Below are 41817 nucleotides of genomic sequence, written 5' to 3'. Positions count from 1 at the left end.
ACCCCGTTCTAAGACCCCGTTCCCGGCCTGCCGCGCTTGGCGAGGCCTGGTTTCGCTTTTGCTCGCTGGACTTTGAACAGCTTCTGAAGCAGCCCCCCGCCCGAATGGCCAGTTCGCCGTTTGTTTGCGCCGGGACGCCGCCTATAATGACATCGCTTTTTCCGTTCCTCGCGCGCGGCCCCGCGCTTCCTCCGGAGCCGGCGTTTCAACCGGACATCCGCCATGAGCCATCATCATCCGCACGGACCAGGCTGCGCCTGCTGCACTCTTCCTTTGTTGGCTCAGTTGCACGATGAGCTGTCCGAGCAGCCCGACTGGCAGGACGAGGCCAAGCGGCTGATCCGCCAGCAGGAAAAACATTTGCTGCCGGCCTCGCCGCCTCAGACGCTGATCATTTACGGCGGCTCAATTCATACCTTGGCCAGCAGCGGGCGGCAGACGGTGGACGCCGTCGGCATCGCCAAGGGCCGCATCGTGGCTACCGGTTCACGCGAGGAGGTGCGGCAGGCCATGGCCGCCGCCGGGCATAAAAAACCGGAGGAGATGTCGCTGGAAGGCGCCACCTTGCTGCCCGGTTTCGTCGATCCCCACATGCACATCCTGCCCAGCGCGCTGTTTTCGTCCTGGCAGTATGTGGGCGCGTTCTCCGGCCAAACGCTGACGCCGGATTACGGCATTGCCGGCGTGGAAAGCACGGTGCGCGCGGCGCTGGCCGATCCCAAAAAACAGCAAAAGGCCAAGGACGGCACGGCCTGGGTGTTGGGCTTCGGCCTGGATCCTTCGCTAATGCGGACCTGGACCGAACCGGACCTGGACTGGTTCGCCCAGTTTGGCGACAAGCTCCCGATTTTCCTGATGAACGCTTCCGGCCACATCGGCTACGCCAACGCGCCGGCGCTGGCCAAGGCCGGCATCAGTCCGGAATGCAAGGGGGTGCTGGTGGAGGAGCAGGTGCTGCAGATGATGCCCGCGCTGCCCTCCCCGTCCCCGGCCGCCTTGCTTTCCAGCATCAGCCAGGTGCTGCACGGCGCGGCCAAGATGGGCAATACCACGTTGTTCGACGCCGGCCTGGGGTCCGGCAAAGGGCTGTTCGAGGTCTTGCTGCTGGACTTGGTGGCCCAGACCGCGTTGAACCCGGTGCGCATCGCCGCCGCGCTGTTTTCCAACGAAACCCGGCAGATGGACGAGTGGACGCGCTTGTTCCGCCCGGACCTGGACGGCATGGAGGACAAGCGCTTCAGCATCAAGGCGCTGAAGCTGGTGTCGGACGGCTCCAACCAAGGGCTGACCGGTTTTCAGACCGAGGCCTACAAATGCTATCCGGAACACCAGGTGCCCAATGTACCGGCCACCGGGCTGTTCAATTTCCGCCCGCCCAGCGCCTTCGCTCCGCATTTGCGGCAGGCGGTGGAGCACGGCTGGCCGGCCATGGTGCACGCCAACGGCGACCGCGCCATCGACGAGGTGCTGCAGGCTTACGAGCACGCGCTCAACCACCCTTCCGCGCCGCTGCGGCCGGATTGCGCCGGCACGCGGCTGCGCCATCGCATCGAGCACGCTTCGCTCTTGACCGACGAGCACATCTCCCAGATGGCGCAGCTTCAGCTTTCGCCCAGTTTTTTGATCGGCCACGTCGGCTATTGGGGCCGCGCCTTCCAGCAAACCATTCTGGGCGAGGCCCGCGCCAAGCTGTTGGACCGCTGCCTGTCCGCCAAGCGCGCCGGCCTGCGCATCAGCCTGCACTCCGATCACTTCGTCACCCCGCTGGGCGGCCTGCGCATGATGGAGCAGGCGATTTTCCGCGTGATGGAGGCGGCGCCGGAACAGGCCGGCGGCAAGCCGGCGCTGAACCCGGCGGAGCGGCTGGACCGGCTCAGCGCGCTGCGCGCGGTAACGCTGGACGCCGCCTGGCAATGTCATATGGACCATATCGTCGGTTCGCTGGAGCCGGGCAAACTGGCGGACTTGGTGGTGCTTGAGCAGGACCCGCTGGACCCGGCGGTGAGCAATCTGCGCGATATCGCGGTGCTGCAGACCTGGCGTTCCGGCGCGCCGGTGTATCTGCACGCCAAGCTGGGTTGCGCGACGGAATCCGCGCCGCCAGCCTGAGGCGCTTCGTCGCAAGGGCTCTGAGCAGGCAAGGCCTTGCTCAGCTTTTGTCAGCCTCTCCGTCTTGCCATCGGCATACAATCCGCGCAGGGCCTGTTCAAAGTCTCGCGAGCCAAGGGCGAGACAAGGCGAAAACGGCTGAGAAAGCGGAATGTACAAGTGGTACATGAGCATTTCGAAGCCGCTTTCAACGCCGTATCGCTGAAGCGCAGCAGACTTTGTACAGGCTCTCAGTGCGCGGCGTCGCCGCGCAGTACCGATGCCATGCACAGGAGCGCCCATGTCCCTACCCCATCAACCCGGCTGCGCGTGCTGCACGCTGCCCCGGCTGTCCACCCAGCTGGACGCCTTGCAACATCACAACTGGACCGAAAGCCTGTCCGGCCTGATCCGCGTCGCCGCCGAGCGCGCCAAGCTGGCGCTGCACCAGGACGCGGCCATTTTCCACGGCGGCCCGATCTACACGCTGCAAGGCGGACAGTCTGGCCGGGTGGAAGCGCTGGGCGTCGCTCACGGCAAGGTGGTGTCGGTGGGCAGCCTGCGGCAGGTGGAGGCCGATATGCAAGCCCAACCGCGCGCCGAGCGGATTGATCTGCGCGGCAAGACTCTGCTGCCGGGCATGGTGGACCCGCATGTGCACATCCTGCCCAGCGCGTTGTACCGCAACTGGGTCAATCTGAGTCCCTTCGAGGATCAGATTCTGCGCCCGGGCTACAATCTGGGCTGGGTTGCTGAGAAGCTGCGCAACGAGCTGACCGCCCGGCACGGCCACACGCGCGCCGACACGCAGCAATGGCTCACCGGCTTTGGCGTGGACCCCTCGCTGATGACGAAATGGCAGGAGCCGGATCAGCCCTTTCTGGACCAGATCAGCACCGAGACGCCCATCTTCCTGATCAACGCCTCCGGCCACCTGGGTTACGCCAACTCCCCAGCGATGAAGCTGGCCGGCCTGGACCCTGACTCCAAGGGGGTCACCACCGAGGCCGACATCGGCAAGGTACTGGCGGTGATTCCCGGCCTGGCCGCTCCGCACTTGCTGAGCAAGCTGCAGGAAATCTTGCACGAGGCCGCGTCCAGAGGCATAACCACGTTGTTTGACGCCGGCTTGGGCGCCGCCATGGGCCAGTTGGAAATCACGCTGCTGCGCGCCTTCGCCCAAAGCCCGCTGGCGCCGGTGCGCATCGGTGCGGCGCTGTACTCCAACCAGGACTGGCTGCAAGAGCAGTGGTTGCACACCTTCCAACCCAATCACATTCCGCACGACGACGACCGCTTCAGCATCCGCGCGCTCAAGCTGATTGCCGACGGTTCCAATCAGGGCCTGACCGGCTATCAATCGCAAGACTATTGCTGCGCGGATGAGCACCACGTGCCCAATGTCTCTCCACGCGGCCTGTTCAACTTCGAGCCGCCCATCACCTTCGCCGCCCAGTTGCAGCGCGCGCTGAACGCCGGCTGGCCGGTACTGGTGCACGCCAACGGCGATCAGGCGGTGGATTACGTGCTGGCCGCCTTCGAACTGGCGCTATACGACGAAAACGCCAAGGACGGCGCGCCCAATTCCAAGCTGGCGCTGCGCTCGCGCATCGAACACGCATCGCTGCTGAGCGATGCCAGCATCGCCACCATGGCGCGGCTGAAGCTGTCGCCCAGCTTCCTGATCGGCCACGTCGGTTACTGGGGCCAGGTGTTCAAGACCACCATCCTGGGCCGCGATCGCGCCCAGATGCTGGACCGCTGTCAGTCCGCGCTCAAGGCCGGCCTGCGCATCAGCCTGCATTCGGACCACTTCGTGTCGCCGCTGGGCACGCTGCGGATGATGGAGCAGGCGGTGACGCGCGTGATGGAGGCGGACCCGGAGCGGCAGCCGCTGAACCCGGCGGAATGCCTGGACCGCCTCTCCGCGCTGCGCGCGGTGACGCTGGACGCGGCCTGGCAGTGCCATATGGACCACATTGTCGGCTCGCTGGAGCCGGGCAAACTGGCGGACCTGGCCATTCTGGAACAGGACCCGCTGGACCCGGCGGTGCCGGCCGGCTCGCTGCGCGACATCCGGGTGCATCAAACCTGGTTGGCCGGCAAGCCGGTCTATCAAAACCCCAAGACGCACTAAGCCGCGTCCAAGGCGCAAAACAAAACCGGCCGGGATTCCCGGCCGGTTTTTGCGTTCCGCCCTCTTCCGCCGCGCGGGCCGAGAACGGGGCCTAGACTCAATGCGCCACTGATTTGGACATCAAATTCATCACCAACACCCCGGCCACGATCAAGCCCATGCCAATCATGGCCGGCGCATCCAGCTTCTGGCCGTAGAGCACCCAGCCCACGATGGAGACCAGCACGATGCCGACGCCGGACCACAGCGCATACGCCACGCCCACTGGAATCTGGCGCAGGGTCAGCGACAGCATGTAGAAGGCCAGCAGATAGCCGGCGCCGGTGAGCAAGGACGGGCCCAGGCGGGTAAAGCCTTCCGACGCTTTCAGCGAGGAGGTGGCGATCACCTCGCTGACGATGGCGACGGCCAGGAACAACCAGATTTTCATTCAAGACTCCAGTTCAGCGCACGGCTTGCCGCCGCGCATGCGCAGTTTGGCGCGCAGCGAGTCGTACAGCCAGTTGAAAATATAAGTGTAAGGCAGGAAGAAGGCGAAGAAGCCCAAATCCAGCAGGAAAGCCTGCCAGTAACTGACGTTCAGCCACCAAGCCGCCAAGGGCACCAGCATGATCACCAGCCCGCCTTCGAACATCAGCGCGTGCAAGGTGCGCACGCCCACGGTGCGGCTCCAGCCCATCGCCGCTTCCAGACGGTCGAACAACATATTGAACACCACGTTCCACATCATGGCCGCGGTGGACATCATGAAGGCCAGCGCGCCCATATGCAGCAGGCTTTGCTCCATCACCAAGGAGGCCAACGGCACCAGCAGGGCCATTGCGCACAGCTCGTACATCACGGCGTGGAAGCCGCGTTCCAGCCAGGATTTTTGTTTGTTCATATTATTTCCCAATCATGACCGTTTAAAGAATTTGTTCACGATCCGCCACGCGTCGGCGGGATTGTTGGACAGAGGCTTTGAAGACTGCTTCGAAACGCGCATGAAGCGCTCGCGCATTCCGCTGTCTCGGCCGCAAAGCCTTGTCTCGCCGTGGTCCGCAAGATCGTGAACGTCAAGATAGTCGCCATTCTGATTGGTTTTTCGGATGGTTAAAAAATAATAACCATCGACAAAACCGATACATCAAGCCATGCCCGCGCGGGCGCGGCTCAGGCGGCGCAACAGGCTGGCGCGCAGTCCGTCGTACAGCCAGTTGAAAACAAAGGTGTAAGGCAGGAAGAACAGGAAAAAACCGATATCCAGCAGGAAGGCTTGCCAGTAGCTGACCTCCAGCCACCAGGCCACCAGCGGCACCAACAACACCACCAGCCCGCCTTCGAACAACAGCGCGTGCACTACGCGCAGCGCCGGTGTGCGGACCCAGCCGCGCAGCCGTTCCAGCCGCTCGAACAAGGCGTTGAATACGATGTTCCACGACATCGCCACCGTGGTCATCATCAAGGCCAGCACGCCAATCTGCGCGGTGTCCTGGCTCAGCAGCCAGCTGGCCATCAGCATCAGCAGCATGACGGCGCACAATTCATAAGCGATGGCGTAGAAAGCGCGTTCCAGCCAGGATTTCTTGGTTTGCATCACATCTCCTTTAACCGCCGCGATTCGCCCATAACGGGCTCCGCGACGTGGTTTGCAGGTCAATGACGCGATTTTTATTGGTTTTTCGGATAGGATAAAGATAGGTTGAATCGGAGAAACCGATATGAGCATGTCGCTAGACGCGCTGGCGGCGTTTGCCAACGCCGCCGAACTGGGTTCGTTTTCCGCCGCGGCGCGGCGGCTGGGCAAGAGCCAATCCACCATCAGCGAGGCCATCGCCAATCTGGAGATAGACCTGGCGGTGCAGCTGTTCGACCGCGGCAGCCGCCAGCCGGCGCTGACCCAGGCCGGCCGCCATCTGCTGGGCTACGCGCGGCAGATGCTGGCGATTGGCGATGAATTGAACCAGCAGGCGCAGTTGCTGAACGCCGGGCTGGAGCCGCGGCTGACCCTGGTGCTGTCGGACACGTATCAGTCTTCGCGTTTTCAGGAAGTGACGCGACAACTGGAACAGAACTTCGAGGCGCTGGAACTGGAATGCCTGGTGGGCGAACAGGACGACGTGTTGGATTTGATCCAGACAGGACGCGCGCACCTGGGCTGCATGGCGGCGCAGAAGCAGTACCCGGCCGATATCGGCCACGCCACGCTGGGCGAGGTTAGCGAAGTGGCTCTGTACGTGGCGCGCAGCCATCCGCTGGCGGCGCTGGAACAGGTGGACCGGCAGGCGCTGAGCCGCCACCGCGAACTGCGGCTCAACACCTATACCGAAAGCAAACCGGAAACCATGAGCCGGCGCTGCTGGTTCGCGCCCAGCTATCTGATGCTGCTGGAGATGGCGATTCTGGGCGCGGGCTGGGCCGAGCTGCCGCGCTGGCTAGCGGACTCCTTCGGCGCGGAGCGGCTCCGCGAGCTGCGCGCGCCGGGCTGGCCCAAGTCGCGCCACATTGATCTGGTGTGGTCGCGGAGGCGGCCGCTGGGCATGGCCGCCGTCTGGGTGCGCGAGCAGTTGCTGCGCTCTTGAAGAGGCCGCCGCGCCGCGGCCAAGCCCCGCCCGGCGGATGGCGGGGACTCAGGCGCTGGGCATCGTCATCGGCCGCAGAATCCACATCGGCGGCCGGCCGGGATGCAGTTTGCGCAAGCGCAGCGTCGGCGGAAAGATTTTTTCCATGCCGAAGCCAAAAGCCAGGGAACGATCCGCCAGGCTGACGATATTGCCCGGCTGCGAAAACACATCCCAGCGCTGATTGGGCAAGGCCGGTTCCGGCAACAGGTCCAACTGCAACGGCGAACCATCGGCCGCTTCATTGGCGGCGATCACCAATTGATTGCCGCTGGTGGCCAGCGCGAACAAGCCTCGGTCGAAGTCGATATTGAACAAAGCGGCGAAATTGTTCTGGAACGGCTGCAGGCTAAGCCGAGCGCCCTTGATCGAATCGTCGGCCACAATGGCGTAATCCGGGAAATAGGCCGAGGTGATGAAATACGAAGTGCTGCTGAAACCCATCTCTTGCTCCTTGCATGAACCCAAAAAGCGGCGACGGGCCTTAGAACCTGTTCAAAGTCTGCTGCGCTTCAGCGATACGGCGTTGAAAACAAGCTCAAAATGCTCATGTACCACTCGTACATTCCGCTTTTTCGCTCGTTTTCGCCTTGTTTCGCCCTTGCTCGCGAGACCTTGAGCAGGCTCTTTGCGCCCGCCGCCGCGATCTTTGCCCTTCGCTTATTCAGCGGTTTCCAGCACCAGCTCCGAGCGTTGAGCCGAGGTCAGCGGTTTGAGCGCCCATTGCTGCGCCGGCGAAGCGTTGAACTCATACAGCCAGATCAGGCTGCCCACGCCGCCGCGGCTCTGGTTGTCGATCACCAGATTGGGGTTTTGACGGCTGGCGATAAAGCCAGGACGGGAGAACATATCCCATTGCTGGCTGAGCGAGGACGGGTTGTACGGACGCAGCACCAACGGCTTGCCGCTGGACAGGTCGGAAATGTCGATCACCAGTTGGTTGCCGCTGGTGGACAGCGCCAACACGCCGCTGGCGAAGTCGATGTTGAACAGCGAGAGGAAGTTGCCCTGAATGGCGCGCAAGGACAGTTGGGAACCGCTCATCGAATCATTGGCGGTAATGCCCAGCGTGGTGTTTTGGCTATAGGTAATGAAGTAAGGAACGCTAGAGAAAGACATATGGCAACCCCCATGTTTATGCCAATCAATTATTGGCTTTCTCAAACTAGCAAGGTTTCCCCATATTGCAAGCGCGTGCCCAAAACGAGCCGCGCCCTACGTAAAACTCACCCAAAAACCTCATCAGAAACACTAACTTAGACACCGCTAGGTGAAATTGCTTAAATTCGTCGATTGAAGAACAGTCTGTCCGCGCACAGGCGACGCCAACGAAAACAGCCGGGCATGCGCCCGGCTGTTTTGTTTCAGCTTGAGAGTCGAATCAGACCGACAAGTAGGACGACTGCTTCAGACCGCGGCAGAACTCCGCGAAGAACAAACTGCGCTCTTCGCTGCTGAGGTCCGCCGCGCGCGATTTGGCTTCGTAACGGTTGAGGATGTCTTCCGGCGACAGGTGCACGTAACGCAGCATGTCTTCGATGGTGTCGTGCTCTTCCACGCCGGAGAACTCAAGCTCGCCGCCATCGCGCACATAGACGTTGACCGAGTCGGTGTCGCCGAACAGATTGTGCATGTCGCCCAGGATTTCCTGGTAAGCGCCCACCAGGAACACGGCGATCAGATACTCGTCGCCCTGCTTCACCTCATGCACGGACAGGCTGGATTCAATGCTCTGCTGATCCACGTACTGCTTGAGCTTGCCGTCGGAATCGCAAGTCAGGTCCTGCAGCACCGCGCGGCGGGTGGGCTGCTCGTTCAAGCGGTGCAGCGGAGTGATCGGCAAAATCTGATCGATGGCCCAAGTATCCGGCAGGCTCTGGAACACCGAGAAGTTGCAGAAGTACTTGTCGGCCAGACGGTCGGTCAGCTCGTCGTACACTTGACGCTGCGAACGCTGGCTGGCTTGCAGCTGGCGGTGCAGACGGCGGCACAAGGCGGCGTGCACGTCTTCCGCCAGCGCTTTTTCCTTCAACGACAGGCGGCCGGAGGCGTACAGGTCGGTCACTTCCGACGCATAGTGGCTGGCGCGGTAGTAAATTTCAGTGACCAGATCGTCGTCGTTGAGCTGAACCAGTTCAAACAGCTTGCGCACCGGCTGCGACAAGGCGGCCAGGTCGTCCACCTGCGGTACTTCGTCCGGCAGGCGCTCCACATCGGTCACGTTCATGATCAGCACCGCGTGGTGAGCGGTCATCGCGCGGCCGGATTCGGACAGGATGCGCGGATGCGGAATGCCGTTCTCGCCGCAGAATTCGGACAACATGGACACGATCACGTGCGCGTACTCGTCCATGTCGTAGTTGATCGAGCTGTCGTTGCGGGAATGGGTGCCGTCGTAATCCACACCCAGGCCGCCGCCCACGTCCACGTGATCAATGGGCAGGCCCAGCGCGCGCAGTTCCGCGAAGTAGCGGATGGCCTCGCCGAAGCCGCTGCGGTAATCGCCGATATGGGCGATCTGCGACCCCATGTGGAAGTGCATCAGGCGCACGCAATCGGCCAGGCCAGCGGCGGTCAGCTTGTCCGCGGCGGAAATCAGCTGGCCGGCGGACAGGCCGAACTTGCCCTTCTCGCCGCCGGTGTCCGCCCATTTGCTGGAAGCCAGCGAGGACAGGCGCACGCGCATGCCGATATTGGGACGGATGCCGAGCTTGCGGGATTCATCGATCACCAGCTCGACTTCCGACTCTTTCTCGATAACGATGAATACCTGGTGGCCCAGGCGCTCGCCCATCAGCGCCAGGCGAATGTAGTCGCGATCCTTGTAGCCGTTGCAGACGATGGTGCAGCCCTTGGGCGACAGCGCCAGTACCGCCATCAGTTCCGGCTTGGAGCCGGCTTCCAGGCCGATGGACACGTCCGGTGTGGCGATGATGCTTTTCACCACCGCTTCTTGCTGGTTGACCTTGATCGGATAGATGGCGGTGTAACGGTTGCCGTAGCCTTGTTCGGCTATGGCCTTGTCGAAGGCCGCGCACAGACGGGTGACGCGGTCTTGCAGAATATCGGGAAACCGGACCAAGAGCGGCAGGTCCAGGCCTTTGCCGGACAGCTCGCCCACCAGGCGATGCAGGTCGATTTCCTTGTTTTGGCGCACATTCGGGCGGACAACGATATTGCCGTTGGCGCCCATGTCGAAGTACCCCGCTCCCCAATGCCGGATGCCATACAACGCCCGGCTATCAGCCACAGACCAAGCCATGAGTTTTCCCCTCAAGAACTGACGGAAAGCCCTGTACCCCGCGCAGTGGGTGGACAGGGATTTCCAAAGGACGCGCCCAGGCCGCCGCCGAAAAAGCGATGAGCCAGCCGCAGGAGCATCCTTATGATGGATAACCCCGCTCCTTAGTGCGCGGCTTTCGGGCTGAACAGCTTTTATGTGGGCCTGGGATGTCGGAGCGAAACAATTGAATTGTAGGTTTGCAAAGCTGCAAACGAGCGCGGATTGTAACAACATCACGCTGCTTGACAAGTAAAAAAATGTATAAAAATCCGCATGTCCAATTTAATCGACAAGCCCGCGTCGGGTAGCCCGGCAAGCCTTGTCCGGCAAGGCTTGAGCAAAAACAGCCCCCTATATTTTCCTCATGCCGGCCAGCGGCCGTTTCCCCGGGCGAAGGCCTTGTTGTTCGGACAATGGGCTTGTCCAAAATATTCAACAACAACGTGACCCAGCCCCCTAAGCCGTCCTCTAAAAAAACCACAGCGCGACAGGGCTCGCCAAGCCGCGCCAGACAAGGCTTTTAAGCCAAACACGGCATGTTTTTTCAAATCTGCGCCACGCGCCGCCACCAGCCGCGCCGGCTCTGGTTACAATGCCCCGGTCATCACTAGCCGCAAGCACGAGCCAGCCCATGCGCGAGCATCACCACGATTTTCTGTCCTGGACCATGAACCCCGCCTCCTCGGCCTCCGCCGAATGGCTGCTCCACTCAGGCGTGCGGGCGCGCTGGCTGGACTACGGCGTCGTAGAACTGGAGCCCGCCGACGCCGCCGACGATTCCCTGCTGCTGTCCAGCGGCGTGCACGGCAACGAAACCGCGCCGATAGAGGTGCTCAACGCCATCCTGGCCGATATCGCCGGCGGCAAGCTGACGCTGCGCTGCCGGCTGTTGGTGATCTTCGGCAATCTGGACGCAATGCGGCTGGGCAAGCGTTATCTGGATTACGACATGAACCGGCTGTTCAACGGCGCTCACGCGCGCCAGCCGGGCGCGCGCGAAGCGGCGCGCGCGGCGCGCCTGGAGCAGGCCGCGGCGGACTTCTTCGCCTCCGCCCGCGGCCGCCGCTGGCATTACGATCTGCACACCGCCATCCGCGGCTCGGTGTTTGAGAAGTTCGCCATCTATCCGTATATCCACGAGCGCCCGCACAGCCGCGAGCAACTTGCCTGGCTGAAAAGCTGCCAGGTTGAAACCGTGCTGCTGCACAGCCAGCCGGCCAACACCTTCAGTTACTTCACCAGCCGCCACTGCCAGGCGGACGCCTTCACGCTGGAACTGGGCAAGGCGCGGCCGTTTGGCCAGAACGACCTGCCCCGCTTCGCCGGCATCGACCAGGCGCTGCGCCGGCTGCTGTCCGAGCCGGAACAAGAGCTGCCCGGCTACCGCGACGGCGACCTGCCGCTGTTCCAGGCCAAGTACGACATCGTCAAACACAGCGAGGCTTTCCGCCTGCATCTGGCCGACGACGTGGAAAACTTCACCGCGTTGCCGGATGGTTTCCTGATCGCCGAGGACGGCGAACACCGCTACGTGGCCGTCGGCGGCGAGGAGCGCATTCTGTTTCCCAATCCCACGGTCAAGCCCGGCCTGCGCGCCGGCATCGTGGTGGAGCCGGCGCGCTTGCCTTAAGCTCTGCCGCGCGTTGTGAGACGTGACGCGGTGAGTGCCGTTTCGAACGGCTCATGTATCCACTGTACATTCCGCTTTCTCAGCGGTTTTCGCCTTGTCTCACTCTTGCTCGCGAGACCGTGGACACATTCTAAAAGTGATTCAACGCTCCGGCTCGCAGTCCGCGCCCACCTCAAGCGCTCAATCGAGCCGCGCGCAAAAACGCCGCAACCTTAGTTGCGGCGTTTTTCATTCCGGCAGGATTGCCCGCCACGCGCGGCTGCTCAAGCAAACTCGGCGGCGGCCACCCTCGCCACCGCGGCGATCACCGCGTTTCGCTCGTCCATCATCGCCGACGATCCCCAGTAAAACACCGACAGCAACAACGGCGACTTGCCCGGCCGCCAGGCCACGGCCACGTCGTTGGCGGCGCCGTGGCCGCCGCTGCCGGTCTTGTCCCCCACCCGCCACTCCGCCGGCAAGCCGGCGCGGATGCGCAGATTGCCGGTGGTGCTGCCCAGCAGCCAATCGTTCAACAACCCGCGCTGCCGCTCCGGCAATAGCGGGGAAAACAGCAAGGCATGCAGATTGGCCGTCATCGCCGCCGGCGTGGTGGTGTCTCGCGGATCGCCCGGCTCAGCGCGGTTCAGCTCCGGCTCAATCCGATCGAGACGGGTCAAGCCATCGCCCAGCGAGCGGGCGAAGCGATTCACTTCCTGCGGCCCGCCCAGTTGCTCCAGCAGCAGATTGGCGGCGGTGTTGTCGCTGAAGCGCATCGCCGCGTCGCACAGGTCTTTTACCGACATGCCCTGCTCCACATACTGTTCGGCGATAGGCGAATAGTCGATCAACTGCTCGCGCCGGTAACTGACATGTCGATACAACAAGTCCGGCTGCGCCGCGCTGCGTTGCAATAAGGCTCCCACCAGCAACAACTTGAAAGTGCTGCACATCGGAAAGCGCTCATCGGCGCGATAGGCCAGGCTCCGTCCACTGTCCACCTCTTGCGCGAACACGCCGATGCGACCGCCCGCGTTGCGTTCCAGCTCCGCCAGCTGCCGCGCCGCCGGCGCTTCGCCCGGCGCTCGCAACGGCGGACGCGCACAACCCAAAATCAAAGGCGAGGCGGCCAAAGCCGCCAGCAAGGCGCGCCGCTGCGCGAAATAATCCATAGTTTCATCCCCAGATCGGTATGACGACGCAGCCCATGGCGCGGCCGGCCATCGCGGTTTAGTTCCCCCGATGCGCATTGCCGCTACCTGCGGCAATGACAATGAACTAAAATGAGGTGCATATTCTTTTTGGCTTGAATTCATTGAATCGACGCGTCAAAGCACCATAGACAGATTCAAGCATCTTTAATGACTCATTAAACAATCGAATGACATGAAAAATCCAGCGCAGTTCCGTACGCCGATCTGGCGACGCATCGCCGGCCTTCTGGGCCTCAGCCTGGCCCTGCTTGCCGCGCCGGTTCAGGCCAAGGCCCCGCACCCCCATCGCCATGCCAGCGCGCCGGCGCAGGAGCAGTTGCTGGAACACGGCAGCTACACCAACTCCGACGGCGTAGAAGTGCACAGCCCGGCCCACACCCGTTCCGGCAAAGCGCCGGCCGGCGCCAGCGCGCGTTGCCGCGACGGCAGCTACAGTTTCAGCCAGCATCGGCGCGGCACCTGTTCGCATCACGGCGGCGTGGCGGCCTGGCTCTGAGCCCGTCTCAGAGCCTGTTTACGATCTCGCGAGCCGAAAACCGCTGAGAAAGCGGAATGTACATGCGGTACATGAGCATTTCGAAGCGGGTTTCAACGCCCTTATCTAAACTATCCCGCCGACGCGCAGCAGATCGTAAACAAGTATTCAGAACATGCTTACGATCTCGCGAGCTAAGGCGAGACAAGGCGAAACCGGCTGAGAAAGCGGAATGTACATGCGGTACATGAGCATTTCGAAGTGGGTTTCAACGCCGTATCGCCGACGCGCAGCAGATCGTAAACAAATTCTCACACCAGACAGCCGGCAAACACCAAGTACACCGCACCCGCGCCCAGCAGCCAGCGGCCGTCCACGCTGCCGCGGCGGAACAACAGCCACAGCCCGGCAATCGCCGCCATCGTGGCCAGTCCGGACCACAGCAAGACGCTATCGAACATCCACGGGGTGAAGAACAGGCCGAAAGCGCTGGGAATCGTCGCCTGAATCATCATGGCGCCGGAAATATTGGCCAAGGCCAAACGCTCCTTGCCCTGGCGCAGCCAGATCAGCGCGTTCATGATCTCCGGCAGTTCGGTGGCCACCGGGCTCAACAACAAGGCCACCAAATGCGGCGCCATGCCCCAATGGCCGGCCAGCGCTTCCAACTGCGCGACGAAGCCGTGCGCCGCCGCCGCGATCACCGTCAGGGCCAACAATGCCTGCGCCGCCGCCCAGCCCAGGCCGCCGCCGGCGCGCAGCTTCAAGGCATCCAGCTCCTCCTCTTCCGGCGCGGTGTCCGCGCTGCGGATCTCGCGCCAGACATAGGCGGCGTAAGCGGCCAGGAACAATACGCCCAGCCAGGGCTTGACGGCGAAGGCCACCAGACCCAGCGCCACCTTCAAGGCGAAGACGAACAGGAAGGCCAACTGGTCGCCGGCCAGCCGACGATGATCGACGCGCAGCAGATAATCGCCGCGCCCCAGCCGGCTGCGGTTGCGCCACAGGGCGAAACCCACCACCGCGTAAGCCAGCGTGGCCAGCACCAGCGGCCCGCCCAAGGCCGCGCCGACGCCGATGTCCTTATGTTGCGGCGTGTCGCCAAAGGCCATTGCGGTCAAAGTCACCGCGCTCTCCGGCAAGGCGGTGCCGAAAGCGGCGAGCACGGTGCCTACGGCGCTGGCGCCCAGGTTCAGGTGGCGTCCGCACCATTCGATGGCGTTGACGAAGTATTGACAGGATAGATAGATCAGGACGGCAAAGCCGAGCAGAAACAACAGGGTCGACAGCATGGATGGTCTTGGGCCGGGCAAGCGAATGGACAATGGCGCAACGACGCGGCTTGCCCGGCGGCAAACGCATCGTGGCCAAAGGTCTCGCTTGGCGGCGCCGGCAATGCCGGCCGCTGACCGCGCCATGAGGAAAGCTCCTCAAGTTTGTTGACGCGGCCTCTTCGGCGGGGCCGAAGATGGCTACTCCCCAATGACAACGGCGCCATTGTGCCAGCCCGGACTCAATGGCGCAAACCTAGTCTCTCGTCATGCGGAGCCGGAGGCGCTTGCCCGCCTCCGGCCTGTTTGCCGGCCGGCTAGCGGCGGAACCACTCGCGCTTGGCCAGCGCCGCCTCCACCTGCTCGCGCTTGAGCAAGGCGTCGCGCATGCCGTTTTGCGCCGCCAGCGGCAACTGGTCGCCGTAGTAAGGCGATTGCGGCAGGCTGCTGTTGCCGTAGGTATTGATCACCTTGGCGCGCAGCGGCCGGCCAAACTCCACCAGCGCGGTGAACGTGTCGCCGAAGATGGCGCGCTGGCGGCCGTCGCTATCGCCGATATAGCTGAAGGTGCGGAAAGCCCCCAGGCCCTCGGCGCCGCCGCTGGCCGGCTGGTCCAGCCGCGCCGCGCCGCCGGCGGGGCCGCGCCGCAGCCGGTAGACTTCGCCGAAGGCGATGTCCAGCGGCACGCCGGCCTGTTGCAGCCCCTGGGCCGCTGCGCCCAGCTTGCTCAGCGCGAAGCCGGCGTCGCGCAGGCCGGCCGGCGTGCGGTAGGGCTGCGCCGGGTCCGCTTCCTGGCGATAGCGCAAGGCCTCTTCGCCGCCGGAGGCCGCCACCCAGGCGGCGAACAACACCGCGCCCTTGCTGGCGGCGTCGCTGCGCCGGTCCCATTGGGCCAGCACTTGCGCCGCGGCGATCAGGCCGGCGTCGCCGGAGGCGCGCGCATAGCCGATCAAATCGTCCAGCACCCGGTCCGCCAGCAGCAGCCGGGTGTCGTGCTTGGCGCTGAGCAGCGTGTCCAGAGAGAAGGCCGGCGTCTGCTCGATCAGCTCGATGCCGCGCTGTTCTCGTAGCAGCGGCGACGCCCGCGGCGATAGATAAGCGGCGTAGGCGGCCGGGTCCAGCGCCGGCTTGCTCATATACCAGGGCACGCTATTGGAGTTCTGCACCCAGCCGCTGGCCGGATTCGTCGCCTGCGGCAATTCGTCCAGCCGCAGCGCCTGGCGCCAGATCAGATCGCTGCGGCTGCCGTCCACCGGCTGCGCCCAGAAGGCGGCGTCGCCGCCGGCGCGGCGCGGGGTCAAACCGCCGAAAGCCGCCCAGATATTGCGCTGGGCGTCGGCGTAGATGATGTTGTGGTAGGGGTTGCGCAGCCGCGCCACGACGTTGCGGAAGGCCTTGAAATCGGGCGCTTGCGCCATGTCCCACCATTGCTCCAGCACGCCGGGAGTCTGCAGCTGGTCGACGCCGACGATGCGCAGCGCGTAGCTCTGGCCGTCCTTGTCGAACACCGGGCCCTGCTCTGCGCGGCGCAAGGTCAGTTGCTCGGCTTGCAGGCTGCCGTCCGGCTGACGGATATACAGGGTTTCGCGCTTGGTTTCGAAGTCGCGCGCCACGCCGTCCAGCAGGTATTGCCGGCCGCTGAGCTTGAGTTGATAGAGGTCGCAGCCGTCCTGGGTGTTGACGGTATGCACCCAGCCCAGCCGCTGGTTGAAGCCGATGCGCATCACCGGCAGGCCCACCAGGGTGGCGCCGTAGATATCGTATTCCGGGCTCTTGAACTGGGCTTCGAACCAGGTATGGCTGCCGCCCCACAGCAAATGCGGGTTGGCCAGCAGCATGGCGTTGCCGGAACGGCTCTTGGCCGGCCCCAGCGCCCAGCCGTTGGAGCCGCCGATCAGATTGATGGGCGTGGCCACCGCGTCCGGGTAGACCAACGAGCAATTGGCCGCGCCGGTGGCGGTGGAGCCGCTCAGATAGCTGAAGAAGATGCGCAGGGTGTGAGCCAGCACGTCCTCGCTGCGCACCGGCAACACCGCTCGCGCCGCCGGGCTCAGGCTTCCGCTGGCGGCGGCCTGGTCGTTGATCCCGGCGACGAAGGCGTCCAGGTAGGCGCGCATGCGCGGGCTTTGCTGTTGCAGCCATTGTTTGGAGCGTTCGGGGAAGCCCATCGCGCGCACCAGGCGGTCCACTTCCGCCATATTGCTGGGAAAGGGTTCGCCGGCCTCGAACACCGCGCCGTAGTATTCGGCGCCGCGGCCGCGGCCCTGGGCGTACAGCCGCAGCAGCAGTTCCGGGTGCGCCTGCATCTGGGCGCGGCCGAAGGCGTAGGCCAGGCTGTCGGCGCGCGCGGCATAGATGTGCGGCACGCCGCTGCGGTCCCACAGCACCTGGCTGCCGCGCGGCTTGCCGTCTTCGTCCAGTTCGCAGGCCGTCAGCAAGGACAGCATGGCGATGCCCAATAGGGCGAGGATCAAGCGTTTCACTACCTTTCCTCCTTTTTGACAACTTAACAATGAGCTATCGGCCAGCATGCTCAACAGCGATGCTCGGTTCTTCACACTATTGAAACGACGGAACTGGCCAGCAAGAAAGGAAGCACGTACCCAACGCGCCCAAGGTCCCTTCAAGTCTGCCGCCGGGTGGCAGGCCCGAGGTTTTAAGCGGCTGCCTGTTCGAGCAGCGCGACGTTAGCGCGCTGCGAGTTCAGCCGCGCCTCGGGCCTGACGGGAACCGGCGGGAAGCCGTAGGCCAGGCTTGCAGGGCGGCCTTTGGGGTAAAGGGGAATTTGGCCGCGCAAATTCCTCTTTCCGTTTGCCGGGCGGAACCGGCCCTAAATCATCATCCGCGCAGCGGATTCAAAACACAGCGCCAGCCTCACCCGTTTCTAGCGAAGCCCCACCGTCACCTCCCCCACTCCTCCTAATACCAGCGAAACACCCGCGCGCCGCTGACGAAGCCGGCAATGCCGATCAGCGTGAGCACCACCGCGGAACGGGCGATCTCCAGCACCCCGGCGCCCTCGACGAAAATCATGCGCATGCCGTCGGCCAGTATCGTCAGCGGCAACACCTCGATCACCGACACCATCCAGTCCGGGAAATGCTTGTAGCTGAAGAAGATGCCGGAAAAGATCACCAGGAACAGAATGGTCATTTCCAGCAAGCCGTTGGCGGTCTGCGCCTTGGTGGCGCGCGAGGCGGCCAGGATGGCGATGCCGGCGAAGCAGACATTGCCGGCCAGCAGCAGCACGATGAAGGGCAGCGCCCCGCCCTGAGCGTGCACGTCGAAATAACTGCTGGCGAACAGATACAGCACCAGGGTTTCCAGCAGGCTGAACACCAGGCAGGCCAGCACGTGGGCCAGCAGGAAATCCGTCTTGCGCATCGGGGTGATGCGCATCTGCCGGGTGACGCGGGTGGCGCGTTTTTCGATCAGCGACCAGCCGACGGCGATCAGGCAGGTTTCCATCACCGCCATCGCCACCAGGCCGGGCACCAGGAAGTCGATATAGCGCAGGCCGGGGCTGTCCAGCACCGACATATTCTTGTCCACCACCTGGCTTAGCGCGTCCGGGTCGTCGCCGAGGAAGAAGTAAGTCAGCAGCGCCTCGTTGTTTTGCGGGTCCAGGTAGTAGATGCGCTTGCCGCTGTCGGCGCTGGGCTCCATGAACACTTGCACGTCGCCGCGCTTGAGGCCGCGCAGCACCGATTCGCGGTCCGGGTAGTACTGGAAGCGGTATTTCATCCGGATCAGGTGGTCGCGCTTGATCTCGTCGGCGTTGATGACGCTGGACAACGGCTGGTTGCGGGCTTCCACCTTGCTGATCCAGGCCCGCACCGCGGCCTGCTCCTGCACATTGGCCGGCAGCACCACGCCTATGGTCCGTTCCTTGATTTCGCCGCCGGAGAAGGACACGCCCAGCAGCCACACCAGCAGCAACGGAAAGCCGAAGGACCAGAACAGGATTTGCGGCTCGCGCAGGTATTGGCGGAATTGAGTGATGATCAGATTGAGCAAGGCGTTATTCATGGAAACCTCGGCCGGCCAGTGACAGGAATAAATCGTCCAGCGTTTTTTTGCGCACGATGATTTCGTCGATGTCGATTTGTTGTTCGCGGATGAATTCGGACAGGCGGAACAGGAAGGCAGAGCCGTTGCGCACCAGCAGCCGCGCCTTGGCGGACGCCTGGTCGTAGCTGTAGCTGATGATGTTGTCCTTGTGCTTGGGCTCGGCGCCGCCGGCGCCGCTCTTCACCCGGTATTCCACCACTTCGCCCGGCTCGTGCGCCGCCAGCAGTTCGTCCAGCGTGCCCTGGGTCAGGATGCGGCCCTGATGCATGATGCAGATGCGGTCGCACAGGTATTCGGCTTCTTCCATGTAGTGGGTGGTCAGCAACATGGTGGAGCCCAGCTCCTTGTTGAGCTTGCGCAGGATGTCCCAGGTGCCGCGCCGCACTTGCGGGTCCAGGCCGGTGGTGGGTTCGTCCAGGATCAGGATTTCCGGCTGGTTGAGGATGGAGATGGCCAGGGCCAGCCGCTGGCGCTGACCGCCGGACAACCCTTCCACCATCACCTTGCGCTTGGGGATCAGCTCCACCAGTTCCAGCACCTCGTCGGCGCGGCTGCGCGGCCGGCCGTAGAAGCTGGCGAACAGGTTGACGGTTTCGTCCACCCGCAGCTTGTTGATGAACAAGGACTCCTGCAACACCCCGGCCAGCCGGTGGCGCAGATAGCTTTCGTCTTTCTGCCAGCTGCGCCCCAGGATGCGTATCGTGCCGGCCTCCGGTTGTTTCAGTCCCTCCAGCATTTCCACCAGCGTGGTCTTGCCGGCGCCGTTGGGCCCCAGCAGGGCGACGAATTCGCCGCGGTGGATGTCCAGCGACACGTCGTTGACCGCGGTGTAGTCGTTGAAGCGCTTGGTCACCGATTGGAATTCGATGACTTTTTCTCTTGTTGTGGCGTGGTGCATTTCACTTTCCGTAGAAGCCGAAGGAGAACCGAAACAGCGGAAAACCCCGCGCAGCCGCAGGAGTCATCCGCCTCTTTCCATTGCCGTGGCGCTGTCAAACGAGTTGATAACGGTCCGCGTCCTTCAGGAAAGGAAACTGGGCGCGCACATCGTCCAGCTGCGCGCGCGACAGCCGGGCCTGATACACGCTTTCCAGCTGACGGCCGTGGTACAGGGTGTCGCCCAGCGGGTCTATCAGCATGGAGTCGCCGCTGTAGCGGATGTCGTTGCCGTCCACGCCCACGCGGTTGACGCCGATGACGAAAGCCTGGTTTTCGATCGCCCGCGCCGGCAGCAGCGTCTGCCAATGCTTGGCGCGGCGCTCCGGCCAGCTGGCGATGTAGAGCGCCAGGTCGTACTGGCTCTTGTTGTTGCGCGACCAGACCGGGAAGCGCAGGTCGTAGCAGACGAAGGCGGCCACCGACCAGCCGTCCACCTTGACGATCAGCGGCGCGTCGCCGGCGGTGTAGTGCTCGTGCTCGCCGGCGAAGCTGAACAGATGCTTCTTGTCGTAGCTGAACAGGCTGCCGTCGGCCTTGGCCCACAACAGACGGTTGTAGTAGCGGCCCTGGTCTTCTATCGCCACGCTGCCCACCAGATCGGCGCGCTTGGCGCGCGCGGTGTCGCGCAGCCATTGCACCGCCTTGCCGTCCATGGTTTCGGCGATTTTTTCCGGCCGCATGCTGAAGCCGGTGGTGAACATTTCCGGCAGCACGATCAACTGGCTGTCGTTCACCGCGCTCAGGTGGCGCTCCATACGCTGCAGGTTCTGATCAACCGATTCCCAGGCGATGTCGCTTTGCACCAGGGTGACGGCTAAATCTTGATTTGGCATGGCTTGCTTTCCCAATGGGTCAATATCACTTCGTTGTGGTCGCCGCGTTCGCGGCTGCTTTGGCGCACCAGCACTTCGCCGCCGTCGTCGGACAGATACCAGCCGGTGCCGCTGATCTTGCGCCGCTTTGACTGATAGGCCACCACCCTCGCCTGCCGCGGCTGGCCCAGCAGGTCCAGGGTTTCGTCCGGCAGCCGCTGGTAGCGGACCTCGTCGATGTCGAAATGCTCAAGGTCCAACACCCGCAGCGTGGCCTCGGCCTGGCCGCCGACGAGAAAGCGTTCGGCGGCGTCTTCGCTGCTGGCGTCGAAATCCCCCAGCTTGAAGCGGCGCACCTCCAACTGGCCATCGTGCAAACGCAGGGTCAGCACGCCCTGACGCAGCCGGCCCTTGATCACGGTCTTGTCGCCGTCCTCGTCGGAGACGCCGGCGTAGCGGCACAGGCCGTCCGCGCCGAAATCCATGCTCTCGTCCGATTGCAGCGAGTAGTCGAACCACAGGCCGCTGCAGCGCAAGTCCATCCGGTTGCTGACCTGCAGCACCGGCATGTCGTCCAGCCAGCCGCGGCGGCGTTCGGTCCGCAGCCGGCCTATCGGTTCGCCGTTGCTCAGCACCTGGTAGTCCAGCAGCAGTTCCGCGACCGGCGCTTCGATCAGAGCTTCCTCGTCGGCCAGCATCTCAGCGCACCGCCGCCGCGTCGCTCAGGTCGGCGTCGTACAGGCTCTCCATATAGCCGCCGGCCATGCTGGTGTGACGCTTGATTTCCGCCAGCGGGGTTTGCGCCGACGGGGCGTTGAGGAAGCCCACCTTGCACGCGTAGTCCAGATAGCGCCCGAACAGCGCCTGGTCCGAGTCCGGGCAGCGGATGTCGGTATTGGCCAGCAGTTCCTGGATCTCGCTGGTGTCGTACTTGGCGTGCTCCTTGCAATCGCTGCCGTCGTAGAAGATGGCCATCAGATCGGTGAAGGTGGAGCGGTAGCCGGTGCCGCCGCGGTGCATGCGGCCTTCCTGCAGCGCTTCGAAATACTCCTTGGACGGCACGTCGCGCAGGGTGTAGCCGTAGTCGCGCAGGCGGGCGACGATGCCGTCGTAGCTGATCGGGCGCGGATTGGTCAGGTTGTAGGTGCGGCGATTGCTGGATTGCAGATTCATCGCCGCGAACAGCGTGGCCTGGGCCACGTAGTCCACCGGCGAGATATCGAAGGCTTCGTCGGAGGCGAAGGTGAGCCCGGTTTCCACCAGCGATTTGAGCATCTCGTAGTAAATGCCCTTGACCTTGGTCTGCTTCAGCGGGTAGCAGCCGGTCCGGCTGTCGCCCCAGATATTGCCCGGACGCACGATGACCCAGTCCAGGCCCCGCTCGCCGGCTTCGTGCACCATGCGCTCGGCGGTGAACTTGGAGCGCTCGTAATCCATGTTGACGAAGCCCTGGCCCACGTCCAGATCGGTTTCGCGCAGCACGAAGTCCGGCTGATAGAGCTTGTCGCCCACCATGCTGAAGCTGGAGGTGAACACCAGCGGAGCCTTGCCGGCCAGGCACAGTTCGATCAGGTTGGCGGTGCCGCCCACGTTGACCGGGGCGATCTTGTTGTAGGAGGCCACCAGGCTGACGTTGGCGGCGCAATGCAGCACCAGGTCCGCCAGGTGGGCCAAGTCGCGGTAGGCGCTGGCGTCCAGGCCCAGCATGGGCTGGCTGATGTCGCCCAGCACCGGAATGATGCGCCAGGCCTCGGTGGACAGCTTGCGGCCTTCATCGTAGCAATACAGCACGTCTTCGATGCGGGCGCGCGCGGCGTCCTTGTTCTCGGCCCGCACCACGCAATAGACGTTGGCGTCGGTGGTGGCCAGTATTTCCTGCAGCAAACGGCCCCCCAGCACGCCGGTGGGGCCAGTCAGCACGATGTTCTTGACGCTGGTCTTGGCTCGGTAATCCATGACTTCACCTCTGATTTGGGGGACCTCGAAAAACCTACCGCGTGGCCCGATAGCTGCGTTGCTCCGTGCTCGCTACGGCTTTTCGAGGTCCCCTTTGGTTGATTCCAGCCGGGGCCCGGCATAGCCGGCCCCCGGTTCTGCGTCTCGCGATGTTGTAGAACCTGATCCAAGTCTCGCGAGCTAGAGCGATACAAGGCGAAACCGGTTTCAACGCCGTATCGGCAAAGCGCGGCAAGCCTTGGACAGGTTCTTACAGGGTGCCTACCCTCATGCCTCCATCCAGGGGAATCACGGTGGCGTTCAGATAGTTGGTCTTGCAGGTGGCCAGGAAGGTGACCACTTCGGCGATGTCCTCCGGCAGCCCCCAGCGCCCCACCGGCACGATGGACTTGACGATGGTCTCGTCGGAGTGCTCCACCATCTGACGGTCGACGAACTGGCCCAGCATCTTGGTCTTGCAGATGCCCGGCGCGATCGCGGTGACGCAGATGTTCAGCGGCCCCAACTCCCGCGCCCAGGACTCCGACGCCTTGATCAGGCCGGCCTTGGACGCCGCATACGCCGACCCGCCGGCCGCGCCCCAGATGCCGGCCACCGAGGCGATGTTGATGATGCGGCCGTATTTCAGCCGCGCCATGTGGCGGGAAAACACCGCGGTGGCGTTGAAAGCGCCGTTGAGGTTGACGTCGAACACCCGTCGCGCCAGCTCGCCGCTCTTCTCCGCCGTGCAGTAGCCGCGGCCGATGACGCCGGCGTTGTTGACCAGCACCGTGATGTTGGCCCCCATGCGTTCGACGATGGCGGCGCTGGCCGCGTCCACGCTGGCGGAATCCGTCACATCCATGACGAAGCCGCGCAGGCTGTCCGGGCAGCCCAGCTCCCGGCCCAACTGCTCCAGCCCCGCCGCGTCCACATCCGTGGCGGCTACCGCGTAGCCCACTTCCAGCAGCGACTTGACGATGGCGCTGCCGAAGCCGCCTGCCGCGCCGGTGACGACGGCGACTTGCCGGGTCACGCCACCTCTCCTTCCTTGAAGGCGATGTCGATCACTTTGCGGGCGTTGGCCATGGCGTCGAAGATGCGTTCCTCGAAGAAGCGCACGTCGTCCTGATTCATCAGCAAGTTGGAGTAGATCCGCGACAACGGCGAGAACTGGATGCCGTAGCGCTTGGAGATTTCGCGGATGATGATGTCGCAGAACTTGACCTTGTCGCTATAGCCCTCGGAGCGGTCCACCATGGTGTCCTGCGAGTGGTAGACCAAGGCGGTGGGCATGCCCTGCACCACCAGCGGCAGATCGTTGGCGTGGGCGGCCTTGATGAAGGTGTCGGAGATCTGCTCGGTGAAGCGGCCCATCCGCTCGTAGCAGCCCGGGTCTTGTTCGATCAGTTCGAAAGTGCTCTTGATCGCGGCCAGGCCCAACGGGTAGCCGTTGAAGGTGCCGGCGTGAATCACTTTGCCGCGGGTGTAGAGGTCCATGATGTCACGACGGCCGGCGATGGCGGAGATGGGCATGGAACCGCCGCCCAGCGCCTTGCCGAAGGTGGACAGGTGCGGGGTGACGCCGAGGATGCCCTGGGCGCCGGACAGGCCCAGGCGCACGCCGGTGATGATCTCGTCGAAGATCAGCACGATGTTGTACTTCTCGCAGATTTCCTTGGCGCGCTCCAGATAGCCCTCGCGCGGGAAGATGCCGCCGCCGTTGACGCAGATCGGCTCCATCAACACCGCGGCGATTTCATTGTGGTAACGCTCGATGGTGGCTTCCAGCACCTGGATGTCGTTCCACGGCAGCATGAAGGACTGGTCTTCCAGCGCGCCGTCGGCGCGGCCCAGGGTGTCCAGCAGGTCGCCCTTGAAGGTTTCCGGCACCGGGAAGCTCAGATCCTGGCGCTTGCGGCCGCCCATGATGTTGTCGGCGTTGCCGTGGTAGTGGCCGTGGAAGCGGATGAAGCGCTGCTTGCCGGTGTAGCCGCGCGCCAGGCGCAGCGCGTTCTGCACCGCCTCGGTGCCGCTCAGGCAGAAGCGGATCATCTCGGCGCAAGGGATGTGCTTGACCATCAGTTCGCAGACTTCGACCTCCAGGTCGCAAGTGTCCACCGAGGTCACTTTCTGCATGTAGCGGATCAGCGCTTCGTTATAGGCCTCGTTGTGGTGGCCGACGAAAAGCGCGCCGAATTTGCAGAACAGGTCCAGGTGCTCGTTGCCGTCCAGGTCCCATACCCGGGAATTGCGACCGCGGTTGAACGGCACCACCAGCGGCCGTTCCGGGTCGCCGAAGTTGTAATGGGTGCCGCCCGGCAGCAGCTCCCAGCATTGCTTGTAAAAATCCTTGGACTTGATCAGCGACAGCTTGGTATTGCCTTCCATATTCCTGCTCTCCTCTTGCTTGCCCTGTGATGCTGCGGTTGGTGCTACGGTTGATGAAGGGATGTCGTTCAATTCGGGTTCGGGTCCGATGTCGTCTTCGTCCAGCGCCGCCATGCGGGCGCTGAGCGGTCGGTAACGGTCCAGCCGCGGCGGCGTCAAAACGCCCAGCTGACGCAAGGCCGCCACGCGGCTCAGATACGCCGCGCCGGCCATCAGCTCCACCGCGATGTCGGCCACCTTGCGCTTGGCCACCGGCGCCAGTTCGCTGCCCTGCAGCCACTCGTTGGCCGCGCCCATCGCCGCGCCGCACCAGATCTGGTAATCGACGGCGCGCTCGGCCACGCCGGAGATTGCCCAGCGCGAGGATTGGCCCAGATACCACTGGAACAGCAGCGCCATCTTTTTCTTGGGATTGGCATTGGCGGCGTCTATCAGCGCCTGATTGCCGCGGCCGGCGAAGAAAGCCTCGGTGTCGGCCCACACCTGGGCCAGCGGCTGGCGGAACACCTGTTGTTCCAGGCTGGCCACTTCGGCGGCCGGGATCTGCTCCAGGCCGGGGTACTGCTTGTACAAGCCGTGCAGCTTCTGCGCGCGCACCGCGTACATGCTGCCGCCCTTGAGCACTTGCACCTTGGCGCCCAGCTCGAACATGTCGGCGGACGGCGCCATCGCCATGTCGGCGATCTTGGCCTTGCCCAGCAATTGCTTGACCGGGTCCGAGGTGCCGGCTTCCACGCAAGCCTGGTTGATGGAGCCGGTGACCACGTAGGCCGCGCCCAGCGAGAACGCCGCCAGCGTGGCGTGCGGGCTGCCGATGCCGCCGGCGGCGCCGACGCGCACCGTGAACGGGTAGCCTTGGCCGGCGCAGATTTCGTCGCGCAGTTCCGCGATGGAGCGGAAGATGCAGCTGAGCAGGCCGTTGTCGGTATGGCCGCCGGAATCCGCCTCCACGGTGATGTCGTCGGCCATCGGCACTTTCTTGGCCAGCTCCGCCTGGCGCTCGCTGATCAGGCCGTCGGCCAGCAGCTTGCGCACGATTTTTTCCGGCGCCGGGCTGAGGAAGTGCTGCGCCACTTCGCGGCGCGACACCTTGGCGATCACGCGGTTGCGGCGGATCACCGCGCCCTTGTCGCCGGCTTCCAGGCCCTTGACCCGGTAGTAGACGATGGCGGCGGACAGGTTGACGTAGGCCGAGGCCTCCACCACCTTGACGTCCTGCTCGATGAACAATTTGACGCAGTTCATCTCCCAGTCCGGCTGGCTGGGGTTGTGCAGCAGGTTGATGGCGTACGGGCCGTTGGGCAGCGCCTGCTTGATGCGGCGGATGGCGCTGCCGATGCGCTCCAGCGTCAGGCCGCCGGCGCCGAAGGCGCTGAGGATGCGGCGCGAACCCAGCGCGATCACCATCTCCTCGGAGTTGATGCCGCCGGCCATGGCCCCGGCGTAATAGGCGAAGCGCACGCCGTAATCACGCAGGAAGGACGGATCGCCGAAGTATTCCGGCAACATCGCCGGCACCATGCCCAGGCAATCCACCTGGCCGTTGCCGGCCAGGCCCCCGGCCGGCTCTAGCAACACCGCGTCCTGCTGGCGCAGCACGTGCAGCGGCCGCGCCAGGTCCAGCAGCTGGGCCTGCGCCTGTTCCGGCGTCTGCTGGAATTTGCCGGCATGGCCCTGCCATTTGTACACCGGGGCCGCGAAACGCGGCGCCACGCAAAGCTTGTCTTGGTTCATTCATGCCTCTATCGCTGTCAGCGCCGGCGCCGAAGCGTCCGCCGCTGCCGGCGCGCGGCTGAAGCCGGCGCCTAGGTTGTCGCACATACCGATGACGTTGCCGCGGTAGATGATCTCCGCGAGGAAGACCAGCGCCATCCGCTCTAGCTGGCCGTCGGCCTGGTAGTCGCAGTGGATGGACTTGCAGGTGAGCCGGTAACGCAGGGTGTCCGCCTCGCACTTCACTTCGCCGCGGAACTTGGCGCTGTAGCTGTGCGGGCTGAGCGCGTGCGGCACCATGCCCGGCAGCGAATACAGCCCCAGGTAGCACAGGTAGAACTTGACCAGTTGCTCGCAGCCTTCCACCAGGAAGGTGCCGGGCATCACCGGGTCGTTCTTGAAGTGGGCGCGGAACACCCAGTGGCTGGGGTCGATGTCGCGCTCGGCCACCGCTTCGCCCAGGCCGAAGGCGCCGCCGGAGGCGGAGATCGACACCACTCGGTCCAGCATCTTGGCCGCCGGCGCATACAAGCGCGGCGCGCGCGGCGTGGCGTAGGCGGCGTCACCGAAGCAGGCGACGAAATCGCCGCGCTGCAAGGCCTCGATATGGCTGCTGTCGAAGGACTCGCGCCGGCAGCGCAGCGGCGGCTGGAACGGCTCCGCCGGCTGCTTGGCCTTCAGATAGGGCGCGGTGTTGACCCCCTTGGATTTTTCGATGTCCTTGGGCAGGAAGAAGCCGGAATTGGCCTCCAGCTTGAAGCTCAGCCTATCGCCGACGTAGCACAGGTACTCGTAGGCGATCAGCACGTTCTTGCCCACCTTGAGGAAGGACTTGATGTTGACGCGGCCGCGCAGCACCTCGCCGGCCTTGGGCAAGGGACCGTAGACCGTGGTCTGGCTATCCACCGCCCGGTAACGCAGCTGGCCCTTGAACAGCTGGTCGCAGCCGATATAGGTGAAGGCCACGATCATCGCGTGCGAGGCTTCCAGCGACACGAAGGCCGGCACCAGTCCGTCGGACACGTACCAGGCGTCGGGATGCAGGTCGTACTCCCACTCAATGAAGCACGGCTCCAGCTTGCCCGGCTGCGCCGACAGCGCGGTGATACGCGAGGCGAACATATACGGCGGCGACGGCATGCGGGTGCGGATCGGGTAGCTGTCGGCCTCGGCGTAATCCGGGCCCAGCACCTTGGCGATGGAGCCGTCGGTCAGCTCCACCAACTGGGCTTCGTCGAACAAGGGGCGCGGACGCGCCGCCGCCACCGCGGCCTTGGGCTTGGCCGCGCGGCGCTGACCGGCCGGCGCGCCGGCGCCCAGCAGTTGCGCGATGCGCTGGTAGAAGCGCTGTTCCGCCTGCAGATAGCTGAGCTGGGTTTGCGCCTGCCGGCTCTGTTGACGTTGCAAGGCCGGCGCCTCGCTGTCGGCCGGCGCCGCGGCGGCGGGCAGCGGCTGCGCCTGTTGCGCCGCCGGCTGCGGACGCCGCCAGGGCGTGACGTTGTCGAACAGCGCGCGGTTTGCGTCGTTGACTATCATCTCGGCGATGGTGTGTTCGCGGCCGGTGTGCACGGTGGCAACCAGGGCCGGACCGCCCGTCTGCGGCGGCGTCGGCGCTCTGGCTTCCCGGCGATTGGCCTCGCCGGGCTCTTGCAGAATCATGTGGGCGTAGCCTCGGTCCAGGCCCAGGCTGTTGACCGCCGCCAGCCGCAGGCCGCCGGCCGGCGTCGGCCAGTCCGCGCCGGTTTCGCCGGCGCGGAACACGGCGCGCAGCGCGTCCTGCGGATAGGCGGCCAGCGCCGCCGCGCCGGGCAGTTGCCGGCTATGCAGGCACAGCGCGGCCTTGATCACGCTGACGATGCCCTGGGCCGAGGCCAGCTGGCCGTAGTTGGCGGCCACCGAGCCGGCGATCACGCCGCTGTCGCGGTAAACCCGGGACAGGCCGTCGATCTCCACCTGGTTGTCGCTGGCCAGCGCGCCGCCGCTCAGTTCCAGATAACCCACCGACGCCGGATCCGCGCCGGCTTGGCGCAAGGCCGCCGCCGCCGAGCGCGCCACCGCGTCCGCCACGGGTTGGAATTCGGTACTGTCGCCGCAGGCGTGGCCGATGGCCAGGCCGCGCATTACCGCGTAGACGCGGTCCTTGGCGTCCAGCGCCGCCTGCTCGCGCTTGAGCACCACCACGCCGCCGCCCTCGCCCACCGGCGCGTCGACATGGCCGGCGCCGCGACGCGGCGCCCACAACACGTTTTCCAGGCCGCCGGCGAAGCTGCCGCCGGCGACGATCACCGCGTCCACCAATTGCTCGGACAACATGAATTGCGCCAGCTCTATCGCCTTGAAGGCGGCGTTTTCATGCGCGCACAAGGAGAAGGCCGGGCCGTCCAGCTTCAGGTGAGCGGCGATGCGGCTGGCCACCACATTGCCGATGCCGCCGGTGATGCCCTCCGGATACGGCTCCGGAAACAAGCTGTCTTTGACGATGGTTTCCAGCGCCGCGGTCTGCGCCTCGCTCAGCGAGATGCCGCTGTGCGCCAGGCTGTCTCGCACCTGCCAGGCCATTTCGTTGCGCGCCTGGTAGCGCGAGCAGCTGTAGTCCACGTCGCCGGCGACGATGACGGCGATATTGCGCTTGCGGCCGTCCAGCTGATAGCCGGCGTCGTAGAAGGCGCGCTCGGCGATGGGCATCAGGAACAAATGCGACAGCAGATGGCTGCCCACCACCTTGGGCGGCAGCTTGAAGCGTTTGCAGTCGAAATCGAACTGCTCGATATAGGCGCCCGCCGGGGCCTGACGGTAGCCGCGCGCGCCCAGCACGTCGGCGCGCCCCTCCAGACCCAGCCAGCGGGTGCGCGGCAGCGGGCGGAAGTGGCTGCGGCCCTCGGCCACCGTCCGCAGCAAGGCGTCCGGGGTTTCGGTGTCGGCCAGGGCCACGCCCACGCCGACGATGGCCAGGCTTTGTTGCTCGGCCGGCAGCTGCGGCCAGGCGGCCGCCGGCGCGTCGGCGCGGTGTTCGCGCAGCACCATGTGGCCGTTGACGCCGCCGAAGCCGAAGGCGTTGATGCCGGCGCGCTTGGCCTGGCCGCGTTGCGGCCACGGCGTGGTATCGCGCACCACGTGGCGAATGTCCAGCTGGCCGCCGGGGGTGCTGACCATGTCTTCCACGTTCAGCGACGGCGGAATCACGCCGCTGCGCATCGCCAGCAGCACCTTGAGAATGCTGGCCATGCCGGAGGCGGTCAGCATGTGACCGATATTGCCCTTGTTGGCGCCGATCAACGGCCGTTGCGCCTGATCGGCGAAGAAGGTCTCCACCGAGCCCAGCTCCACCTGGTCGCCCACCGGGGTGCCGGTGGCGTGGCATTCCAGGTAATCGATATTCTTGTCCACGCCGTCGTAGGCGCGTTTCAGCGACAGCAACTGGCCGTTGAGGTCCGGCACCAGAATGTGCTTGGCGCCGCCGTCGTTGGACAGGCCTATGGATTCGATCACGCCGTAGATGCGGTCCTTGTCGCGCACCGCGTCGGCGTAGCGCTTGAGCGCGATCACGCTGGCGCCCTCGCCCGCCTTCAGGCCCTGGGAATTGCGGTCGAACGGCACCGACTGGCCGTCGGCCGGGAAGGCCTGCAGCACGTTGAAACCGTGATCGATGTAGATATGGTCGGCGTGGCAGACCGCGCCGGCCAGCATCAGATCGGCCTTGCCGCTTTGCAGGTAGTAGCTGGCCACGCGGATGGCGTACAGCGCCGAGGCGCAGGCCGCGTCCAGCGCGAAGCTGGGGCCGGCCAGGCCCAACGCCTGCGCCGCCAGCGTGGCGTTGTGGCTGCCGGTCATCAGATTGAGATCGGACAAGCCTTCCGCCTGCCAGGGCTGGCGGAAATGGAAATCGTCGCGTTGCAGCAGCTCCTGGACGTAGGGCTCCAGGATGCCTTGATAGAAGCCGTTGAGCAGTTTCTTGCCGGCATGCGTGGGCATGCCGATATTGCCGATGATCAGGCCGCAGCGCTCCAGCGCCTCGGCGCTGTGAGCCGCGCCCTGGCCGGCGTCGATCAGCGCCTGTTCCGCCGCGTACAGCGTCCACTGGAACAAGGGGTCCAGCGCCTCCAGCTGCGCGGCGGGCAGACGGTAGCGGCCGGCGTCCAGCTTGAAGCCGCGCACGTGGCCGTTCTTGTTGTAGGCGATCTTGTCCGCGGTGCCCGGCACCGGATGGCGATACAGCGCCGGGTCCACGCCCAGCTCTTCCCGGCTCAATTCCGAGGTGCAATCCCGCCGCTCCAGCAGGTTGCGCCAGTACTGTTCTGGCGTTTCGGCGCCTGGAAACAGGCAGCCTAATCCAATAATGGCAATTTCTTCCATAATGCTTCCGTGTCTTGGATCTGTTGACGTTTGTTTTTCTCGCTGCGCTGACCGAGAAAAGTGCGCTCTACAAGGCGGAGGGCGCAGCCCTTGGTGAACCAAGGCCAAGCCTGACAACGCCGTAGAGGGTTCTTTTCCCGGTCAGCCCCTGGGTTCGCTCCCAGCCGGCGCCTCACTTTGTCACCCGCCTCTGGCAGTGAATGACACTGCGGCGAGGCGGGCTTCGCGCACTGCATCCGCCTGGGAGCGAACGCAACAGAAAAACAAACGTCAACAGATCCTGAAAGTAGAGCCAACATTCCCAAACCTTGGGCGCAACCGTCCCCCTCCGCCGCCGGCCGCTGTTGAAGCGGCGGGCGGCGGCGCGGGATCAGGATTGAACCGGCGCGGGCCGATTTCGAGCGCGGCGGCGGCTAGGCGAATCTCCCGCCTCCGCGACTCGGCTGTATGGCCGGCGCGCGTCGCCGCGCTCCGGACCGGCCGCGCCCTCGGGCGCGGCCTTGCTCGCGTCACACCGCCACGCTGGCCTCCGGGTCGCACATCAGCTGCCGCAGCTTCTTCGACACGGTGAACTGCAAGCCGGAAAGCTTGCTGTACACCTTGCCGTCGGCGCCGTGGACGGTGACGTCGGCCAGCAGAATGGTCGCGGTTTGCGCCGTGACCGCCATGCTCAGATAGAAGGCCTGGTCGAAAGCCAGCGGCGCGTACTGCCGCCACTCGGCGATCTGCAGCGGCAGCCCGGCCTTGTCCGACTGCGACATCAGCCAGACCAGCGGCGTTTGCAACGCCACGTCCGCCAGGTAGGGGTTGAAGGAATTCACCGGGAACTGCCCCTGCCCGGCCGCGGCGGCCAGCCGGCCGCCCGCTTGCAGGCCCTGGCCGTCGAGACGGAACAAGGTCTGCACGCCGCGGAAGGCTGGGCCATGGAACAGCCAGGCGCCGTCGCGCATGTCGCCGTACAGCGGCGGATGCTCCAGCGGCGCGCCGGTCGGCGCCTTCGGCCCGTCCGCCGGCTGTTCCGCCGCCAGCCGGGTCATGGTCACCCGCGCCTGATAGCGGTTCAGCGCGGCGCCGTCCACCTGGTTGAAGATGCTCACGTCCAGCGTGTGGCGGTCGCCGTTGCCGCCGGCTTCGTCCACCGGCCTCAGTTCAGCGATGAAGCGCCGCTGCTCTCCGGCGTCGAACACCACGCCCTTAAGCACGCGGAAGTCCGTTAGCGTCTCCAGCCGGTAGCCCGGCAGCAGGTCTTCGCACAGCTGCACCATCCAGCCGGCCGCGGCGGTGGCCGGCAGCACCGGCTGCCCGCCCACCACGTGGTCGGCCAGGAAGCCGTTGACGGCCGGGTCCAGCTCGCGCTCCACCCGGGTCAGCGCCGGCAGGGTCTTCTGCTTGCGCCCCACCTTGTAGCTGCCGCCGCCCACGATCACCTGCGGCACCAGGCCGGCGGCGAACTCGTCGACGAAGAACCGCGCGCCGACCGAGGTGGGGATGATGGCCAGGCCGCGGTCGGCGTAGGCCTTCTTCAGCACGTCGTTGACCATGCCGCTGTCCCACGGACCCCAGTTGATGCTGCGCACCTGCTGTTTCGGGTACAGGGTCTGGTACAGATAGGCGAACTTGTTCAGCGCGTCGTTGGCCATCGCGTAATCGGTCTGGCCGGCGTTGCCGAAGAAGCCCGACACCGAGGAGAACAGCACCAGATGGCGCAGACCGTCCGGCTTGACCGCCGCCAGCAGGTTCTCCAGCCCTTTGACCTTGGTGTGGAACACCGAACGGAAATCGGCCGGGGTCTTTTTCTCTATGCGCTTGTCCGCCAGATTGCCGGCGCCGTGGATGATGCCGCGGATCGGGCCCAGCTGCCGCTGCGCCTCCGCCGCCGCCCGCGCCACGTCCTTGGCGTCGCCGATGTCGCAAGCCAGATAGATGGCCTGGCCGCCGGCCTGCTCGATACTGGCGATGGTGGCGCGCACCTCGGCCAGCTGGAGCACGTCCTTGAGCAAGGCGTCCACCTTGACCGGGGTCACCGTCTCGCCCTGCTGCTGCAGGTGGCGGATGGCGCGCGCCTTGAGCTCGGCCAATTCGCCGCCGCCTTCCGCCCACTCCGGCAGCGGCGCGTCGATGCGGGTGCGGCCCAGCAGCGCGAAGCGGGCCGGATAACGCTTGGCCAGCGCGATCACGCACTCGGCGGTGATGCCGCGCGCGCCGCCAGTGACCAGGAACACGGTCTTGGCGTCGATATTGGCAACGGCCTGAGGATCGGTCGGCGCCGCCTCGAAGCCCAGCGTCATCCGCTCGCCCTTGACGCCGCGGCCTACTTCGGCAACGTCGGACTGCACGTCGCGCAGCTCTTCCAGCAACATCGCGGCGATGGCGCTCTTGCCGCATTTGGGATCGAAGTCCACCGTGCGGCAGAACACGTCTTCCCACTCGATGTTCAAAGCCTTGCTCAGGCCGCTGACGCCGGCCGCGGCCACCGGGAAGGCGGCGCGCCGGGCGGTGCCCAGCTCGCCGTCCAGCTGGCTGGCCACGAAGAAGCACGCGCGTCCCGGCCCGGGCTGCGCCAACGCCGGCTGCAGCAGCTTGGCCAGCAGGAACAGCGCTTGCGCGGTGTCGTACTCGGCCGCGGGGAAGGCGTTGGCCAGCGATTTGACGTTGCCGGCCGGCGCCTGCAGATGGATGAAGCCGCCCACCTGCCCTTCGGCCACCGCGATGCGCGACAGCACGTCCTCCAGCGCCAGCTCGTCGGCGCGTTCCAGCACGTAGTCGTTCACGTGCTTGATCGCCTTGCGCTGGCCCTTGGCCTGCTGCCACTTGAATACCAGCCGCGCCACCTGTTGGCCATGTGCCAGCAGCTGTTTGGCCACTTCTTCGCTTAAACCCTTGCCGTCGTCGGTCAGCAGCCAGAGCCGGCCGGCGGCCAGCTCCAGCAGGTCCGGCTTGGGCAAAGCCTGTTTCCGCGCCTGAAAACGATGGATGGACGCGGTTACCGTATGGGCATCACTTACAGGGGATTGCTGAGCGAGGGCAGATGCCGTCTCCCGGGGCTCAGCTAGGGATTTTTTTGCTGCGGAGTCCTCCACGGCAACGTCGGCCACCAGTTTCTTGGTGGACGACACCACGCCCAGCTGACGCAAGGGCTTGGCTTCCGCCGCCGGGGTTTCGTGCAAGGCGGGTTCGCTGGAAACCGGGGCCGGCGCTTCCGCCGGAGCCGGAGCGGCTTCCGCGGCCGGCGCGGCGGCGGAACCCTGCTTCAGTTCGGTCAGCAGTTCGGAGATGGTTTGCTTGAAGAAGCCGCCCATCTTGCGAATGTTGCTGAAGGCGTCGATGTCGAAGGTCTCCATGTCCTTCTGTTTTTCCATGTCCTGGAAGTGCGGCACTTCGGCGGACAGTTGGTCGAACATGGCGCCGAAGATTTCCAGGCGCTTGATCGAATCGATGCCCAGGTCCGCTTCCAGGTCCATTTCTTCATTGATCATGTCCGCCGGGTAGCCGGTGCGGTCGCTGACGATGTCGATCAGTTGCTTGATCAGGTCGGCCTCGGTCAAGGCCTCGAAGCGCTGAATCAGGGCTTGGTCTTCGGCGCTGATCGCGACGGCGGCCGGCGCGGCGGCTACGGGAGCGGGCGCGGCCACCGGAGCCGGCGCGGCCGGGGCGACGGCTTGCGGGATGTCCTGCAGCTTCGGCTTGGGCGCCTGAACCTCGGTCACGGCGGCCACCGGCGCGGAAGGGGCGACGGCAGGCTGCGCAAGGGGAGCGGCCGCCGGCAATTCCACCGCGGCGCGCGGCGTCGGCAAGTTCACTTCCAGCGGCGCGCGCTGTTGCAGACGCGCGGCCACCTGGCCGCCGCGCGCGGCGACATCGGCGCCCAGCAAGGCCTGCTGGTTGTCGAAATAGTGCTCGTGATTAACGTGGTAGAGCTCCTGATTCTTGTCCAGCAGCTGCAGGCTCTGGCCCAGGCTGGCCACCACCTCCGTCAATTGCTGGCTGCCCTGGAATTTCTCCAGCAAGGTGTATTGCTTGGTCATCAGCGAATCCAGCAGCTGGATGTAATCCTTCTGATTCAGCTGGAACTGCTGGTGCACCTGGCTGAGCATGTTCTGCGCCTGGATCTGCGCGTCCAATACGCTCAATACTTCGTTGTCCGAGCTACTGCGTTGCATGATTCCCTCTCCGCTTATGACATGGATGGGCTCCAGCCACATCATGTCGTCCCTGTTGTCGACCAAAGTTTCCACCACTACCCTACTATCCCGCTCCGTCTCCGGCGCCCGCGGCGGCGAGCTGGCGGCAAGCCGCTCGTCGATGAAGGCGTCGATAACGCGCGTATCCTTGCGCATGGCGTGCGCGCGGCGCTGCTTGGCTTTCTCCGAGTAGAAGAAACCGCCGCTCATCTTGTAAGTCAGCGACTTTTTCTTCGGCGCCGCGGCCAAGGGCAAGGCCGCCTGCGGATCGGTGGAGCTCAGCTCCACGCCCTCCACCGCCAGCCGCGCCAGCGCGCGTTTGAATTGCAGGGCTTCCTCGCCGTTGGCGCTGGGGTTCAGCGACACCACCGCGTGCGGCTTGTCCTTGAGAATGTCCGCCACCAGCTTGCCCAAGATGCCCTTGGGACCGATCTCGACGAACAAGTAACCGCCCTGCTGATGAATGCGTTCTATGGTTTGCTGGAAGCGCACCGGGCTGACCAGTTGGCTGATCAGCGACTGCTTGATCTTGGCCGGGTCGTCGGCGTGGCGCTCGCCGCTGGCGGTGGAGTACACCGCGGCCCGCGGCGCCTGGAACGGAATCCCGGCCAGGCTGGCTTCAAACGGCGCGCAAGCGTGGCGCACGAAGTCGGTGTGGAAGGCCGCGGACACCGCCAGCACTTGGCTGCGCACCTTGCGCTCGTTCAGAAACTCATGAGCCTGGCGGATGATGTCGCCGGCGCCGCCGAACACCAGTTGCTGCTGCGAGTTGTAATTGGCCACCACCAGCTCCGGGAAGCGTTCCAGCACCGCGCTGGCCTCGCTCTCCGGCAGCGAAGCCGCCAGCATCGCGCCCGGCTCGCCGCCCGGCACCGGGCTGGCCACCGCCGCGCCGCGCGCCAGCGACGTCCGGTAGAAGTCCTCGTCGCTCAGCACGCCGGCGGCCCACAAGGCGGTCACTTCGCCGTAGCTGTGGCCGGCCAGGAAGTCCGGACGCAGGCCCAGGCCGCTCAACAGCTTGTAGTAGCCGGCGCTGATCGCGCCGATCGCCGGCTGCGCGGTGCGGGTCTGGGTCAGCTCCGCCATCTGGCGATCCGCCGTTTCCGCGTCGAAGGCCGGCGGCGGGAAGATGGACGCGGACGGCAACGGCAGACCGTCGGCATGCGCCGCGGCGTCCAGGCCTTCCAGCGTTTCGCGCATCGCTGGGTAATCGTTGGCGATATCGCGGCCCATATTCACGTACTGCGCGCCCTGGCCCGGGAACAAGGCCACGACGCGGCCGGCCAACGGAGCCGCCTCGCGCTTGTAATAAATGCCCAGCGGATGCTCCCAGTCCTGATCCGGGCGCGCCCGCAGCAGCTTGATCGCCTCGTCCAGCAAACCGGCGGCCTGTTCGGCCGAGCTTGCGACGAAGGCCAGGCGCGCGGAATCGGCCGGCGCCCGCGCCGCGGCGCCTTGATGCAGGCGGAACTGGTAGCCGGCGTCTGCGGCGCGGAAGGACTCCAGCTTGTGCTCGGCCAGCGCCAGCAGTTGTTCCGGGCCGTCCGCGTGCAACAACACCACTTCCGGGCGCAGGTTCAGACGGAAATCGCCCTGCGGCCGCGCCTGGTGCTCCTCCATGATGGCGTGGTAGTTGGTGCCGCCGAAGCCGTAAGCGCTCAAGGCCGCGCGGCGCGGCGCGCCGCTCACCGGGCTCAACCACGGCCGGCTGTCGATGTTGACGTAGAAGGGGCTGGCGCTGTCCGCCAGTTCGCGGCTGGGTTGGCTGACGTTGATGGTGGGCGGCAGCACCTTGTGGTACAGGCTGAGCGCCGCCTTCATCATCGCCGCCGCTCCGGCGGCGCAACGGGTGTGGCCGATCTGCGATTTGACGCTGCCAATGGCCACCGAGCCGGGCTGGGCGCCGCCGGCTTCGAACACCGCGCGCAGGCTCTTGATCTCGGTCTCGTCGCCGGACTGGGTGCCGGTGCCGTGCGCCTCCACCAACTGAATTTCCGCCGGCGAGATGCCGGCGCGCTCATAGGCTCGGCGCATCGCCTTGACCTGACCTTCGTGACGCGGCGCGAAAATACTCTTGGCGCGGCCGTCGCTGGAAGCCTGCAACGATTTGATCACCGCGTAGATGCGGTCGCCGTCGCGCTCGGCGTCTTCCAGACGCTTGAGCACCAGGAAGCCGACGCCGTCGCCCAGCATCATGCCGTCGGAAGATTCGTCGAAGGGACGCGACAGGTTGCTCTTGGACAAGGCCGGAGTCTTGCTGAAGCACAGGAAGGAGAAGATGGAGTTTTCCAGGTTGACGCCGCCGGTCAGCACCACGTCGCAGCTGCCGTCCACCAGTTCGCCCACCGCCGCCTTGATCGCGGCCAAGCTGCTGGCGCAAGCGGCGTCCACCATGTAAGAAGTGCCGCCCAGGTCGAAATAGCTGGCGATGCGGCCGCAGGCGACATTGCCGAGGAAGCCGGGGAAGCTGTCCTCATTCCATTCCAGGTAAAGGTGGTTGACGCGATCGATGACTTCGTCGGCCACCGCGCCCGGCAGACCCGCGTGGTTCAGCACCTTGCGCAGATACGGCTCCTGCTGCCGGAAAGCCAGCGAGAACGAGGTGTTGCCGTTGCCGGCGCCGCCCAGTATCACCCCCACCCGGTCTTTGTCCACCGGCAGCGCGTCCTCGCCCACCAGCCTGGCGTCCAGCATTGCCTGCTTGGCCACGTGCAGCGCGAAGATTTGCGCGGTGCTGATGGACTCCAGCATCAGCGGCGGCAGTTTGAATTCCACCGGATCGAAATCGATGGCCGGCACGAAGCCGGCGCGGTGGCCGTAAGTTTTGTCCGCGGCGCTCGGGTCCGCACTGTAATAGTCTTCCTTGCGCCAGTACTCATCGCCGTCCTTCTGGTCGATGTCGGTCAGGGAATCCTTCTTGTCGACGATATTGGTCCAGAAATCATATAAGGTCGCCGCATCGGGAAAGTGGCTGGCCATGCCCACAATCGCGATATCCAACGTCCCTGGTCCAATCCTGCTCGATAAGGTCTTGCTCATTGCTCCTCCCGCGGTGAACCTGCTGTTTCGCATCATTCGCTTGCCGCCGCGCACCAACCGGGAAGCGCAATCGCCGGCCGCACGGCCAGGGTCGACTGCCTTTCTTTAAATCCGGTCCCGCACGCAAAGCCTGGATCGAATTCGCGCCCGACTAAACGTCGCACGCGCCTGCTGCCCATTACCCAAACCACATTAAAAACCGCGATAAAAACTTGACAAAATTTTTACAAACCAAGTTATCAAATCCGGTTTTGGAAAATTATGACGTTGAAATCTTAGCGTTTCCTTAGGGCCTTCTTGCAGTTGACTGATTTATCTCCACAGATCTGGAGAAAAAATGGACAGAACAAAATAAGTAATTGATTTTTATGATGTATCTTTATTGACACACAGATGCTGAAGTCATTATTTTTTAGCAAATCCATTGCTAAAAAATAAATTTCCCGGTCATAAAAAGGAAAACTGAAGAGAGTCTGAGCAAGCAATAAGAACAGGGAATTATTGGCGCGACACTTAAATTCAACGTCCGAACCAATACCAGTGGTATTAATCGGCCAAAACCCTATTCGCCGCCCTTCTCTTAATTACCATTGGCAACCCTCAGAAAACCCTAAGCAGGAATGGGCATACTGCCTCCATTTCATCCCGGAGACAGTCATGCCCCAGCCTACTCATACTCCCAGCCTGCCCGGCCTCAGCGTGGAGACCTGACCATGGTCTCCCTCGCTCGCGCCTCGCTGATTTACGAGTGGCGCCGCTTTCTGCCCGCGGTGCTGGCGGTGGCATTCGCCGGCCTGCTGGTTCAGGTGCAACTCAGCCTGCTCCTCGGCATGTTCAGTTCGGTCGGCGTCTACATCGACCGCTCCAGCGCCGACCTCTGGGTGGGCTACCCTGCAACCCAGAGCGTGGACCTGGCCCGCCCCATTCCCGGCAAAACAGAGAACAACCTGTGGGCGCACCCGGAAGTCACCGCGGTGGAGCGCTTCACCTGGACCATGGCGGACTGGCAGCGGCCCGGGGGCGGCAAACTCAGCGCGGTGTTGATCGGCATTGACCCGCGGCCGCAGGCGATGACTTTCGCCACCTTGCTGACCCCGGCCTTGCGCCAGGAACTGACGGTGCCCAGCACCGTGCTGGTGGATGAAAGCGACCTGGAAAAACTGGGGGTCAAGATAGGCGATTACGCCGAGCTCAGCGGCAAGCGGGTGCGCATCGGCGGCACGGTCAACGGCATGCGCGCGATGGGCGGCGCCAACATTCTGACCTCGCTGAACACCGCCCGCCGTATTGATCCCAATTTGCGCAACGACACCACCGACTACTTCCTGGCGCGGCTGCGCGACCCCAACCGCGCCGAACAGGTGCGCGACCAACTGCAACCCAGCGGCAGCTTCAAGCCGTTCCAGGTCTGGACCGCGGAGGAATTCTCCGCTCAGTCGCAAACCTACTGGCTATTCGAATCCGGAGCCGGCTCCGGTTTCCTGTTTTCCTCCGCGCTGGGCCTGCTGGTCGGCATCGTCATCACCAGCCAGACGCTGATGGCCGCCATCGTCGCCGCGCTGCGCGAATACGCCACTTTGCGGGCTTTGGGGGTGTCCTCCTCCTCCTTGCGCGCCGTGATTCTGGAGCAATCGTTCTGGGTCGGCCTGGCTGGCCTGGTGATCACCGCCGTGGTCGGCGCGCTGCTGGTGGCCGCCGCCCGTCACGCCCACATCGCGCTGGAGGTGCCGCTGTGGGGCTGCGTGGCCACCGGCACCCTGGTGCTGGGCATCGCCCTGCTTTCCGGCCTGTCCGCGCTGCGCGCGCTGAACCAGGCCGAGCCCTCTACCCTATTGCGATAAGGAGACTCTCATGTCCGCCTCTCCCGCCATCGTCGGCGAAAACCTGAACCGTTCGTTCAGCAACGGCAAGACCGAGCAAACCGTGCTCACCAATATCTCGCTGTCCATCTTGCCCGGCGAACTGACCCTGATCATCGGCCCGTCCGGATCCGGCAAAAGCACCTTGTTGTCCGTGCTTTCCGGCCTGCTGCCGCCCAGCTCCGGCCGCGTCACCGCGCTGGGGCTGGAACTGACCAAGCGATCCATAGAAGAATTGAGCCGCTTCCGCTTGGAGCATTGCGGTTTCGTATTCCAGGGCTTCAACCTGTTCGCCTCGCTGACCGCACTGGAAAACGTGCTGCTGCCCCTGAACTACGGCCCCAAGATCACCAAGGCCGAAGCCGAGAGACGCGCGCAGGAAGCCTTGGAGCTGGTGGGCCTGGGCCCGCGCGCCAAGCTGCGGCCGATGGAGCTGTCCGGCGGCGAAAAACAACGGGTCGCCATCGCCCGCGCGCTGGTCAAGCGGCCCAAGCTGATGTTCGCCGACGAGCCCACCAGCGCTCTGGACAGCCACAACGGCCAAGTGGTGATCGACCTCTTGCACCAGATCGCCCAGGAACAAGGCACCACGGTGCTGGGCGTGTCCCACGACAACCGCCTGATCAAGCACGCCGACCGCGTCATCACCCTGGAAGACGGCCAGGTGGTCAAGGATCTGCGCGTCCATAACACGCCGATGGAGGTAGCATGAGCAGCCCTATTCCCAAGACCCCGCTGCGCCTGGGCTCGCTGCTGGCGCTGAGCCTGTTATTGAACGGCTGCTCCGAGCCCCCGCCTCCCGCGCCGGTTCAGCAATCCCCTTGGGCCGCCATCGCCAAGGGCCGCGTCAGCATAGAAGGCGGAGTGATCAATATCGCCGCGCCGCGCGCGGGCATTATCCGAGAGGTGTCCGTGGAGGAAGGCGCCGAGGTCAAACCCGGCGCGGTGCTGGCCCGGATCGACGACCGCGAAGCCAACCTGGCGATGAAGGTGCGCGAGCAGGAGCGCGACGAGGCGCGGCAGGCGCTGACGCTGCTGCAGGTCAAGCACGCCATCGCTCAGCGCGAGCTGCAACGGGTGTCCGCGCTAAGCGGCGACGAGGTGGTGTCCAAACAGGAAAAAGACAACGCCCGCGATCAGGTCAGGCTCAGCGCCTCCGAACTGGCCCGTCAGCAGGCGGCGGTAGCCACCGCCGACGCGCAAGTGGCCGCCAGCAAACTGGAAGTGGACCAGCACGTGGTGCGCGCGCCGCTGGCCGGGCGCATCATCCGCCGTCAGGCCCGCCCCGGCGACGGCACCTCCACGCTGAACGTGACGCCGCTGTTCATGTTCGCCCCCAACGGGCCGCGCATCGTCCGCGCCGACCTGGAAGAACGTTACGTCGGCGTGGTAACGCCCGGACAGGCGGCGGAAGTGACGCTGGAGGCGGACGAAACCAAGGTCTACAAAGCCAAGGTGCTGCGGCTGGGCCAGGTGTTCGGCAACCGTCCGGACAACGACGACCCTAATGAAAAACAAGATGTGCGGGTGATTGAATGCGTGCTGGCGCTGGTGGACGCGCCGGAAATCCGCATCGGCCAGCGGGTGCTGGTGCGCATCTCCCGGCAAGACAAGGCGGGCAAACCATGATGCGGCCCATCGCTCTGCTCCTGCTCCTGACGCTTGGCGGCTGCGCCGGGATGGAACCTTCGCGCCCCGCGCCGGCGCTGCCGGAGCGCTACAGCCAGGCTCTGCCCGGCCATGCGCCGGACGCCCAAGCCTGGGACGGTTTCGGCGATCCCGGTCTCAGCCGGTGGATCGCGACGGTGCGCGAGGGCAACATCGACCTCGCCGCCAGCCTGGCGCGG

At 64.7% G+C, this 41817-nt stretch carries 27 protein-coding genes and 1 riboswitch (1 of these 28 running past the window's edge); of the genes, 9 read left to right on the top strand and 18 right to left on the bottom strand.

The features are described from left to right. Positions 1-222: 222 nt before the first annotated feature. Together MOV80_RS16080 and MOV80_RS16075 are read left to right on the top strand one after the other, a co-directional pair. Positions 223-2109 carry an amidohydrolase gene (locus MOV80_RS16080; RefSeq protein WP_118267229.1) on the top strand — a complete coding sequence of 629 codons (1887 nt, stop codon included), beginning with the start codon at positions 223-225 and terminating at the stop codon, positions 2107-2109. A 280-nt stretch (positions 2110-2389) separates the two neighbouring features. Then, complete coding sequence (locus MOV80_RS16075; protein ID WP_249605307.1) at positions 2390-4225, top strand: amidohydrolase; 1836 nt, start codon at positions 2390-2392, stop codon at positions 4223-4225. Positions 4226-4322: 97 nt separating this feature from the next. On the opposite strand, the gene MOV80_RS16070 is transcribed toward MOV80_RS16075, so the two are convergent. From MOV80_RS16070 to MOV80_RS16060, 3 genes are all read right to left on the bottom strand, one after another. Next, positions 4323-4655 carry an SMR family transporter gene (locus MOV80_RS16070; RefSeq protein WP_019101822.1) on the bottom strand — a complete coding sequence of 111 codons (333 nt, stop codon included), beginning with the start codon at positions 4653-4655 and terminating at the stop codon, positions 4323-4325. Beyond that, positions 4656-5108 (bottom strand): multidrug/biocide efflux PACE transporter, encoded by a 453-nt coding sequence (locus MOV80_RS16065; protein ID WP_019101823.1) that lies wholly within the window; start codon positions 5106-5108, stop codon positions 4656-4658. 243 nt (positions 5109-5351) lie between these two features. Beyond that, the gene (locus MOV80_RS16060) at positions 5352-5801 is read right to left on the bottom strand and encodes a multidrug/biocide efflux PACE transporter (RefSeq protein ID WP_019101824.1); all 450 of its coding nucleotides are present in this window, start codon (positions 5799-5801) and stop codon (positions 5352-5354) included. A 124-nt stretch (positions 5802-5925) separates the two neighbouring features. Between MOV80_RS16060 and MOV80_RS16055 the strand changes: the two genes are divergently transcribed. After that, on the top strand, positions 5926-6786 hold the full coding sequence (locus MOV80_RS16055; protein WP_019101825.1) for a LysR family transcriptional regulator: 861 nt from the start codon (positions 5926-5928) through the stop codon (positions 6784-6786). Positions 6787-6834: 48 nt separating this feature from the next. Here MOV80_RS16055 and MOV80_RS16050 read toward each other — a convergent pair whose 3' ends face one another. The 3 genes from MOV80_RS16050 to speA all read right to left on the bottom strand — a co-directional run bounded on the left by MOV80_RS16050 (position 6835) and on the right by speA (position 10087). After that, positions 6835-7269, bottom strand: coding sequence for a hypothetical protein (locus MOV80_RS16050; protein WP_019101826.1), 435 nt, complete (start codon positions 7267-7269; stop codon positions 6835-6837). Between the two features lie 216 nt (positions 7270-7485). Continuing rightward, complete coding sequence (locus tag MOV80_RS16045; protein WP_249605306.1) at positions 7486-7944, bottom strand: RICIN domain-containing protein; 459 nt, start codon at positions 7942-7944, stop codon at positions 7486-7488. A gap of 262 nt (positions 7945-8206) precedes the next feature. Then, positions 8207-10087 carry an arginine decarboxylase gene (speA, locus tag MOV80_RS16040; protein WP_039755142.1) on the bottom strand — a complete coding sequence of 627 codons (1881 nt, stop codon included), beginning with the start codon at positions 10085-10087 and terminating at the stop codon, positions 8207-8209. Positions 10088-10739: 652 nt separating this feature from the next. Between speA and astE the strand changes: the two genes are divergently transcribed. Next, entirely contained in the window at positions 10740-11738 is a 999-nt protein-coding gene (gene astE, locus MOV80_RS16035) for a succinylglutamate desuccinylase (RefSeq protein ID WP_019101829.1), read from the top strand. A 263-nt stretch (positions 11739-12001) separates the two neighbouring features. On the opposite strand, the gene bla is transcribed toward astE, so the two are convergent. Continuing rightward, positions 12002-12889, bottom strand: a complete 888-nt coding sequence (bla, locus tag MOV80_RS16030) for a class A beta-lactamase (protein WP_019100318.1) — start codon at positions 12887-12889, stop codon at positions 12002-12004. Between the two features lie 214 nt (positions 12890-13103). On the opposite strand from bla, the gene MOV80_RS16025 reads away from it, so the two are divergent. Next, positions 13104-13427, top strand: coding sequence for a DUF3761 domain-containing protein (locus tag MOV80_RS16025; protein ID WP_019100319.1), 324 nt, complete (start codon positions 13104-13106; stop codon positions 13425-13427). A 290-nt stretch (positions 13428-13717) separates the two neighbouring features. Here the strand turns inward: MOV80_RS16025 and MOV80_RS16020 are convergent, their stop codons facing one another. The 11 genes from MOV80_RS16020 to MOV80_RS15970 form a co-directional block, all read right to left on the bottom strand. Next, positions 13718-14698, bottom strand: coding sequence for a sodium:calcium antiporter (locus MOV80_RS16020; protein WP_043592178.1), 981 nt, complete (start codon positions 14696-14698; stop codon positions 13718-13720). A gap of 56 nt (positions 14699-14754) precedes the next feature. Beyond that, a riboswitch (yybP-ykoY riboswitch) is annotated at positions 14755-14899 on the bottom strand. 95 nt (positions 14900-14994) lie between these two features. Further along, positions 14995-17160: a penicillin acylase family protein gene (locus MOV80_RS16015; protein WP_249605305.1), complete on the bottom strand. Its 2166-nt coding sequence runs from the start codon at positions 17158-17160 to the stop codon at positions 14995-14997. Between the two features lie 436 nt (positions 17161-17596). Next, a complete protein-coding gene (locus MOV80_RS16010; protein WP_249605304.1) occupies positions 17597-18706 on the bottom strand; it encodes an ABC transporter permease in 1110 nt (369 codons plus the stop codon). Next, positions 18699-19646, bottom strand: a complete 948-nt coding sequence (locus MOV80_RS16005; protein WP_043592173.1) for an ABC transporter ATP-binding protein — start codon at positions 19644-19646, stop codon at positions 18699-18701. The genes MOV80_RS16010 and MOV80_RS16005 overlap by 8 nt, the downstream gene beginning before the upstream one ends. A gap of 94 nt (positions 19647-19740) precedes the next feature. After that, the gene (locus MOV80_RS16000; RefSeq protein WP_043592171.1) at positions 19741-20520 is read right to left on the bottom strand and encodes an amidohydrolase; all 780 of its coding nucleotides are present in this window, start codon (positions 20518-20520) and stop codon (positions 19741-19743) included. Continuing rightward, entirely contained in the window at positions 20502-21197 is a 696-nt protein-coding gene (locus MOV80_RS15995; protein WP_081574017.1) for a hypothetical protein, read from the bottom strand. Before MOV80_RS15995 ends, MOV80_RS16000 begins: the two co-directional genes overlap by 19 nt. Before the next feature lies 1 nt (position 21198). Continuing rightward, positions 21199-22455: a thioester reductase domain-containing protein gene (locus MOV80_RS15990; RefSeq protein WP_019102188.1), complete on the bottom strand. Its 1257-nt coding sequence runs from the start codon at positions 22453-22455 to the stop codon at positions 21199-21201. Positions 22456-22705: 250 nt separating this feature from the next. Continuing rightward, entirely contained in the window at positions 22706-23470 is a 765-nt protein-coding gene (locus tag MOV80_RS15985; protein ID WP_043641641.1) for an SDR family NAD(P)-dependent oxidoreductase, read from the bottom strand. Beyond that, entirely contained in the window at positions 23467-26559 is a 3093-nt protein-coding gene (locus MOV80_RS15980; RefSeq protein WP_118267216.1) for a PfaD family polyunsaturated fatty acid/polyketide biosynthesis protein, read from the bottom strand. Before MOV80_RS15980 ends, MOV80_RS15985 begins: the two co-directional genes overlap by 4 nt. Beyond that, a complete protein-coding gene (locus MOV80_RS15975; RefSeq protein ID WP_249605303.1) occupies positions 26560-30891 on the bottom strand; it encodes a beta-ketoacyl synthase N-terminal-like domain-containing protein in 4332 nt (1443 codons plus the stop codon). Between the two features lie 509 nt (positions 30892-31400). After that, complete coding sequence (locus tag MOV80_RS15970; protein ID WP_249605302.1) at positions 31401-38072, bottom strand: type I polyketide synthase; 6672 nt, start codon at positions 38070-38072, stop codon at positions 31401-31403. Positions 38073-38824: 752 nt separating this feature from the next. Between MOV80_RS15970 and MOV80_RS15965 the strand changes: the two genes are divergently transcribed. The 4 genes in view from MOV80_RS15965 to MOV80_RS15950 are tightly spaced (at most 10 nt apart) and all read left to right on the top strand, a layout consistent with a single transcriptional unit that may run on beyond the window. Then, positions 38825-39952, top strand: a complete 1128-nt coding sequence (locus tag MOV80_RS15965; RefSeq protein WP_019103213.1) for an FtsX-like permease family protein — start codon at positions 38825-38827, stop codon at positions 39950-39952. A 10-nt stretch (positions 39953-39962) separates the two neighbouring features. Continuing rightward, on the top strand, positions 39963-40682 hold the full coding sequence (locus tag MOV80_RS15960) for an ABC transporter ATP-binding protein (protein WP_019103214.1): 720 nt from the start codon (positions 39963-39965) through the stop codon (positions 40680-40682). Next, the gene (locus MOV80_RS15955; RefSeq protein ID WP_019103215.1) at positions 40679-41599 is read left to right on the top strand and encodes an HlyD family efflux transporter periplasmic adaptor subunit; all 921 of its coding nucleotides are present in this window, start codon (positions 40679-40681) and stop codon (positions 41597-41599) included. Before MOV80_RS15960 ends, MOV80_RS15955 begins: the two co-directional genes overlap by 4 nt. Further along, positions 41596-41817 carry the beginning of an efflux transporter outer membrane subunit gene (locus tag MOV80_RS15950; RefSeq protein ID WP_249605301.1) on the top strand. The gene runs 1179 nt beyond the window's last position, so only the first 222 of its 1401 coding nucleotides appear in the window; it begins with the start codon at positions 41596-41598; its stop codon lies off the right edge, out of view. The genes MOV80_RS15955 and MOV80_RS15950 overlap by 4 nt, the downstream gene beginning before the upstream one ends.

Source organism: Chromobacterium sp. IRSSSOUMB001 (assembly GCF_023507765.1).
GTDB lineage: Bacteria > Pseudomonadota > Gammaproteobacteria > Burkholderiales > Chromobacteriaceae > Chromobacterium > Chromobacterium haemolyticum.
Note: the sequence above shows the minus strand (reverse complement) of the source record. Positions and strands in the feature narration are given on the sequence as shown.

Coding starts and splice junctions, on each gene's coding strand:
- MOV80_RS16080 (WP_118267229.1), top strand. CDS start 223: ATGAGCCATCATCATCCGCACGGACCAGGCTGCGCCTGCTGCACTCTT.
- MOV80_RS16075 (WP_249605307.1), top strand. CDS start 2,390: ATGTCCCTACCCCATCAACCCGGCTGCGCGTGCTGCACGCTGCCCCGG.
- MOV80_RS16070 (WP_019101822.1), bottom strand. CDS start 4,655: ATGAAAATCTGGTTGTTCCTGGCCGTCGCCATCGTCAGCGAGGTGATC.
- MOV80_RS16065 (WP_019101823.1), bottom strand. CDS start 5,108: ATGAACAAACAAAAATCCTGGCTGGAACGCGGCTTCCACGCCGTGATG.
- MOV80_RS16060 (WP_019101824.1), bottom strand. CDS start 5,801: ATGCAAACCAAGAAATCCTGGCTGGAACGCGCTTTCTACGCCATCGCT.
- MOV80_RS16055 (WP_019101825.1), top strand. CDS start 5,926: ATGAGCATGTCGCTAGACGCGCTGGCGGCGTTTGCCAACGCCGCCGAA.
- MOV80_RS16050 (WP_019101826.1), bottom strand. CDS start 7,269: ATGGGTTTCAGCAGCACTTCGTATTTCATCACCTCGGCCTATTTCCCG.
- MOV80_RS16045 (WP_249605306.1), bottom strand. CDS start 7,944: ATGTCTTTCTCTAGCGTTCCTTACTTCATTACCTATAGCCAAAACACC.
- speA (WP_039755142.1), bottom strand. CDS start 10,087: ATGGCTTGGTCTGTGGCTGATAGCCGGGCGTTGTATGGCATCCGGCAT.
- astE (WP_019101829.1), top strand. CDS start 10,740: ATGCGCGAGCATCACCACGATTTTCTGTCCTGGACCATGAACCCCGCC.
- bla (WP_019100318.1), bottom strand. CDS start 12,889: ATGGATTATTTCGCGCAGCGGCGCGCCTTGCTGGCGGCTTTGGCCGCC.
- MOV80_RS16025 (WP_019100319.1), top strand. CDS start 13,104: ATGAAAAATCCAGCGCAGTTCCGTACGCCGATCTGGCGACGCATCGCC.
- MOV80_RS16020 (WP_043592178.1), bottom strand. CDS start 14,698: ATGCTGTCGACCCTGTTGTTTCTGCTCGGCTTTGCCGTCCTGATCTAT.
- MOV80_RS16010 (WP_249605304.1), bottom strand. CDS start 18,706: ATGAATAACGCCTTGCTCAATCTGATCATCACTCAATTCCGCCAATAC.
- MOV80_RS16005 (WP_043592173.1), bottom strand. CDS start 19,646: ATGCACCACGCCACAACAAGAGAAAAAGTCATCGAATTCCAATCGGTG.
- MOV80_RS16000 (WP_043592171.1), bottom strand. CDS start 20,520: ATGCCAAATCAAGATTTAGCCGTCACCCTGGTGCAAAGCGACATCGCC.
- MOV80_RS15995 (WP_081574017.1), bottom strand. CDS start 21,197: ATGCTGGCCGACGAGGAAGCTCTGATCGAAGCGCCGGTCGCGGAACTG.
- MOV80_RS15990 (WP_019102188.1), bottom strand. CDS start 22,455: ATGGATTACCGAGCCAAGACCAGCGTCAAGAACATCGTGCTGACTGGC.
- MOV80_RS15980 (WP_118267216.1), bottom strand. CDS start 26,559: ATGAACCAAGACAAGCTTTGCGTGGCGCCGCGTTTCGCGGCCCCGGTG.
- MOV80_RS15975 (WP_249605303.1), bottom strand. CDS start 30,891: ATGGAAGAAATTGCCATTATTGGATTAGGCTGCCTGTTTCCAGGCGCC.
- MOV80_RS15965 (WP_019103213.1), top strand. CDS start 38,825: ATGGTCTCCCTCGCTCGCGCCTCGCTGATTTACGAGTGGCGCCGCTTT.
- MOV80_RS15960 (WP_019103214.1), top strand. CDS start 39,963: ATGTCCGCCTCTCCCGCCATCGTCGGCGAAAACCTGAACCGTTCGTTC.
- MOV80_RS15955 (WP_019103215.1), top strand. CDS start 40,679: ATGAGCAGCCCTATTCCCAAGACCCCGCTGCGCCTGGGCTCGCTGCTG.